The organism is Hydrogenophaga sp., assembly GCF_030651625.1.
Classification (GTDB): Bacteria; Pseudomonadota; Gammaproteobacteria; order Burkholderiales; family Burkholderiaceae_C; genus Hydrogenophaga.
Genome location: NZ_JAUSCF010000009.1, coordinates 1 through 56,902, shown reverse-complemented (window position 1 = coordinate 56,902; position 56,902 = coordinate 1). Strand labels below are relative to the sequence as shown.

At 63.8% G+C, this 56,902-nt stretch carries 49 protein-coding genes (1 of these 49 cut by a window edge); 28 read left to right on the top strand and 21 right to left on the bottom strand.

The window, feature by feature from the left end:
* Positions 1-974, top strand: the 3' portion of a protein-coding gene (locus Q7V46_RS03765; RefSeq protein WP_304912174.1) for a tartrate dehydrogenase. The gene continues 115 nt to the left of window position 1, outside the view; 974 of the gene's 1,089 nt are visible here — the last part of the coding sequence; its start codon lies off the left edge, out of view; its stop codon occupies positions 972-974.
* Between the two features lie 299 nt (positions 975-1,273).
* The gene (locus tag Q7V46_RS03760) at positions 1,274-2,260 is read left to right on the top strand and encodes a tripartite tricarboxylate transporter substrate binding protein (protein WP_304912173.1); all 987 of its coding nucleotides are present in this window, start codon (positions 1,274-1,276) and stop codon (positions 2,258-2,260) included.
* A gap of 80 nt (positions 2,261-2,340) precedes the next feature.
* On the opposite strand, the gene Q7V46_RS03755 is transcribed toward Q7V46_RS03760, so the two are convergent.
* The 3 genes from Q7V46_RS03755 to Q7V46_RS03745 all read right to left on the bottom strand — a co-directional run bounded on the left by Q7V46_RS03755 (position 2,341) and on the right by Q7V46_RS03745 (position 4,947).
* Positions 2,341-3,021, bottom strand: coding sequence for a DUF4286 family protein (locus Q7V46_RS03755; RefSeq protein ID WP_304912172.1), 681 nt, complete (start codon positions 3,019-3,021; stop codon positions 2,341-2,343).
* An 82-nt stretch (positions 3,022-3,103) separates the two neighbouring features.
* A complete protein-coding gene (locus Q7V46_RS03750) occupies positions 3,104-4,018 on the bottom strand; it encodes a sugar phosphate isomerase/epimerase (RefSeq protein WP_304912171.1) in 915 nt (304 codons plus the stop codon).
* Positions 4,015-4,947, bottom strand: a complete 933-nt coding sequence (locus Q7V46_RS03745) for a 4-hydroxyphenylpyruvate dioxygenase (protein ID WP_304912170.1) — start codon at positions 4,945-4,947, stop codon at positions 4,015-4,017. Before Q7V46_RS03745 ends, Q7V46_RS03750 begins: the two co-directional genes overlap by 4 nt.
* A 182-nt stretch (positions 4,948-5,129) precedes the next feature.
* Between Q7V46_RS03745 and Q7V46_RS03740 the strand changes: the two genes are divergently transcribed.
* Entirely contained in the window at positions 5,130-5,915 is a 786-nt protein-coding gene (locus tag Q7V46_RS03740) for an IclR family transcriptional regulator C-terminal domain-containing protein (RefSeq protein WP_304912169.1), read from the top strand.
* Between the two features lie 3 nt (positions 5,916-5,918).
* On the opposite strand, the gene Q7V46_RS03735 is transcribed toward Q7V46_RS03740, so the two are convergent.
* Positions 5,919-7,094, bottom strand: coding sequence for an MFS transporter (locus tag Q7V46_RS03735; protein ID WP_304912168.1), 1,176 nt, complete (start codon positions 7,092-7,094; stop codon positions 5,919-5,921).
* 362 nt (positions 7,095-7,456) lie between these two features.
* On the opposite strand from Q7V46_RS03735, the gene Q7V46_RS03730 reads away from it, so the two are divergent.
* Complete coding sequence (locus tag Q7V46_RS03730) at positions 7,457-8,107, top strand: GDSL-type esterase/lipase family protein (RefSeq protein ID WP_304912167.1); 651 nt, start codon at positions 7,457-7,459, stop codon at positions 8,105-8,107.
* A gap of 209 nt (positions 8,108-8,316) precedes the next feature.
* On the opposite strand, the gene aroC is transcribed toward Q7V46_RS03730, so the two are convergent.
* Positions 8,317-9,417, bottom strand: a complete 1,101-nt coding sequence (aroC, locus tag Q7V46_RS03725; protein WP_304912166.1) for a chorismate synthase — start codon at positions 9,415-9,417, stop codon at positions 8,317-8,319.
* Between the two features lie 181 nt (positions 9,418-9,598).
* Between aroC and Q7V46_RS03720 the strand changes: the two genes are divergently transcribed.
* Positions 9,599-10,018 (top strand): cupin domain-containing protein, encoded by a 420-nt coding sequence (locus tag Q7V46_RS03720; RefSeq protein ID WP_304912165.1) that lies wholly within the window; start codon positions 9,599-9,601, stop codon positions 10,016-10,018.
* Between the two features lie 200 nt (positions 10,019-10,218).
* Here Q7V46_RS03720 and Q7V46_RS03715 read toward each other — a convergent pair whose 3' ends face one another.
* The gene (locus Q7V46_RS03715) at positions 10,219-10,875 is read right to left on the bottom strand and encodes a glutathione S-transferase (protein ID WP_304912164.1); all 657 of its coding nucleotides are present in this window, start codon (positions 10,873-10,875) and stop codon (positions 10,219-10,221) included.
* 134 nt (positions 10,876-11,009) lie between these two features.
* Here Q7V46_RS03715 and Q7V46_RS03710 point away from each other — a divergent pair, with 134 nt between their 5' ends.
* Positions 11,010-12,227, top strand: a complete 1,218-nt coding sequence (locus tag Q7V46_RS03710) for a polyhydroxyalkanoate depolymerase (RefSeq protein ID WP_304912163.1) — start codon at positions 11,010-11,012, stop codon at positions 12,225-12,227.
* Between the two features lie 105 nt (positions 12,228-12,332).
* On the opposite strand, the gene Q7V46_RS03705 is transcribed toward Q7V46_RS03710, so the two are convergent.
* Positions 12,333-12,806 (bottom strand): CBS domain-containing protein, encoded by a 474-nt coding sequence (locus Q7V46_RS03705; protein WP_304912162.1) that lies wholly within the window; start codon positions 12,804-12,806, stop codon positions 12,333-12,335.
* Positions 12,807-12,994: 188 nt separating this feature from the next.
* On the opposite strand from Q7V46_RS03705, the gene Q7V46_RS03700 reads away from it, so the two are divergent.
* The 3 genes from Q7V46_RS03700 (at position 12,995) to Q7V46_RS03690 (ending at position 16,552) form a co-directional block, all read left to right on the top strand.
* Positions 12,995-14,299 carry an O-acetylhomoserine aminocarboxypropyltransferase gene (locus Q7V46_RS03700; protein WP_304912161.1) on the top strand — a complete coding sequence of 435 codons (1,305 nt, stop codon included), beginning with the start codon at positions 12,995-12,997 and terminating at the stop codon, positions 14,297-14,299.
* A gap of 118 nt (positions 14,300-14,417) precedes the next feature.
* On the top strand, positions 14,418-15,239 hold the full coding sequence (locus tag Q7V46_RS03695; protein ID WP_304912160.1) for an alpha/beta fold hydrolase: 822 nt from the start codon (positions 14,418-14,420) through the stop codon (positions 15,237-15,239).
* A 53-nt stretch (positions 15,240-15,292) separates the two neighbouring features.
* Complete coding sequence (locus Q7V46_RS03690) at positions 15,293-16,552, top strand: cytochrome P450 (protein ID WP_370690276.1); 1,260 nt, start codon at positions 15,293-15,295, stop codon at positions 16,550-16,552.
* Here Q7V46_RS03690 and Q7V46_RS03685 read toward each other — a convergent pair.
* Complete coding sequence (locus Q7V46_RS03685; RefSeq protein ID WP_304912158.1) at positions 16,527-17,834, bottom strand: YihY family inner membrane protein; 1,308 nt, start codon at positions 17,832-17,834, stop codon at positions 16,527-16,529. The two genes, Q7V46_RS03690 and Q7V46_RS03685, sit on opposite strands and share 26 nt — an antisense overlap.
* Before the next feature lie 207 nt (positions 17,835-18,041).
* Between Q7V46_RS03685 and Q7V46_RS03680 the strand changes: the two genes are divergently transcribed.
* The 3 genes from Q7V46_RS03680 (at position 18,042) to Q7V46_RS03670 (ending at position 20,949) form a co-directional block, all read left to right on the top strand.
* Positions 18,042-18,539: a DUF2069 domain-containing protein gene (locus Q7V46_RS03680; RefSeq protein WP_370690274.1), complete on the top strand. Its 498-nt coding sequence runs from the start codon at positions 18,042-18,044 to the stop codon at positions 18,537-18,539.
* Between the two features lie 62 nt (positions 18,540-18,601).
* Complete coding sequence (locus Q7V46_RS03675; RefSeq protein ID WP_304912157.1) at positions 18,602-20,026, top strand: FAD-binding oxidoreductase; 1,425 nt, start codon at positions 18,602-18,604, stop codon at positions 20,024-20,026.
* Positions 20,023-20,949, top strand: coding sequence for a transglycosylase SLT domain-containing protein (locus tag Q7V46_RS03670; protein ID WP_304912156.1), 927 nt, complete (start codon positions 20,023-20,025; stop codon positions 20,947-20,949). The genes Q7V46_RS03675 and Q7V46_RS03670 overlap by 4 nt, the downstream gene beginning before the upstream one ends.
* A gap of 270 nt (positions 20,950-21,219) precedes the next feature.
* Here Q7V46_RS03670 and Q7V46_RS03665 read toward each other — a convergent pair whose 3' ends face one another.
* A complete protein-coding gene (locus Q7V46_RS03665; RefSeq protein WP_304912155.1) occupies positions 21,220-22,173 on the bottom strand; it encodes a histone deacetylase family protein in 954 nt (317 codons plus the stop codon).
* A gap of 26 nt (positions 22,174-22,199) precedes the next feature.
* On the opposite strand from Q7V46_RS03665, the gene Q7V46_RS03660 reads away from it, so the two are divergent.
* From Q7V46_RS03660 to mltB, 4 genes are all read left to right on the top strand, one after another.
* The gene (locus tag Q7V46_RS03660) at positions 22,200-23,120 is read left to right on the top strand and encodes a MoxR family ATPase (protein WP_304912154.1); all 921 of its coding nucleotides are present in this window, start codon (positions 22,200-22,202) and stop codon (positions 23,118-23,120) included.
* Positions 23,121-23,122: 2 nt separating this feature from the next.
* A complete protein-coding gene (locus Q7V46_RS03655; RefSeq protein ID WP_304912153.1) occupies positions 23,123-24,193 on the top strand; it encodes a DUF58 domain-containing protein in 1,071 nt (356 codons plus the stop codon).
* 141 nt (positions 24,194-24,334) lie between these two features.
* Positions 24,335-26,332 (top strand): DUF3488 and transglutaminase-like domain-containing protein, encoded by a 1,998-nt coding sequence (locus tag Q7V46_RS03650; RefSeq protein ID WP_304912152.1) that lies wholly within the window; start codon positions 24,335-24,337, stop codon positions 26,330-26,332.
* Positions 26,332-27,459 carry a lytic murein transglycosylase B gene (gene mltB, locus Q7V46_RS03645; RefSeq protein ID WP_304912151.1) on the top strand — a complete coding sequence of 376 codons (1,128 nt, stop codon included), beginning with the start codon at positions 26,332-26,334 and terminating at the stop codon, positions 27,457-27,459. The genes Q7V46_RS03650 and mltB overlap by 1 nt, the downstream gene beginning before the upstream one ends.
* A gap of 30 nt (positions 27,460-27,489) precedes the next feature.
* Here the strand turns inward: mltB and polA are convergent, their stop codons facing one another.
* Positions 27,490-30,321, bottom strand: a complete 2,832-nt coding sequence (polA, locus tag Q7V46_RS03640; protein ID WP_304912150.1) for a DNA polymerase I — start codon at positions 30,319-30,321, stop codon at positions 27,490-27,492.
* 90 nt (positions 30,322-30,411) lie between these two features.
* On the opposite strand from polA, the gene Q7V46_RS03635 reads away from it, so the two are divergent.
* Genes Q7V46_RS03635 through Q7V46_RS03620 form a run of 4 tightly spaced genes read left to right on the top strand, consistent with a single transcriptional unit; the run spans position 30,412 to position 33,358 of the window.
* Positions 30,412-30,750: a hypothetical protein gene (locus tag Q7V46_RS03635; RefSeq protein WP_304912149.1), complete on the top strand. Its 339-nt coding sequence runs from the start codon at positions 30,412-30,414 to the stop codon at positions 30,748-30,750.
* A 14-nt stretch (positions 30,751-30,764) separates the two neighbouring features.
* Positions 30,765-31,778 carry a homoserine kinase gene (locus Q7V46_RS03630; protein ID WP_304912148.1) on the top strand — a complete coding sequence of 338 codons (1,014 nt, stop codon included), beginning with the start codon at positions 30,765-30,767 and terminating at the stop codon, positions 31,776-31,778.
* 21 nt (positions 31,779-31,799) lie between these two features.
* Positions 31,800-32,609 carry a BPSS1780 family membrane protein gene (locus Q7V46_RS03625; RefSeq protein ID WP_304912147.1) on the top strand — a complete coding sequence of 270 codons (810 nt, stop codon included), beginning with the start codon at positions 31,800-31,802 and terminating at the stop codon, positions 32,607-32,609.
* Positions 32,606-33,358 carry an iron dicitrate transport regulator FecR gene (locus tag Q7V46_RS03620; protein WP_304912146.1) on the top strand — a complete coding sequence of 251 codons (753 nt, stop codon included), beginning with the start codon at positions 32,606-32,608 and terminating at the stop codon, positions 33,356-33,358. Before Q7V46_RS03625 ends, Q7V46_RS03620 begins: the two co-directional genes overlap by 4 nt.
* Positions 33,359-33,535: 177 nt before the next feature.
* On the opposite strand, the gene Q7V46_RS03615 is transcribed toward Q7V46_RS03620, so the two are convergent.
* Together Q7V46_RS03615 and Q7V46_RS03610 are read right to left on the bottom strand one after the other, a co-directional pair.
* The gene (locus Q7V46_RS03615; RefSeq protein ID WP_304912145.1) at positions 33,536-35,776 is read right to left on the bottom strand and encodes a PhoX family phosphatase; all 2,241 of its coding nucleotides are present in this window, start codon (positions 35,774-35,776) and stop codon (positions 33,536-33,538) included.
* 202 nt (positions 35,777-35,978) lie between these two features.
* Positions 35,979-37,217 (bottom strand): glycosyltransferase family 1 protein, encoded by a 1,239-nt coding sequence (locus Q7V46_RS03610; protein ID WP_304912144.1) that lies wholly within the window; start codon positions 37,215-37,217, stop codon positions 35,979-35,981.
* Positions 37,218-37,390: 173 nt separating this feature from the next.
* Between Q7V46_RS03610 and Q7V46_RS03605 the strand changes: the two genes are divergently transcribed.
* The gene (locus Q7V46_RS03605; protein ID WP_304912143.1) at positions 37,391-37,996 is read left to right on the top strand and encodes a hypothetical protein; all 606 of its coding nucleotides are present in this window, start codon (positions 37,391-37,393) and stop codon (positions 37,994-37,996) included.
* 506 nt (positions 37,997-38,502) lie between these two features.
* Here Q7V46_RS03605 and Q7V46_RS03600 read toward each other — a convergent pair.
* The gene (locus Q7V46_RS03600) at positions 38,503-40,164 is read right to left on the bottom strand and encodes an aminotransferase class III-fold pyridoxal phosphate-dependent enzyme (protein WP_304912142.1); all 1,662 of its coding nucleotides are present in this window, start codon (positions 40,162-40,164) and stop codon (positions 38,503-38,505) included.
* A 225-nt stretch (positions 40,165-40,389) separates the two neighbouring features.
* Between Q7V46_RS03600 and asd the strand changes: the two genes are divergently transcribed.
* Entirely contained in the window at positions 40,390-41,313 is a 924-nt protein-coding gene (gene asd, locus Q7V46_RS03595; RefSeq protein WP_304912141.1) for an archaetidylserine decarboxylase, read from the top strand.
* A 175-nt stretch (positions 41,314-41,488) separates the two neighbouring features.
* Positions 41,489-41,764 carry a hypothetical protein gene (locus Q7V46_RS03590; protein ID WP_304912140.1) on the top strand — a complete coding sequence of 92 codons (276 nt, stop codon included), beginning with the start codon at positions 41,489-41,491 and terminating at the stop codon, positions 41,762-41,764.
* 50 nt (positions 41,765-41,814) lie between these two features.
* On the opposite strand, the gene phnX is transcribed toward Q7V46_RS03590, so the two are convergent.
* From phnX to Q7V46_RS03565, 5 genes are all read right to left on the bottom strand, one after another.
* Complete coding sequence (gene phnX / locus Q7V46_RS03585) at positions 41,815-42,651, bottom strand: phosphonoacetaldehyde hydrolase (protein WP_304912139.1); 837 nt, start codon at positions 42,649-42,651, stop codon at positions 41,815-41,817.
* A gap of 5 nt (positions 42,652-42,656) precedes the next feature.
* The gene (locus Q7V46_RS03580; RefSeq protein ID WP_304912138.1) at positions 42,657-43,778 is read right to left on the bottom strand and encodes a TIGR03364 family FAD-dependent oxidoreductase; all 1,122 of its coding nucleotides are present in this window, start codon (positions 43,776-43,778) and stop codon (positions 42,657-42,659) included.
* A 477-nt stretch (positions 43,779-44,255) separates the two neighbouring features.
* Entirely contained in the window at positions 44,256-45,962 is a 1,707-nt protein-coding gene (locus Q7V46_RS03575) for a putative 2-aminoethylphosphonate ABC transporter permease subunit (RefSeq protein ID WP_304912137.1), read from the bottom strand.
* Positions 45,955-47,046, bottom strand: a complete 1,092-nt coding sequence (locus Q7V46_RS03570) for an ABC transporter ATP-binding protein (RefSeq protein WP_304912253.1) — start codon at positions 47,044-47,046, stop codon at positions 45,955-45,957. Before Q7V46_RS03570 ends, Q7V46_RS03575 begins: the two co-directional genes overlap by 8 nt.
* 184 nt (positions 47,047-47,230) lie before the next feature.
* The gene (locus tag Q7V46_RS03565; RefSeq protein ID WP_304912136.1) at positions 47,231-48,268 is read right to left on the bottom strand and encodes a putative 2-aminoethylphosphonate ABC transporter substrate-binding protein; all 1,038 of its coding nucleotides are present in this window, start codon (positions 48,266-48,268) and stop codon (positions 47,231-47,233) included.
* A 76-nt stretch (positions 48,269-48,344) separates the two neighbouring features.
* Here Q7V46_RS03565 and Q7V46_RS03560 point away from each other — a divergent pair, with 76 nt between their 5' ends.
* On the top strand, positions 48,345-48,893 hold the full coding sequence (locus Q7V46_RS03560; protein ID WP_304912135.1) for a phosphonate degradation HD-domain oxygenase: 549 nt from the start codon (positions 48,345-48,347) through the stop codon (positions 48,891-48,893).
* 172 nt (positions 48,894-49,065) lie between these two features.
* Here Q7V46_RS03560 and Q7V46_RS03555 read toward each other — a convergent pair whose 3' ends face one another.
* Positions 49,066-51,555, bottom strand: coding sequence for a UvrD-helicase domain-containing protein (locus Q7V46_RS03555; RefSeq protein ID WP_304912134.1), 2,490 nt, complete (start codon positions 51,553-51,555; stop codon positions 49,066-49,068).
* 323 nt (positions 51,556-51,878) lie between these two features.
* Between Q7V46_RS03555 and Q7V46_RS03550 the strand changes: the two genes are divergently transcribed.
* Positions 51,879-52,856 (top strand): GMP reductase, encoded by a 978-nt coding sequence (locus Q7V46_RS03550; protein ID WP_304912133.1) that lies wholly within the window; start codon positions 51,879-51,881, stop codon positions 52,854-52,856.
* 39 nt (positions 52,857-52,895) lie between these two features.
* On the opposite strand, the gene Q7V46_RS03545 is transcribed toward Q7V46_RS03550, so the two are convergent.
* Together Q7V46_RS03545 and Q7V46_RS03540 are read right to left on the bottom strand one after the other, a co-directional pair.
* Positions 52,896-53,642, bottom strand: coding sequence for a sulfite exporter TauE/SafE family protein (locus Q7V46_RS03545; RefSeq protein WP_304912132.1), 747 nt, complete (start codon positions 53,640-53,642; stop codon positions 52,896-52,898).
* Between the two features lie 21 nt (positions 53,643-53,663).
* Positions 53,664-54,545 (bottom strand): alpha/beta hydrolase, encoded by an 882-nt coding sequence (locus Q7V46_RS03540; RefSeq protein ID WP_304912131.1) that lies wholly within the window; start codon positions 54,543-54,545, stop codon positions 53,664-53,666.
* A 106-nt stretch (positions 54,546-54,651) separates the two neighbouring features.
* Between Q7V46_RS03540 and Q7V46_RS03535 the strand changes: the two genes are divergently transcribed.
* The 3 genes from Q7V46_RS03535 to Q7V46_RS03525 form a co-directional block, all read left to right on the top strand.
* A complete protein-coding gene (locus Q7V46_RS03535) occupies positions 54,652-55,395 on the top strand; it encodes a GntR family transcriptional regulator (RefSeq protein ID WP_304912130.1) in 744 nt (247 codons plus the stop codon).
* Positions 55,396-55,538: 143 nt separating this feature from the next.
* Entirely contained in the window at positions 55,539-56,444 is a 906-nt protein-coding gene (locus Q7V46_RS03530; RefSeq protein ID WP_304912252.1) for an NAD(P)-dependent oxidoreductase, read from the top strand.
* Between the two features lie 194 nt (positions 56,445-56,638).
* The coding region (locus Q7V46_RS03525) for an acyltransferase (RefSeq protein WP_304912251.1) at positions 56,639-56,902 on the top strand (264 nt) is incomplete at its 3' end.

The window sequence follows — 56,902 nt, the reverse complement described above, 5'->3', positions numbered from 1 at the left end:
AGTTTGAAAACTTCGAATGGGGTGGCGATTACTACCGCCAGCACGGCGTGATGATGCCCGCAGACGGCCTGGACGCCCTGCGCAACAAGGACGCGATCCTGTTCGGCTCAGCCGGCGACCCGGACATCCCCGATCACATCACCCTCTGGGGCCTGCGCCTGAAGATCTGTCAGGGCTTTGACCAGTACGCCAACGTGCGCCCCACGCGCATCCTGCCAGGCATCGATGCACCGCTCAAGCGCTGCAAGCCCGAAGACCTGGACTGGGTCATCGTGCGCGAAAACACCGAGGGCGAATACGCCGGCGTGGGCGGCCGCGTGCACCAGGGCCACCCCATTGAAGCCGCCACCGACGTGACCATGATGACGCGCGCCGGTGTCGAGCGCGTGATGCACTTCGCGTTCAAACTGGCGCAAAGCCGCCCTCGCAAGCTGCTGACCGTGATCACCAAGAGCAACGCGCAGCGCCATGCCATGGTGATGTGGGACGAGATCGCAGTGCAGGTTTCGCAGGAGTTCCCTGATGTGAAGTGGGACAAGGAAATCGTGGATGCGGCCACCGCGCGCATGGTGAACCGGCCATCCACGCTGGACACCATCGTCGCCACCAACTTGCATGCCGACATCCTGAGCGATCTTGCCGCCGCCCTCGCCGGGAGCCTGGGCATCGCCCCCACCGGCAACATCGACCCCGAGCGCCGCTACCCCAGCATGTTCGAACCCATCCACGGCTCCGCCTTCGACATCATGGGCAAAGGCCTGGCCAACCCGGTGGGCACATTCTGGAGCTGCGTGATGATGCTGGAACACCTGGGCGAGTTCGACGCCGCCAAGCGCCTGATGGGTGCCATTGAACAGGTCACGGCCAACCCTGCGTTGCACACCGGCGATCTGGGCGGCAAGGCCACCACGACCCAAGTGACACAGGCGGTGTGCGAGCTGCTTGCCGCGACCGAACAGCGCCTGGCCGCCTGATTTATCGATGCCCGGCGCGCAGCGACTGCGGCCGGGCAGACCACTTGCGGGGATACACGGGCGTGGAGCCCGAGACTGCAAGCGCTCGCGCACTTCGCACCCCCCGGCGCTTGTGCGCCAGGTGATTCGCACCGCCATCACAGCCCGCCTGCCGTTCGGCATCTTGGGTTGCACCGATCTGCCACTCATTGTTGAACTCAAGTTCACGCCGGATTCACTTTGCCGGTGATTCGACACACCCTCCGGCCCGTAAAGTCCGGTTCACCAGAGCGCAAACCGCGCCATTTTTGGAGACAAGCATGACGACAACGACCACTTTTTCCCGCCGCCGCATTACGCAGGCCATTGCATTGACACTGGCCATCTCCAGCAGCAGCTCCATGGCCCAGGCCTGGCCCAGCAAACCCATCAACCTGGTGGTGCCTTTCCCCGCAGGCGGTACCACCGACGTGCTGGCCCGCGCGCTGGCACAGCCCCTGGCCGAAGTGCTTGGCCAGCCAGTCATCGTGGACAACAAGCCTGGTGCTGGCGCCACAATCGGGGCCAACTTCGTGGCCAAAGCCAGCCCGGACGGCCACACCCTTCTGATGGGCGCCGTGCACCACACCATTGCCTCCAGCGTCTACAAGAAACTGGCCTACGATTTCTCCAGGGACTTTGTGCCTGTGACCACCGTGGCGTTGGTGCCCAACGTACTGGTGGTGAATGTCAGCACACCCGCCAGGACCGTGGCCGAACTGGTGAGCCTGGTCAAGGCAGAACCAGGCAAGCAGGCATATGGCTCCAACGGAAACGGCACCGCGCAGCACCTGATCGGCACCCAGTTCCAGGGACAGACAGGCACACAGCTGATCCACACCCCGTACCGGGGCAGCGCGCCACTGACCACCGATCTGCTCGGCGGCCAGATCATGATGAGCTTCGACACCATCACACCAGTGCTGCCGCACATCAAGGCCGGCAAATTACGCGCCCTGGCCGTGACCACGGCCAAACGCTCGGCCGCATTGCCTGACGTTCCCACACTCGAAGAAGCGGGCCTTCAAGGGTTCAACATCGGCACCTGGTTCGGCGTGCTGGCGCCGGTAGCCACGCCAAAGGACATCGTGGCCCGCCTGAATAGCGAAATCGTGAAGATCATTCAGTCGCCAGAATTCACTGCACGCATGGCCGAGATCGGCGCCGAGCCGGTCGGCAACACCAGCGAGCAGATGGCACAGCAGATCGCCAGCGAAACCGAAAAGTTCGCCAAGCTGGTGAAGGACGCCAAGGTCGAGATCGAGTGAAACAGTTCGGCGTGTACCAGCGGTTCATATGAACAATGCCCCAGGCCGCCTGCGCAGCCGGGAGCATTTTCAATCTGAACTCAGGCGAGCCCCGCCAGCCGTCGCTCGAGCTGAAAGCAGGCGGTAAACACCTGCCGATCGGACAATGTGGCAGCCGCCATTTGGCTGTGCAGCATCTGCCCCCGTGCTGCCTTGGCGGCCGCTTCGTGCAAGGCCTCGATCACCAGCACCCCGTCGAATGCCCCTTCTGCACTGCGGCGCATCGACTTTTCTTTGGTGGGCACCCCGGTGGCTGCCGCATCCACCTGCATCAGCCAAACCTGCGCCACCGCATCGAGCCCAGCGATGCGGTCCACCAGCGCGCGCTGCGCAGCCTCGTCCAGCAAGCCGGCTGCCTCCAGGTCAACGCGCAACGGCACCACCACCGAACCACAACCCAGACCGGCGCGTGCCACCACCGGCCCACCGCCACGTGCGAAGTTCTGCAGGATGGGCATGGTGCGCTGCGACCAAGGTGTGGGCGCGTTCAGGCGGGCCAGGTAGGAAGGCCCGGCCAGCACGCCTGCCTCCACCAACTCGTAGGTGATGAAGAAGCGGCATTTGCCAGCGACCTCGCTGCGAAACACACGCCCCGACACAAAACCGTCCACGCCCACCCGCTCCAGCACGTGTTCGCGGGTGAGCCAGTGCAGGTAGTCGGTTTCCTGTTCGGGCTCGATGTCGCTCCAGATCGCCAACTGGGCCTGTCCCCGTGGGTGCATGTGGTCTCCTTGTCGGAAGAAAGTCAGCGCAACTGCAGCGGAACAATTCCGCCAAAGATCGAGCGACTGAAGGCTACCCGGATCATCCATTCGCCTGCGATTTCAGGCGCATCTGGTTCGGCAGAGGCACTGAACGGCGCAGCACATCCTCGGCCAGCCACATCGCCGAGCGCCGGCCGCGCTCGGCCACCTGTGGCAGCGGCATCTGCTGGTAGTCGTCATTGAACACCTCGAAGCTGTAGTCACCCCGGTAACCCAGGCGGTCGAGCCGAAGCACCAGATCCACCAGCTGTTCGCTGTGCACGCCTTCACCAGGAAACACGCGGAACGTGCGCGCGGTGGTCATGCGCTCTTCAAAGGTCTTGGTTTCCTGCCACATGAAATCGGCCAATTGCACCAGAAAGATCTTGTCCGGGTCCAGGTAGTCGATTTCTTCCAGCGAGGTTTTGGCCGCGAAGATGTGGAACGAGTCGATTCCAAGGCCCAGATTGGGGCAGTCAGCACGGCAGATCACGTCCCAGGCCGTGGTGAACTCGTTGATGGTGCGGCCCCACGAAAGGCCCTCGTAAGCGATGCGAATCCCCAGGGGCAGCGCCAGCATGGCGAGTTTGCGCAGGTCGCGCGCGATGTGGTCGAGATCCTGGCTGGCGTGGGTGGAGGTGGACGAACACGCCAGCATCACCTGGCAGCCCAGCGCCGCGCACATCTCCAGCATGCTCTTGGCGATGTCCACTTTGTAATGGTGCAGGTGACCAGACAGTCCTTCGAAATCTCGCAGCACCTGGAATCCGGTGCCGCGCAGGCCACTGTCTTTCACAGCCTGCACGGCCGCGTCCAGTCCGCCGGGGTGACCCACCAGGTCGTTGGCCTTGAGCATCACCTGCGAAAAGCCGGCCGCCTTCATCGCGGCCAGCTTGGCTTCAAGCGGGCCGGCAAAGGTGATGGTGTCCATACCGAAGCCATTGATGGCTTCCGAGATTGCGTGGGGCGTGCTCATGGGTCAACCCTGTGCGTGGTCAGCGGGCTGTGCACCAGTTCAAACACCACCGAACCCAGATAGGTCTTGCTGATGGCGCCACGCTGTTCGGTGTGGGCGGCCTGTGTTTCCACGAACTCCACGCCCAGGGCTCGCAGCGCTTTCACGGCAGCCAGCACGTCGGGCACGCCCAGCCCGATGCGCTGCAAGCGTTCGTCGCTGTCGACCACATTGATCTCGGGTTCGATGAGTTGCAGCATGAAACGGTTGGCAGCGTCGAGCGCCGGCACCCGCAGCAGCGTGCCCTTGGGCATGATCCCGAAACGCTGCTCGTCGGGGATCAGCTCGGCGCCGAACAGCTCGTTATAGAAGGCGATCCAGTCGTTGCTGCGCTCGGGACCGATGTACTGCACGATGCCGAAGAAGTGGATGCCGGCCGTGGCCGGTGGATGCTGGTCCACCGAGGGGATGGGCACAAAGTCCACGTCGTAGATCGAGAACTCCCTGTACCGGTCCACGAAGTAGATTCGGCTGCTGCCCGCGCCATGAATGGCCGGGATGTGGAGCTCCATCACTTCGGCGTGCGTGCTCACCGCCCAGGCACCGCGCTCCAGCACACAGTGGTAGGCCGCACGCGCGTCGCGCACCCGCAGCGCCATGGCCGACAAGGTGGGTACGCTGCCGCCGTGCCCGGCACCTTTGGCGTCCATCGGATGGGCGTTGACCACGATGTTCAGATCACCTTGGCGGTACAGCAGCACCTCGCGCGAGCGGTGGCGAGCCACCGGGCGAAAACCCATCATCTCCAGCACTTGTCCCAGCGCCTGTGGCTGCGAGGTGGCGTACTCGATGAACTCAATGCCGTCCAGCCCCAGCGGGTTCGCGGCGTCGCTGAATGAGGCTTGCAAGGGCTCGCGGCCCTCGGGGTGGTTGAGCAGGAGGTCACTCATGCAGGGTCTCCGGATGGTGTGCGGGCGAACCTGCACCTGCAGGTGCCGCACTCACCTGACACTGTAGAAGCGTCGGTTCTTGCCGGGGCAGCTTGCGCTCAAGATGCTGATCGATAATCGCTCAACAGTGTTCGATCATCGAACGGATCGCGGGTTTTCCACGGTCACCCGCCCTTCACCCCATGGATCTCATCACGCCCTCTTCCCTTTCAACGCTGGACAAACGCGACTGGATTGCCGGGCTGGAAAAAGGCCTCTCCATCATTGAGGTGTTTGACGACCAGCATCCCCGCCTGACCGCCAGCCAGGCGGGCGCGCGCTGCGGCCTCACGCGCACGGCCGCGCGACGCTACTTGCTCACGCTCGCGCATCTGGGCTACATGGGTACCGATGGCAAGCTCTTCTGGCTAACGCCACGCATCCTGCGGCTGGGTCATGCCTACCTGGAGTCGGCCCGCTTCCCTCGGCTGGTGCATCCCTTCCTGCAGCGCATCGCCGGCGGCACCCAGGAAATCGCCTACCTTGGGGTGCTCGATGGCGACGAAGCCGTCTACATCGCGCGCAGCGGTGCCCAGCGGCACATGAACACCGGTTACATCCTCGGTTCGCGCATCCCGGCCCAACTGTCCACTGCCGGGATGGCCATTCTGGCCGCCCGGGGGGAGGCGGCAACGGACGCCTGGCTGACCGACCGCGTCCTGCAGGCGTTCACCCCCTACACGCTGGCCACATCGCAGGTCTTGCGCGAAGAGCTGCAGCGCTTCCGACGCCAGGGCTGGGCCATGCTGGAGCAACAACTGGAACTGAACACCCGGGGCATTGCCGTGCCCCTGCTGGACCGGCACAACGGCGTGCACGGCGCCATCAGCATCACCATGCCCATCAACCAGGAAAGCCAGGCCGATGCGCTGGCCCGTGTGTTGCCGGTGTTGCAGGAAGCCGCACGAGGCCTGAGGCCCCTGCTCTGAGCATCAGGCCCGTTTGGCAGGGCGGTGAAGACGCCAAAGGCGCCATGCACAGACCATGGCCACCAGCGCGCTGACCATGGAAAGCCAGAACACGCTGGCCAGCCCCAGCGCCGAACTCAGGAACCCGCCGCCCACGCCGCCCAGCACGCCCGGCAACCCATAGCCCAGCACCGAATACAGCGCCTGCCCGCGCCCGCGCAGGCGGCCGGGAAAGTGCTGCGACAGCAAGGCGATGCACACCGTGTGATGGGCCGCAAAAGTGATGGCGTGCACCGCCTGGGCCAACAACAACAACGGCCACACCAGCGGGAGACCCGCCGTGATGCCCATGCGCAGCGCCATGAGCGCGGCCGCCAGCACCAGCCAGCCGGGCAGAGAAAGCAACGGCAACCAGCGCCCCTGAGTGAAGAACCAACCGATCTCGATCACCACCGACACTGCCCAAAGCAGACCGATCACGGTCTTGCTGTAGCCCAGCGAATCCAGATAAAGCGAGAAAAAGATGTAGATGAAGATGTGCGAGAGCACATGGAAGAACATCGACAGAAAAAACCAGCGCACCGCTGGCTGGCGGAACACCGGCCAGACATCGGGGTGATCGTCGGTGTGATGCGAGTCCTCGCGCGCGTCGGGTAACAACCACACGCTCAGTGCCACGGCGGCCAGTGTGAGCGCGGTCCAGCCCGGAAAGTGCGACATGCCGAAACGCTCGAACCAGGCACCTGCAGCCACCACCGTGACCAGGAAGCCCAGCGATCCCCACAGGCGAACTCGACCGTAGCGTCTGGCGTCGAATGCGCCACCATGGCTCACCAGGTGCGCCAGCGCGGCTTCGCTCATGGGCATCATGGCGCTGGTGTGGCTGAACATGAGCAGCAGCACCACGAACAAGGCCACGCCGCCCATGTCGAACCACAAGCCCAGCGACAACACCAGCGCGGCCGTGCCGCCGTAGCGAAGGAGCTTCACGCGCTCACCGGTGCGGTCGCTCAGCGTGCCCCAGGCATAGGGCGCAAACAGGCGTGTGGCCGATTGCACCGAGGTCAGCACGCTGATGGCGATGAGGCCGAACCCCATGTCCTTCAGCCACAGCGGCAGGTAGGGATTGAAGAAACCGATGTGGGCGAAATAGCTCGCCGACAGCATGGCGAAGGGGAACAACTGTTTTCGATCAGCCAAGAGACGCCCGCGCTCTGGTTTGTGTCGATATCAGCAATTCACGTTGTCCATATCTCAGCGTTTTCATTGGAACCGGCGAATAAGCTTCAGCTTGGGTATCTGCTGTCCCGGGGCCATCGCGACGCCAAACTGAACCCGCCGACCATGGCGCGCATCTGTAACCACTCTGACTGACAACGACACGACCGACGCGTGCTTGAGCGAACTTCACACTGTTGCTCCGTGGCGATAGCCGATGTGAAAAGCGCGCGTCAGCGTGAAGAAAGTCACCATAAACGATTTACAGATTGACACACCGCTCAATGTATTGACCAATAATTCACGAATATTATTGGAAATTAATCATTGAGTATTGGGACAACATGTCAGAATCTAATTCATTTGCGCGCCATACAGCATTAATCGACAAGTTTTTTCGTATATTGATAGTTAGCATGGCTGTTGCCATTCTAACTGCCTGCGGCGGCGGCGGGGGCTCCGAAGCTCGCTCAGTTGTTGTTGTGTTTGGTGACTCCCTGAGCAACAACAACGGGCAATTTGTCACCTCCAACGAGCATTGGACAGAAAAGCTCAAAGCCGAGCGGCCCGGCAGCACCATCGTGGTCTCTGCCCTCAGTGGCGAAACCGCTGCAGATGCTGTCAAGCGCCTGCCCAGTGTGCTGGCGACTCATCGCCCCACACACATCATCATCTCCCATGGCACCAACGACTACTGGCGGGCCTGCCGCGGCTGCTATGCCCAGACGCAAAAACATCTGGAGGATATGGCAATGATTGCCAATGAAAACGGTGTGGTGGTGATCCTGGGAGACATGACCTACAAACGAGGCGGACCACCTGAAGCTTCCGCCTACAGTGCCATGTACCGCAGTGCTGCTGGCGCAACCGGCAGCCGGTATGTGAACATGGTGGCAAATATTCCCTATGATCGGGTGCATTACCATTCGGACATGATTCACTACAACAACAATTCGCAGGAAGCACTCAAGAACAGTGTGGTCAATACTTTCTGATTTAACGTGAGATGATGTAGGTTGAATATTATTCAGGCCAATCAATTCTGAAGAAGTTAGATCCTTTGGTTGGCAAGAAGTTTAAATTAATTGTTACAACCACAGATTGACGCACGCCTTCGGAGCGTGGACGAGCCGCAAAACCGGTGCATGTCAAATGATTTGCTTGCCCTGCTGGCTGGGTTTGACTTGCTGGCAGTCGCGCCAATTCAGGCCCGACCTGCCGCTGCAATATCAGGTGTCCGCAGAGCCACATCACCGCATTGCGCCCGGTGGCGCAGCGCATGGTCCATCACCACCAGGGCCAGCAGGGCCTCGGCGATGGGTGTGGCGCGAATGCCCACGCAGGGGTCGTGGCGGCCCTTGGTGATGACCTCGGTGGCAGCGCCAGAGGTGTCGATGGTGTCCCGTGGGATCAGAATCGAGCTGGTCGGTTTGATCGCGATGGCCACTTCCAGGTCCTGCCCGGTGCTGATGCCGCCCAGCACGCCACCGGCCTTGTTGGCCGCGAAGCCCTCGGGTGTGAGACTGTCGCCATGGGTGCTGCCCTTGTCGGCCACGCTGGCGAAGCCGGCACCGATCTCCACGCCCTTGACCGCGTTCAGGCCCATCATCGCGTGGGCGATGTCGGCATCGAGCCGGTCATACAAAGGCTCTCCCAGCCCAACCGGCATGCCGGTGGCGGTGACGCGGATGCGTGCGCCACACGAATCGCCGCTCTTGCGCAGCGCGTTCATGTAGTCCTCCAGGGCCGACACATCGGCCACCGGTGCAAAGAAGGGGTTGTGCGGCACGTGGTCCCAGCTTTCGAACGGGATCACTTGTTCGCCGATCTGCGTCATGCAGCCACGGAAGGTGGTGCCGAACCGTTCCTTTAACCACTTGCGGGCCACCGCACCAGCCGCCACCGTGGGTGCGGTCAGGCGGGCCGAGCTGCGACCACCACCGCGCGGATCGCGGATGCCGAATTTCTGCCAGTAGGTGTAGTCGGCATGGCCCGGCCGAAAGGTCTGCAGGATGTTGCCGTAGTCCTTGCTGCGCTGGTCGGTGTTGCGGATCAGCAGCGCAATGGGTGTGCCGGTGGTCTTGCCCTCGTACACGCCGCTGAGGATCTCCACCGTATCGGGTTCGTTGCGCTGCGTCACGAACTTCGATGTGCCGGGGCGACGCCGGTCCAGCTCGACCTGTATGTCGGCTTCGCTCAGCGCCATGCCGGGCGGACAACCATCAATCACGCAGCCAATGGCCGGGCCGTGGGACTCACCGAAATTGGTGACGGAGAAAAGGGTGCCGATGGTATTGCCGCTCATGGGGCTGGATTATCCGCGAGGCCTGAGCCCTGAAGCCGTGCACCCTTGCCCAAAGTGGTGCAAGGCGGCACTGGACACCGAATGCAAACGCCTTGTTCCATGCACCGGCGGCCAATGGAACGCTTCATGCTTTGTGCTGCATCGCAGCAATCCAACTGCCTCAAGCGACAAGGAGCGCCCCATGCTGGACCGGACCACCACCCTGTTCTCACACGTCAAGCCGAACGACACCGCGTTCGTGCGCGGCGGCCTGCGCGAATTTTTCCTCTACCGCGACCTCGGCGTTGCTGAAGCCACCCACGGCAAGGTGATCGCACACCTGGTCAAGGCCAACGAACCGCCTGACGGCGGCACCGGCTGGCACATCCACGAAGCCGACTTTCAGATCGTGATCATGACCAAGGGCTGGGCCAAGTTCATGTACGAAGACAAGGTCACCCTGGTCGAGGCAGGCGACGTGGTGCACCAGCGCCCCGGCATCCGCCACTACCTGTTCGACTACTCACCCGACATGGAGTACCTGGAAATCGTGTCGCCCGCCGATTTCAAGTCGGTACCGGTCGACCCGGTCTGCGAGATCCCACCTCCCACACCCTGGTAGGAATTGGGACTCCCCCCTGCGCCGCTCTGCGGCCTCCCCCCTCCGTGGCGCGCCTGCGGCGCTTCGAGGGGGGGGCGGCACTGGTGGCCCTCCGGAGCGAGCTGCCCCCATCCAAAGATGCCGTGGAACCGGCTCCGCCGGGCCACTGGCATCGCCCCCTCGAAGGGGGTGACGCGCCGCAGGCGCGGCGCGGGGGTGAGCTAGAACTCTGCGTCGAGTTCGTCGATTTCGTCCGGCTCGGCTTCGGCCGCAGCCACCCATTCCTTCATGGCCGGCATTTCCATGATGGTGTCGCAATAGGCCACGCACACCGGGTCCAGCGCCACTTCGTAGGTGATGAAACGGGTCACCACCGGCGCAAACATCGCGTCAGCGATACAGGGCTTGGCACCGAACAGGTAGGGGCCGCCGTAGGTGGAGAGGCAGTCAAGCCAGATGGCTTCGATGCGGTCGATGTCGGATTGCGCACGCGACCACAGCTTGAAGCCCGGAAAGTGGGCCTTGATGTTCATGGGCAGCGAAGACCGCATGGCGCTGAAGCCGGAATGCATCTCACCGCAGATGGACCGGCAATGAGCACGCGCGGCCAGGTTTGCCGGCAGCAGGCCAGCCTTGGGCTTGATCTCGTTCAGGTATTCCCCGATGGCCAGTGTGTCCCAGACATGCACGCCGTCGTGCTGAAGAGCGGGCACGCGCACAGACGAGGAAAGCAGCAGCATTTCGGCCTTCATGTCGGGGTCGTCAGGTGAAATCACGTGCTCGGTGAAATCCAGCCGGGCCAGCCGGGCCATCAGCCAGCCACGCAACGCCCAGGCTCCATAGTTCTTGCTGCTGATCGTGAGAACCGCTGTGGCCATGAAATGCTCCTCGTGTGTGCAGCACTGAGCAAACGCTGTGCCAGTTTTGTGCGTGTTGCGCGCACCCAAGCGGTGCAACCTGCCTGGCCCGGTACTTGCCTGCATCCGCTGCATCCTTCCCCGGAAACACCGTCATGCTGTATCAGGCCTATCAGTTCCAGTCCGATCTGGCATCCCCCTTTCGGCTTGCGGCCCAGCACATCGGTTCGTCATTGCTGCTCCAGCAGACAGAGCGCAGCGTGATGCGCAAGGTCGCTGCCGCGTGCGATGTGTACTCGCGCATGCGACTCACCCATTCACGGCCACCGTACAACATTCATTCGGTCACGATCGGCGATCAGGACGTGGCCGTGACCGAAGAAAGTGTGCTCACGCTGCCCTTTGGCACCCTCCTGCGCTTTCGCAAGGCAGACGCCGGCCAGCCCTATCAGCCCTCAGTGCTGCTGGTGGCACCGCTCTCAGGCCACTTTGCCACGCTGCTGCGTGAAACCGCTCGCACCCTGCTGCAGGATCACGACGTCTACATCACCGACTGGCACAACGCTCGAGACGTGTCACTGCGGCATGGTGGCTTCAGCCTGGACGACTACATCAGCTACATGATCCGCTTCACCGAAGCCGTGGGGCCGGGCAGCCACATGGTGGCGGTGTGCCAGCCCTGTGTGGCTGCGCTGGCGGCCACGGCCATCATGGCCGAAGACGACAACCCCGCCCAACCGCGCAGCATCACGCTGATGGCGGGCCCGGTGGACTGCCGCGTCAACCCCACCGAGGTGAATCGCCTTGCAGTCAGCAAACCCATTGCGTGGTTCGAACAGAACCTCATCAGCCGCGTGCCCCTGCCGCATGCGGGCTACATGCGGCGCGTTTACCCGGGCTTCGTCCAGCTCAGCGCCTTCATGAGCATGAACCCGGAGCGCCACAAGGAGTCGTTCCGCCTGATGTTCGAACATCTGGATCACGGTCGCATGGAAGAAGCCGCGACCATCCAGAACTTCTACGAGGAGTACCTGGCTGTCAACGACCTGCCCGCCGAGTTCTACCTGGAAACAGTGGAAAAGGTGTTCCAGACCTACGATCTGCCCCTGGGCAAGCTGACCTGGAAGGACCGAACCGTGAACCCTGCGGCCATCCGGCGCACCGCACTCATGACGGTGGAAGGCGAACGCGACGATATCTGCGCTGTGGGCCAGACAGTGGCGGCACAGGACTTGTGCACCAGCGTGCGCCCCTACCTCAAGACCCACCATGTGCAGACCAGCGTGGGGCACTACGGTGTGTTCAGCGGGCGGCGCTGGAACCAGCAGATTTACCCGCGGGTGCGGGACATGATTCACGCAGCCGAGGGCTGATACACACCACCCCGTCAGCTGCGAAGCCGTCAGGCTCTTTGAGGCCAGAGGCCATGCGTTGAATGACGTCAGGTGCTGGGCTGCCGACGCTCTCCCGCGCTCGGCTCAGGGCTGCTTCTGCTCGCTGTCGTCCTGCGGCTCTGCGTCCTCAGGCCAGTCACGGATGTACGCCTTGAGCATCTTGTTCTCGAAATTCTGGGCGTCGACCACCGCCCTGGCGACGTCGTAGAAGCTGATCACGCCCATCAGCATCTTGTTGTCGATCACCGGCATGTAGCGTGCGTGGCGGTCGAGCATCATGCGCCGCACTTCATCCATGTCGGTGGCGATGGTGCAGGTCAGCGGGCCAGGGTCCATGGCGCGGTAAACGGTGGTGGAGCCAAAGTTGCCACCATTTTTGACCACCGCCTGGATCACCTCACGGAAACTCAGCATGCCCACCACACGACCATTGGACATCACCACCAGCGACCCGATGTCTTTCTCGGCCATGAGCTGAGCGGCGTCAGCCAGACTGTCCTCAGGGGTGATCGTGTAGAGCGTGTTGCCCTTGACGCGCAGGATGTCGCTGACCTTCATGGCTCTTCTCCTAGGGATTCGTGATGTCCTCAGCCCTGAGTCTGCGCGGTGCAGGCTCGCAAACTGGCGTGGGTTCAAATATAGCCCACAATTGCAGCCGAAGCCCCAGCCTGGCAGCCGCACTGGGGCAAGCCCGCACACACCGGCACCGACCCTGCCTGTCACCACCCTTCCCAGGAGACCTGTTCATGCCCGGTTATTCCGACCCCGGATTCGACACGCTGGCGTTGCACGCCGGCGCCGCGCCGGACCCCGCCACTGGCGCGCGCGCCGTACCCATCCATCTCACCACCTCGTTCGTCTTCGAGTCCAGCGACCATGCAGCGGCCCTCTTCAATCTGGAGCGCGCGGGGCACGTCTACAGCCGTATCAGCAACCCCACCAATGCCGTGTTCGAACAGCGCATGGCCGCACTTGAGGGCGGCATCGGGAGCATTGCCACCGCCAGTGGGCAGGCCGCGCTGCACCTGAGTGTGGCCACGCTCATGGGTGCAGGCTCACACATCGTGGCCAGCACAGCGCTCTATGGCGGAAGCCAGAACCTGCTGCACTACACGATGCGTCGCTTTGGTATCGAGACCACATTTGTGAAGCCAGGCGACATCGACGGCTGGAAGGCTGCCGTGCAACCCAACACCAGACTCTTCTTCGGCGAGACAGTGGGCAACCCGGGACTGGACGTACTGGACATCCCCACCGTGGCGCAGATCGCCCATGAAGCCGGCGTGCCGCTGCTGGTCGACTCCACGCTCACCACGCCCTACCTCATCAAGCCCTTCGAGCTCGGTGCCGATCTGGTCTACCACTCCGCCACCAAATTCCTCAGCGGCCACGGCACGGTCATCGGCGGTGTGGTGGTCGATGCAGGCAGCTTCGACTGGGAAAAATCCGGCCGATTTCCTGAACTCACCGAGGCTTACGAGGGCTTCCACAACATGGTGTTCAGTGAAGAGAGCACCGTGGGCGCCTTCCTGCTGCGCGCCAGGCGCGAAGGCTTGCGCGACTTCGGTGCCTGCCTCTCGCCCCACAGCGCCTGGCTGATCCTGCAAGGCCTGGAAACGCTGTCTCTGCGCATGGACCGCCACATGGCCAACACCGAAAAGGTGGTGCAGTTTCTGGCGGCCCACCCGCTGGTGGGCCGCGTGGGCCATCCGCTGCTTGAATCCCATCCCAGCCATGCGCTGGCCAACAAGCTGCTGCACTTCGGTGCCAGGGGCGCGGGCTCGGTGTTCAGCTTCGACATCAAGGGCAGCCGCGAACAGGGCAAGGCGTTCATCGAGGCACTCAAGATATTCAGCCACCTTGCCAACGTGGGCGACTGCCGCTCACTGGTCATCCACCCCGCCAGCACCACGCACTTCCGCATGACGGATGAGGCGCTGGCCGCAGGAGGCATCGGCCCTGGCACGATTCGACTGTCCATCGGCCTGGAGGATCCCGATGACTTGATCGATGACCTCAAACGCGCTCTCAAAGCCGCTGAGAAGTGTTGACCCCCGCATCGGCCTGCGGCCGCTACCCCCAAAGGGGCGCTACCTGCGGCCCGGCGAAGCCGGTTCCGCGATAGCTGCTGGACCAACCCTTGCATGCCCGCCATACCGGAGTCCTCCTATGTATCTGACCGTCAACTGCGCCCAGACCTATTGCTACACCGGCGGCAAGGCTTTCGACGCCGCCAAACCGACCGTGGTATTCATCCACGGCGTGCTCAATGACCACAGCGTCTGGATCCTGCAAAGCCGCTACCTGGCTCACCACGGCTGGAACGTGCTGGCAGTGGACCTACCCGGGCATTGCAAGAGCGAAGGCGAAGCACCCTCATCTGTGGAAGAGGCCGCCGAGTTCATCGGTGCCCTGCTCGACGCAGCGGGCGTTCAGACGGCTGCGCTGGTGGGCCACAGCTGGGGATCACTGATCGCCATGGAGGCCGCAGCGCGGCTGAAGAGTCGCATCAGCCACCTCGTGCTGGTGGGCACGGCCTATCCCATGAAGGTGTCACCCGCTCTCATCGAAGCTTCGCTCAACGAGCCAGAGAAAGCGCTCAAGATGGTCAACGTTTTTTCGCGCAGCACACTGGCCGCCCCGCCATCGGCGCTGGGTCCTGGTACCTGGGTGTTTGGCGCAAGCACCGCGCTGGGTCGCCGGGTGCTGGCCAGCAACACCCAGGTCAATGTGTTCCACCGAGGCTTCGTGGCCTGCGACACCTACGCCGGGGGCGAAGCCGCCATGTCCGCCCTTGCCTGTCCGGTCCTGTTCCTGCTCGGTGGCCAGGACCAGATGACGCAACCCAAGGCGGCGCAAGGCTTGATCAAGGCCGCCCAGGCCGCAGGTCGGACTGTGCAGGTGGTGAGCCTGCCGGTTGGCCATCACCAGATGACCGAAACGCCTGATGCGACTCTGTTCGCCATCCGCGACTTTCTCGAGGCGCCATGAGCGCAGCGCACGGTAAGAGACGCCCCATGAACCCCGACTCCATCACGCCATCAATGCCACCAGCGCGTGCACGCGAAATTGCTGCCAGCTTCGATCTCCGCGCCCTCCCCGCCGACTTCCTGGCCAACCCCTACCCGGTCTACGCCGCACTTCGCGAAACCGAGCCGATTCGGCTCATGCCCGACGGCTCATACTTTCTCACCCGCTACGCCGACCTGGTCACGGTCTACCGCGACGCACAGACCTTCAGTTCGGACAAACACGTGGAGTTCGGGCCCAAGTACGGCGAAAGCTCGCCCCTGTTCGAGCACCACACCACCAGCCTGGTGTTCAATGACCCGCCTCTGCACACGCGGGTGCGCAGACTCATCATGGGTGCGCTCACGCGGCGCGCCATCGCCGAAATGGAACCAGGCCTGGTGCGGCTGGTCGATCAGTTGCTCGACAGCATCGAGGCCAAGGGCGGTGGCGACCTGATTGAAGATTTCGCATCGGCCATCCCGGTGGAGATCATCGGCAACCTGCTGGATGTTCCCCATGCTGACCGCGGTCCGCTGCGCGACTGGTCACTCGCCATTCTGGGCGCACTTGAACCGGTGGTGTCCCCGGAACAACACACGCTGGGCAACCGCAGCGTGACCGAAATGCTGGAATACCTTCGCACGCTGGTGGCCCAACGGCGGCGCCAGCCGGGGGACCCCGAGCGCGACGTGCTCACACGGCTGATCCAGGGCGAAGCCACGGGGGACAAGCTGAGTGAGGTGGAACTGCTTCAAAACTGCATCTTTCTGCTCAACGCGGGTCATGAAACCACCACCAACCTGATTGGCAACGGCCTGCTGGCTTTGCAAGAGCATCCACAAACAAGGACGGATTTGCTGGAAACCCTGCGCATGCAGGATAAGGACGCAGCAGCGCAGGAAACCACCCTCACGCTGGCAGTGGATGAAATGCTGCGTTTCGAGTCTTCAAACCAGTTGGGCAACCGCCGGGCACTGAAGCCAACCTCCGTGGGCGGTGTGGACCTGCCGGCTGGCACCCTGGTGACCCTCTGCATTGGTGCGGCCAACCGCGACCCGGCGCAGTTTGATCGACCCGAAATGATGGACCTGACCCGTGAGAACAACCGGCACCTGGCCTTTGGTTTCGGTATTCACCAATGCGCGGGCCTGAGCCTGGCGCGACTGGAGGGCCGCATTGCAATCGGCCGCTTCCTGCAGCGCTTTCCCCTCTACCAGCTCAGCGAGTCGCCAACCCGGGGCGGCAGGGCTCGTTTCCGGGGGTTTCTCAAGGCGCCGTTTGTGACGCGGTGACGTTTGCGTCGGTACCGTCGCCATCGCCATGCGGCTTGACCGACCTTGACTCCGACTCGTTCAGCGCTTGCGCCACCGTGAGCTGCAACCACTGGCTCAGATTCCAGAAGCGCGCCGTGCTGTCGCTGTTGACCAGCAGCAGGCGTTCCACCAAAGGGGCCAGCGGCATTTTTTCAGGGTCGATCAGCAGCACGTAGCGCTCATCGTCTTCATCCAGGCGCCCCAGCCAGTCCAGGGTCACCATGGCGGCCACCGGTTCTTCGAGCTGCAGTGCCTCCACCCGCATGCGCTGCGCAAGATCGGCCAGGTCCAGCCCGCCGCCATGGGTCGCCCTTTCTTCGCGCAAATGCTCCAGCACCTCCAGCGCCAGTTGAAACCCCCAACCTGGTACATTGCCGCGCCGGGCCACACCCGACAACAGGCTGGGCAGGTAGGCCGCCACCACCGCGCCCAGCAGCACGATCACCCACGCCACATAGATCCAGATCAGCAGAATGGGCAACGTGGCGAATGTGCCGTAAACCACGGAATAGGTCGGCACCTGCGCGAGGTACCAGGTCAGCACCTTCTTGGCAATCTCGAGGCCCGTCGCCACGAAAAGTCCGCCCAGCAGCGCGTGGTTCCAGCGCACATGGGTGTTGGGCACGAAACGGTACAACGCCGCAATACCGGCCGTGACGATGGCGAACTGGAAGGTGTCCAGCAGAAACCGAACCCCGCCTGGTGGTGCTGACACTGCGCCGCTGGAGGCGGTCAGCGCATACGAAGTGATGCTCAGGCTACCGGCGAGCAACAGCGGGCCCAGGGTCAGGACCGCCCAGTACACCAGCACGCGCTGGGTGAGCGAGCGGGATTGCCGAACCCGCCAGATGTCGTTGAGCTTGCGATCAATGGTGAGTATCAGTGCCAGCGCCGTGACCAGCAGCACGAGTGCGCCTGCCCAGCCCATCTGCCCGGCCTTGCCAGCGAACTCGTTGAGGTAACTCAGCACCTGTTTGGCGATGTTTTCGGGCACCAGACTTTGCACCAGCCAGCGCTGCAGCGAGTCCTGCAGTCGCCCGAACATCGGGAAGGCACTGAAGATCGCCAGTGCCACCGTGAACAGGGGGACCAGCGAAATCGTGGTGGTGAAGGTCAGGCTGCTCGCGGTGATGCCCAGCCGGTCTTCCCGGAAGCGCTCGCGCAGTGTGAGGGCCGTCGTGGGCCAGGGAAAAGCCAGCGCCCCAGCCCACAGGTCGCGCAAAAAGGTCTCGATCACCCGCAGGCGCTCCTTGACGGTCATGTCGGTATCATGCCATCTGACTCTCACAGTACTGCGTCTCACCAGAACGTTGACAAACGAAATCGAAGGATTCGTTCGTCTGGCAAGGCGCGAACCGCGCTGAACCCCATTGGTATCGCGAGGATTTGGCACGACAAATGGCGTGTGAAGCCGCGTTCTCATGCTGATGTCCTGGTGAAACGCAGTACCAACCTTCTACCGACCGACATGTCTGCCCCTCCGATGGCCACTGCTCCGCAACCTGCTGGCGCCCCCTCCACCCATCCATCCGCCGTCGAAGCCACACGCTGGCTTGCCGTGGGCAGCCTGCTGGGCCTGATCGTCCTGGGCCTTGCCTGGGAACTCTGGCTGGCGCCATTGCGCCCCGGGGGCTCTTGGCTGGTGGTCAAGGTGTTACCCCTCACGCTGCCCCTGGCGGGTCTGTTGAAGAACCGCATGTACACCTACCGCTGGCTCAGTCTGCTGGTGTGGATCTACTTCACCGAGGGCGTGGTGCGAGCCACCAGCGACGGCGGCCTCTCGGCCTGGCTGGCCGGTGTTCAGGTGCTGCTGTGCGTTCTGCTCTTCACGGCCTGCGCCCTGCACGTTCGCATCCGCCTGCGTGCGGCCGGCAAAGAGGCGGTGGCTGCCGACGCAGCGCACCACGCAATGGCCACCGGTGCCGCAGCCGACCCCGTCGCGCCCAGGGCTGACACCAAAGCATGAGCGCAGCGCCGGGCCGCCCGGAAACAAGCCCGCACCGCAACTCACAGAGCCAGGGTACCCCAATGAATGCACTCCTGACCCAACTGCGTGCGCTGGTGGGCGATGCCCATGTGCTGACGCACGACGATCCCGCCACCGACCTGTCCGCCTGGGAACAGGATTGGCGCAAGCGCGCCCACGGCAGAGCCCTGGCGGTGGTGCGTCCGGGCAGCACAGATGAAGTGGCCGGGGTGGTGAAGGCCTGTGTGGCCGCCCGCGTGTCCATCGTTCCACAGGGTGGCAACACCGGCATGGTGGTCGGGTCGGTGCCTGACGACACCGGTACACAGGTGGTGCTGAGCCTCAGTCGCATGAAAGCGGTGCGTGAACTGGATGCGGCGAACCTCACCATCACCGTGGAGGCTGGTTGCGTGCTGCAAGAGCTGCAGGAAACGGCGGAGCGCGCCGAGCTGCTTTTTCCGCTGAGCCTGGCAGCCGAAGGGAGCTGCACCATTGGCGGCAACCTGGCCACCAATGCCGGCGGCACCCAGGTGGTTCGCTACGGCAATACGCGCGACCTCTGCCTTGGCCTGGAAGTGGTCACAGCGCAGGGTCAGATCTGGCACGGTCTCGGCGGCCTGCGCAAAGACAACACAGGCTATGACCTCCGCAATCTGTTTGTCGGCAGCGAGGGCACGCTGGGCATCATCACCGCCGCCACTCTCAAGCTCTATCCCCGGCCTGCCGCACGGCTGACCGCCTGGACCGCCGTGCCTTCGCTGGACGCCGCCGTGGAACTGCTCGGCTTGGCACACCAGCATCTGGGTGCGGGCCTCACTGGCTTCGAGGTGATGGGTCAATTCGCGCTGAGTCTGGTGAACAAACATTTTTCGCAGCTGCGGGTACCCCTTTGGCGGGATACACCCTACTGCGTGCTGCTTGAGAACAGCGACAGCGAGTCCGAGGCGCACGCCAGGGCGCAGTTCGAGCGGTTGCTGGAAACGGCGCTGGAACGCGAAGTACTGAACGATGCGGTGGTGGCCGAGAACCTCGCCCAGGCCCAGCAACTCTGGCACATACGCGAGAGCATTCCGCTGGCCCAGGCCGAAGAAGGGCTCAACATCAAGCACGACATCAGCGTGCCGGTGTCCCGCATACCTGCGTTCTGCCATGAAACCGATGCGCTGCTTCAACGCGAAATTCCAGGCGTTCGGCTGGTGAATTTCGGTCACCTGGGAGATGGCAATCTGCACTACAACGTGCAAGCCCCTGAAGGCACGGATGGCCCACTGTTCCTCAAATCTTACGAAGAAAAGGTTAACTCGCTGGTGTTTGACGCCGTAAAGCGCTACCATGGTTCCATCAGCGCCGAGCACGGCATCGGAAGCCTCAAGGTAGGCAAGCTGCCTCTCTACAAGGATCCTGTGGCCATGGCGCTGATGCGACAGATCAAGCTGTCTCTGGATCCCCTCAACCTTCTCAACCCCGGCCGCGTGATAGAACCATGAAACTGAGCCCGCTGCCTTTCATTGCCTGGTGCATCGCATGGAGTGCAGGAACAGCATGGGCACAGACCGCACCGGCAGTTCCAGAACCCTCCCAGATTGACACCTGGCGCAATCAGGCCGTTGCCCTTGAGCACGGCCATGGCGTCAGGCGCGACCCCGCAGAAGCCATGGCCCTTTACTGCAAGGCAGCACTTGCAGGTGATGCCGATGCACGCTACCGCCTCGGCTGGATTCACGCCAACGGCCGCGGCACCGAGCGCAACGACGCGTACGCCGCGTTCTATTTCAAGCTGGCTGCCGAGCAGGGCCACGAGCAGTCCGGGAACATGTTGAAGGTTGTAGGGCAGCGTTCCGAGAAGCCCCCCTGCGTGATCGAAGCGGAAACACACGAGGCCCAGCGCAAGGCCGCACTGCTGGCAGCCGAACAACTCGCCCGGCACGAAGTGCGCTACCGCGAACTGGCAGACAACGACCAGCGCCGCAAAATCCTCGCGATCGTGGACCGGCTGGCACCCGAATACGGCATTCATCCCGGACTGGCCTTTGCTGTCATCCGCGCGGAATCCAACTTCAATCCTCAGGCGGTTTCACACAAGAACGCCCAGGGCCTGATGCAGCTCATCCCCGAGACCGCCGAGCGCTTCCAGGTGCGCAAGCCCTTTGACCCCGAACAGAACATTCGGGGGGGCATGGCCTATCTGCGCTGGCTGCTGGCGTATTTCCAGGGCAACGTGGCCCTGGCGGTGGCCGCCTACAACGCCGGAGAAGGCGCCGTGGAACGCCACCGCGGCGTGCCACCCTACGCAGAAACCCGTGGCTACCTGAGCCGCATCCAGGAAATCTTCGACCTCCAGCAGCACCCCTTCGACGCAAGGGTCACCGGACCCTCACGGCTCGTGAACCAAACCATCGTCAGAAGGTAGCGCCACTCAAAGGTCAGTTCCAAATACAGTGGCACGGAGGGTCCGGCTCAGCCGGCCCAAGGTGCCGCGCCCAAGCGCCGAAGGCGCGCCAGAGATAGGGGGGAGCCGCGTCAGCGGTGCAGGGGGTGTTCACAAACACACAGCTTCGATGGCAATGCCCCATCCATGGGCAGCAAGGGTCCGGATGCGCCGGCCCAAGATTCCGCCCACCAAGCGCCGAAGGCGCGCCAGAGAGAGGGGAAGCTGCGACGCAGCGCAGGGGGGAGCTCCCTACACCCCCGCCAGCACCCGAAGGTGCGCTTCCACGCTGCGTGCCAGCGCACTCAGGCTGTAGCCCCCCTCCAGACAGCTCACGATCCTGCCCTTGGCATGGCGCTGCGCAACCTCCATGAGGCGTTGCGTCATCCAGGCGTAGTCGTTTTCCACCAGGCCCATCTGGGCCATGTCATCTTCCCGGTGAGCGTCGAAGCCCGCGCTGATGAAAATCATCTCAGGCTTGTGGGCGTCCAGCCGTGGCATCCAGATCATGTCGATCAGCTCCCGCACTTCCATGCCCTTGGTGTAGGCAGGCACCGGCACATTCACCAGGTTTGCGGCGGTTGCGTGGTCCCAGGCAGGATAGAAAGGGTGCTGGTAGAAGCTGCACATGAGAATGCGCTCGTCGCCCGCCACGATGTCTTCGGTGCCGTTGCCATGGTGCACGTCAAAATCAATGATCGCTACGCGCTTGAGCCCGTGACGCTCCAGCGCGTATTTGGCGGCCACCGCGACGTTGTTCACAAAACAGAAACCCATGGCCTGGTTGCGCGTGGCGTGGTGCCCGGGCGGGCGCACCGCGCAAAAAGCGTTGGCCAGCTCGCCCGCCATCACAGCATCGGTCGCGTCGATGGCCGCACCCGCCGCCATCAGTATGGCGTCCCAGCTGTGCACGTTGATCGACGTGTCGGGATCGACCTGGGCATGCTCAGGACCACCGGCGGCGATGTCGTCGCGCAGCCCGTCACTGAGGCCGCGCAAAGCGGCCAGGTGCATGCGCCCGTGTGCCAGTTCCATGTCGGCCATGGAGGCGGCTGTTGCCTCTCGCTGCTCAAGCGCCACGTCCAGGCCCGAGATGAGCAATCGGTCCTGAATCGCATCAAGCCGCTCAGGACACTCGGGGTGTCCTCGGCCCATTTCGTGTCGCCAACAATCCTTGTGGGTGAAATATCCTGTGGCCTGGCTCATGGGGGTTTTACGGTATGGTTCGCGGGATGCACGCCGATACAAAAATACACCAACTCCTCAATCAGCTTAACACGGTCATTGTGGGAAAGGGCCAGCAAGTGGCCGATTGCGTGGCATGTCTGCTGGCGGGTGGCCACCTGCTCATTGAAGACGTGCCTGGCGTGGGCAAAACCACCTTGGCACACGCGCTGTCCCGCTCTTTCGGGCTGCAGTTTTCGCGGGTGCAATTCACTGCCGACCTCATGCCCAGCGACCTGGTGGGGGTGTCCATCTACGAGCGCGGTCGCGAAGGGTTCGTGTTCCACCCAGGCCCGGTGTTTGCCCAAGTGCTGCTGGCTGACGAAATCAACCGCGCCAGTCCCAAGACCCAGAGCGCATTGCTGGAGGCCATGGAAGAGAAGCAGGTCACGGTCGAAGGAGCCACACGCGCCCTGCCCAACCCGTTTTTCGTGATCGCCACCCAGAACCCCCACGACCAGCTGGGCACCTACGCCCTGCCCGAGTCTCAGCTGGACCGCTTCCACATGAGGCTTTCGCTCGGCTACCCTGACCGCGCTGCCGAGCGCGAACTGCTGCGGGGTCAGGACCGGCGCGACATGCTGGAGCAACTGCAACCCGTGCTCACACCCACCGACCTTGCCCGCCTGCAACAGGCGGTCAGCGCGGTACACACGGCCGAGCCGGTGCTGGACTACCTGCAGGATCTGGTGTCCGCCACGCGATCGGGCCGCTGGTTTGCCCAGGGTCTGTCGCCCCGGGCCGCACTGGCTGTGGTGCGCTCGGCCAAGGCACAGGCATTCCTGAGTGGACGCGACTATGTGGCCCCTGACGACATCGCCGCCATCCTGCCCCAGACAGTGGCTCACCGACTGGTGCCAGTGAGTGATGCGGGACGTGGTCCAGTGGAGCAGGTGCGCGCGATGGTCGATGCCACGCCGCTGCCATAGCTATGGATTCCCCCCGAAGCGCCTTCGGCACCTCCCCCCAGGGGGCAGCACCAGCGCCCCGGCAGAGCCGGTTCCGCGGCGCTTCTGGATGGGGCAACCCCTTGGGCTCGGTGCGCGCCCGGGTGCAAGCCTGGTGGCACAACCGCCTGCCGCGCACCGACACGCTCACGCTGACCCAGCGCAACGTCTACATTCTGCCTTCCCGGCCTGGCTGGATGCTGGCGTTCACGCTGGCACTGTTGCTGGTGGCCAGCATCAACTACCAGCTCAATCTGGGCTATCTGCTCACGTTCTTGCTGGCCGGGTGTGCACTGGTCGGCATGCATGTCTGCCACGGCAACCTGCGCGGCCTGACGCTGCACCTTTCAGCCCCGGCGCCCGTACATGCAGGCCAGGCCATCTCGCTTGACATCCGTCTGGCAAGCGAGCGCAAGAGCCCACGCCATGGCGTTGGTCTCGGCGTGGTCGATCAGGACATCCGAACCACACCGCTGGCCTGGACAGATGTGCCCGCTCAAGGCAGCGCCCAGGTGCGGGTGGCATGGCCAGCCCATCAGCGTGGCCTGCACCATCTGCCGCCGCTGACCGCCACGACCCTCTATCCGCTGGGCACTTTTCGGGTGTGGACGGTGTGGCGCCCTGCTTCACAGGTGTTGATCTATCCCGCCATTGAAGCCCACGCTCCTCCCCTGCCTGCGGGGGAACCGCAAGCCGGCCACCAGGGCGAAGCCCGCGTGCAGAGTACCGGGGAATTTGATGGCGTGCGGGCCTACCGGCGGGGCGACCCCATCAGGGCGGTGGTCTGGAAGAAGGCGGCTCAGGCGTTTGCGGCAGGACGCAACGACCTGGTCAGCCGCGACGCGCTGTCCGTCCAGCGCCAGCAACTCTGGCTTGATCATGCGCACTGTGGCCTCTCGGAGCCGGAGGCCAGACTGTCGCGCCTGACCGCATGGGTCATCATGGCCGACCAGTTGCAACTGGACTACGGCTTGCGTTTGCCAGGGCGGGAACTGGCACCAGACCAGGGTCTCACCCACCGATCGCGTTGCCTGGAGGCACTGGCCCTGGTATGAATCACCCCCTGCGCCGCTTCGCGTCTTCCCCATCTCCTGCGGGAGGGAGACGCAGCCTGTGGCCTGGCGAAGCCAGTTCCACGGCTGCCCTGGCATATGCCACCTCGCGCCGTCGCGCTCTCTGACATGGCTGCCCTGTCAATGCCTTCCCTCCCGCGCGACACACGAGACACGCTGTTCCTTCTGGTCGTGGTGGGCTGGGTGGCCTTCATGCAGATGGGTCACATTCCCTGGTGGTGCACCTTGCTGGCGGCCGGGGTGCTGGTCTGGCGCGCCACGCTGGCCCTTCGCGGCCTGCCGTTGCCTCCCTGGTTCTGGCGGGCGGGGTTGCTGGCAATCACGCTGGGCGCCACCTGGTTCACTCACGGTTCGTTGCTGGGGCGGGACGCAGGCGTCACGCTGATCGTCGTGCTGCTTGCGCTCAAGACGCTGGAAATGCGCGCCCGCAGGGACGCCTTCGTGGTGTTCTTTCTGGCGTTCTTCACGCTGCTCACCCACTTCTTCTACTCCCAGTCGCTGTTGACTGCGGCTGGCATTCTGATCGCAATGCTGGGGCTGCTGACGGCACTGGTCAACGCCCACATGCCAGTGGGTAGGCCGCCCCTTCTGCAGGCCGCACGCACCGCTGGCGGCATGGCGCTCATGGGTGCGCCGATCATGCTGGTGCTGTTCATGCTGTTCCCGCGCTTTGCACCACTCTGGGGTGTACCCAGTGATGCCATGACGGGGCGCACCGGTCTGTCGGACCGGATGAAAATTGGCGACGTCGCCCGCTTGATGGAGGTGGACGAGATTGCGCTGAGGGTGAGATTCGAAGGCGAGGCTCCGCCGCTGGGCGCGCTGTATTTCAGAGGTCCGGTGTTCAGCGACTTCGACGGGCGGGAGTGGCGCAGCCTGCGAACAGGCTTTCCCCCATCCATGCAGCTTCAACCCGAGCTCGCGGTACGGGGCGACCCGGTCCGCTACGAAGTGACGCAGGAGCCCACCCGCCAGCCGTGGCTGTTTGTGCTGGAGGCCACCCCCACTGCCCCCTCGCTGCCCGGTGCTGCGCCCTACATGACAGCGGATCTGCAATGGATGTCCCAGCGGCCCATGAACGACCTGGTGCGCTTCCGGGCCGAGAGCTTCCCGGATTTCCGGCACGGCCCGCTCGGCCAGCAGGTGGCCCTGCAGGACCATGTGGAGCTGCCCGGCGGATTCAACCCGCGCACGCTCGCGCTGGCTCAGGACCTCCGGCGCCAGCACGGTGCAGGTCCCGACCACGCCCGTGCGCTGGTACAGGCTGCGCTGGAACGCCTGCGCACCGGTGGCTACGTGTACACGGTGGATCCCGGACTCTACGGTGAGCACACGGCCGACGAGTTCTGGTTCGATCGCAAGGAAGGCTTCTGTGAACACATCGCCTCCGCCTTTGTCATCCTGCTGCGCGCCATGGACATTCCGGCCCGCATCGTCACGGGCTACCAGGGTGGCGAGCTCAACGCCATCGACAACTACTGGACCGTGCGCCAGCGCGATGCGCATGCCTGGGCCGAGGTCTGGCTGACAGGCCAGGGCTGGGTGAGGGTGGACCCCACCGCTGCTGTGGCCGACTGGCGAATCGGCTCGCTGGACCGGTTGCGCCCGGCCGAAGGCGCCTTGGCATCGGCCTTCCGCAACCTCAACCCCACCCTGGCCTCCCACCTGCGCAATGCCTGGGAAGCGGTCAACAACCGCTGGAACCAGTGGATCCTGAATTACACCCAGGGCCGCCAGCTCGAGTTGCTCAAGAGCCTGGGTTTCGATTCACCGCGCTGGACCGACCTGGCCTATGTGCTGCTCGGCGTGATCGTGCTGGTGAGCCTGGCCGGCGCCGGTTGGACCTTGTGGGAGCGCCAACAGCACGACCCATGGTTGCGATTGCTGCAGCAGGCGCGCCACAGGCTTGGCAAGCTGGGTTTGAGCCGCACGGATCATCTTCCTCCGCGCGCCCTGGCCGAGCTGGTGGAACAGCACTTTGATCCCGCCGAGGCCTCCGCTTTGAAACATTGGCTGCTCAGGCTGGAGTCCCAGCGCTACAGCAAGTCCAGCACGCACACCCTCGGTACACTGCGTGCTGAATTCAGACAACTTGTGTGGCCCAGGGAGAAAATTCGTTGATGTTCCGGTTTCGATGTGTCCACTCGGTTGCCTTGGTGGCGTTGGCATGGGGCATGGGCCTGGCGGCCAGTGCCGACGCGTTTGCCAGCGGCAGCACTTCCAAGACGCGCCCCATACCCTCTGCACGGGCACCCGCGTTCTACTATCAGCAGCACAGCGGGGCCATGGCTTTTGCCGACGACCTGGCCGCACGGCGCAATCTGGACGCAGCGTGGGTGCGCGAGCAGATCGGGCAGGCGCAGCACCTGCCCAATGTGGTTCGCCTCATGACACCCGCGCCCATTGGCACGCCCAAGAATTGGGCAGCCTACCGGGCCCGATTCATCGAACCGGTGCGCCTCAACGCGGGCCTGCGTTTCTGGCAGGACAACCGCGACACGCTGGCTCGCGCCGAGAGCGAATTTGGTGTGCCGGCCAGCCTGATCGTGGGTGTGATTGGTGTGGAGACGCTTTACGGCCGCCACACCGGCTCCTTTCGGGTGATTGATGCACTGAGCACGCTGGCCTTTGACTTTCCGGCTGCCCACCCCAGGGCGGCGGTGCGCACCGAGTTCTTCAGGGAGGAACTGGAACAGTTTCTCAGCCTCTCCGACCGCACGGGTATGGACGCCCAGACGCTGCGTGGCAGCTACGCGGGCGCCATGGGCTGGCCACAGTTCATGCCCAGCAGTTGGTCCAAATACGCCATCGATTTCGATGGCGACGGTCGCATCGACCTGTTCAACAGCCAGGCGGACGTGATCGGCTCCGTGGCCAACTACTTCAAGGCCTTTGGGTGGCACCCTGGCATGCCCACCCACTACCCGGTGGCCTTCGACCACACCCGGCTCGATCTGGCCACCCTGCTGGAACCGGACATCCTGCCCAGCTTCACCGTCGAAAGCCTGATCAACAAGGGCCTGGTCCTGCAGGAACAGACACAGCAGCACATCGGCAAGATGGCCCTGGTCGAACTGGAAAACGGCGATGCGCCTCGCAGCTATGTGCTGGGCACGGAAAATTTCTACACCGTCACCCGCTACAACTGGAGCAGCTACTACGCCATGGCGGTGATCGAGCTCGGCGAAGCGATTGAAACGATGCTCGGTGGACCGTTGAAGCCTGGTTCCACAGCCCCTGCGCGCTGATCAGACCCGGGATCTTCTCGGTCCCGCCACTCAGTGCGCCTGGTCCCAGTTGGGACCGACACCCACTTCGGCCAGCAACGGCACTTTGAGTTCGGCAACGCCCGCCATGAGCTTGGGTATGTCTGTCTTGAGCCATTCCACCTCACTCTCGGGGACTTCGAACACCAGTTCGTCGTGCACCTGCATGATCATCTTCGTGCCGCGCTGGTCGGCGTCCAGCGCCTTCTGCACCGCGACCATGGCCAGCTTGATCAGGTCGGCCGCCGTGCCTTGCATGGGGGCGTTGATGGCCTGGCGTTCCAGCGCTGCCTGCTTCGCGCCCTTGGCGTTCTGGATGTCTGGCAGCACCAGCCTGCGGCCGAACACGGTTTCCACATAGCCCTGGGTCTTGGCCAGGGCGCGGGTTTCGTCCATGTATTGCTTGACGCCGGCAAAGCGCGCGAAGTAGCGGTCGATGTAGGTCTTGGCCGCCGCGTTCTCGATGCCCAGCGCCTTGGCCAGACCAAAGGTACCCATGCCGTAAATGAGGCCGAAGTTGATGACCTTGGCGTAGCGGCGCTGCTCGCTGCTGACCTGCTCGGGCTGCAGGCCAAACACTTCGGCGGCGGTGGCGCGGTGCACGTCCACACCTTCGTGGAAGGCTTTGAGCAGGGCCGCGTCGCCACTGATGTGGGCCATGATGCGCAGCTCGATCTGCGAGTAGTCGGCACTGGCGATCACGCTGCCGGCGGGGGCCACGAAAGCTTCTCGCACCTTGCGGCCCTCGGGCGTGCGGATGGGAATGTTCTGCAGATTGGGGTCGTTGCTGGAAAGCCGCCCGGTCACGGCCACCGCTTGCGCGTAGTGGGTGTGCACGCGGCCGGTTTTGGGATGCGCCAGTTGCGCCAGCTTGTCGGTGTAGGTCCCCTTGAGTTTCGAGAGACTTCGGTGTTCCAGGATCTTGGCGGGCAGCGGGTAGTCCTCGGCCAGCTTTTCCAGCACTTCTTCGTCGGTGCTGCGCGCGCCGGTGACGGTCTTCTTGATGACGGGCAGGCCCAGCTTGTCAAAGAAAATTTCGCCCAGTTGCTTGGGACTGCTGAGGTTGAACGGTTGGCCGGCAATCTCGTAGGCCTGCTGCTCCAGAGCGTGGATGCGGGAGCCCAGTTCGTGACTCTGCCTGGCCAGCGTGGGTGCGTCGATCAGCACCCCGTTGCGTTCGATTCGGTAAAGCGCTTCGCTGCTGGCGATTTCGAGTTCGTAGATGAACTTCAGTTTGTCATTGGCCTGCAGTTGTGGCCAAAGTACCAGGTGCACGTCCAGCGTCTGATCGCTGTCTTCGCACGAATACGCTGCGGCCTTGGGCACATCCACCTGGGCAAACGGAATCTGGTGCGCGCCTTTGCCGCACAGATCTTCGTAGCCGATGCCCTTGCGGCCCAGGTGGCGCTCCGCCAGGCTGGCCAGACCGTGCGGCTTGTGCACTTCGAGCACGTAGCTTTGCAGCATGGTGTCGTGCACATAGCCTTGCACTTCGATACCGTGGTTGGCGAACACGTGGCGGTCGTACTTGATGTGCTGGCCGAGTTTTTGTTTGACCGGATTTTCCAGCCAGGGCTTGAGTTTCGCGAGCACTTCGTCAAACGGCAGTTGCTCGGGTGCATCCGGGCCCGCGTGGCGCAGCGGAATGTAGGCAGCCTCACCTGGCTTCACGCTGAAGCTGATGCCCACGATCTCGGCGCGCATTTCGTCGAGCGAGGTGGTCTCGGTGTCCACCGCCACGAGCTCGGCAGCTTCGATCTTGGACAGCCAGGTGTCAAAGAGCCCCCAAGTGAGGATGGTGTCGTAGGCAAGAGGGCTGCTCGAAGTGGTGGCGGATGCTTCGCCGGCTTCGGTGCGGTCGGCTTCGCTGAAAAGGTCGTTGGTGGGCGAGCCCCTCACCCCGGCCCTCTCCCCAGAATTGCGAGACAGCGGCGATGGGCGCTCGTCGCCACCCAGCGCCTTGGCCAGGCCCTTGAAGCCGTAGGTTTCGTAGAACGCCTTGAGCGGTTCACTTTGCGGCTGGCCCATGCGAATGGCGTCGAGTGCAGGCAGGTCGGGCACCCAGCCGTTGAGGTCGCAGTCGGTCTTGATGGTCAGCAGCTGGCGCCCGGTGGGCAGCCAGTCCAAGGCCTTACGCAGCTTCTCGCCCACGGACCCCTTGATCTGGTCGGCCTGCGCCATCAGGGTGTCCACCGAGCCGTATTCCTGTAGCAGTTTCACTGCGGTCTTGGGCCCCACGCCCTGTACCCCGGGCACGTTGTCAATCGGGTCGCCCACGAGCATCTGGTAGTCCAGCATCAAGCGGGCGGGCACGCCGAACTCGGCCTCCACACCGGCCAGATCGCGGACTTTTCCGCTCATGGTGTCGATGATGGCGATGTGCTCGTTCACCAATTGAGCGAGGTCCTTGTCGCCGCTGGAGATGATCACCTTCATACCCTGCTGCGCCGCAGTGACGGCCAGGGTGCCGATCACGTCGTCGGCCTCCACGCCCGGCACGTCCAGCACCGGCCAGCCCATCAGGCGCACCACCTCGTGGATGGGGGCGATCTGGCTACGCAGGTCGTCCGGCATGGGGCTGCGCTGGGCCTTGTATTCGGGGTAGATGGCGTCCCGAAAGGTCGGGCCTTTGGCGTCGAACACACAGGCGCCGTACATGGCAGGGTGGTCCTTGAGCAACTTCTGCATCATGTTGATCAGAATGCGGATGGCACCTGTCTTTTGCTCCGTTCCGTCCGGCAGCGTGGTGCTCATGGCTTCACCACCGGCAAAGAATGCGCGGTAGAGGTAGCTGGAACCGTCGACCAGCAGCAGGGTGGGAGCGGGGGATTGGGCGTCTGACATGGCGCGATTGTGGAGGAAATCGGCCAGACCTCCCGGCGTGGGAAGTAGCCCCGGTGCGCTCACGCCACCCCAGCCTGCCTACAATGTGGCATGAACGCCCAAATCCGCCCCCTGATGCTTGCCCTGGCCCTTGCGCCCGTGCTGTCTGCCACCGCACAGCAGGCGCCCGTGCCCGAACCAGCGCCCACAGCGGCGCAACCCGCGCAGGCGGCCGACCGCATCGAGCGCATCACCCACGAAGACAGCCTGTCCCGCATCGACGAGTTGCGCGTGGGTGGGCAGACCAAGAGCATCGAGGTGCAGCCCAAGAACGGTGCGCCCGCCTACCAGATCACCACCGAACAGGGCGTGCCATCGTCCAGGGGCGATGCGGCGGGTCAACGCACCGGCACCGCCGGGCGTAGCAGCTGGCGCATCCTGAGTTTCTGAAGCGGGCTGTTTTCATGGCCGTTTACACCGAAGTGGCGTTTGCCGAAGCCGCTGCCTTGTTGCACGCCCTGAATCTGGGCGACCTGACCGATCTGCAGGGCATCAAGGGCGGCATTGAGAACACCAACTATTTCGTCACCAGCGAACGCAATGGCGCGACGCTGCAGCACGTGCTGACCGTGTTTGAACGACTGGGGTTCGAGCAACTGCCCTTCTACCTTCACCTGATGAAACACCTGGCGGGCAAAGGCATTCCTGTGCCCGATCCGGCCGCCACCGCCAGCGGTGAAATCCTCCATACGATCCAGGGCAAACCGGCTGCGGTGGTGGACCGCTTGCGCGGTCACAGCGAACTGCAGCCCTCTGTGGTGCACTGTGAAGCGGTGGGTGAGATGCTGGCGCGCATGCACCTGGCTGGGCGCGACTTCCCGCTCACGCAACCCAACCTGCGCGGCCTGCACTGGTGGAACGAGACCGTGCCCGTGGTGCTGCCTTATCTGAATCCCTCGCAGGCCAGCCTGATCCGGTCTGAGCTGGCCTACCAGAGCCATGTGGCGGCCATGCCCGCCTACAGCGCCTTGCCGCGCGGCCCCATTCACGCCGATCTTTTTCGCGACAACGTCATGTTTGAAGACGGCGAGCTCACAGGGCTGTTCGACTTCTACTTCGCCGGTTGTGACACCTTCCTGTTCGACCTGGCGGTGTGCCTCAACGACTGGTGCGTACAGCACAGCACAGACAGCGGTGACGGTGCGCACGACCCGGCGCGTGCACATGCGATGCTGGCGGCCTACCAATCGGTGCGCCCGCTCACAACGCCCGAACGGCAATTGCTGCCGGCCCTGCTGCGTGCCGGGGCGTTCCGGTTCTGGATTTCCCGTCTGTGGGATCTGCATCTGCCACGGGAAGCCGCCATGCTGCAGGCCCACGACCCGAGACACTTCGAGCGTGTGCTGCGCACGCGCATACAACAAGCGGGCACCCCGTCCGTGCTGACATCCCGCCAGGAAGCCTGTGCGGCGGCCTGAAGCCGCTGACCCCACCCACCCATGAAACTTCGCATTGTTCCTGCCAACACCGGCTTCGCCTGGGTCAAGCTCGGCATCCAGACCTTCTTCCGCCAGCCGCTGGCCATGACCGGTCTGTTTTTCATGTTCATGGCCGTGGTGTCGGTGCTGTCGGTCATTCCGGTCGTCGGCACCGCCATTTCGCTGGTGCTGGTGCCGGCCGCCACACTGGGTCTCATGGCCGCCAGCCGGGAAGCGCTGAACGGGCGGTTTCCGATGCCGACCACGCTGGTCACCGCCTTCCGCTCGGGCGCAACCAAGGCGCAGCCCATGCTGATCCTGGGTGGCATGTACGCGGCCGCCCTGTTGCTGGTGGTGGCGTTTGCGGGCCTGGTGGGCAGCGCGTCAGCCCCGGCAGAGCTCCAGGAAGGCGCTCAGGTCACACCGGAAATGGCGATTCAGGCCATCTTCAACAACCCCGGCTTCTGGTTCGGGCTGGTGCTCTATCTGCCCACGGTGATGGCCTTCTGGCACGCGCCGGCGCTGGTGCACTGGCACGGCGTGAGTCCGGTCAAAAGTCTGTTCTTCAGTTTCATGGCCTGCTGGGGCAACAAAGGCGCCTTCGTGCTGTACATGATGGGCTGGGTGGGCGTGATGTTCATGCTGGTGCTCGTGATGGGCCTGCTGGCCACCGTGCTCGGAGGTTCCCAGGCGCTGGGCCTCGTGGTCTACCCCGCAGGACTCTTCATCGCTTCGATGTTCCACACGTCCATCTTCTTCACTTTCCGGGACAGCTTTGTCACCGAAGACAGCCCCACCCTGCCTGCTCCCACCACCGGAGATGACGCATGACACAACACATCTTGCAGGGCCGCAGTGAGGCCGAATTGCTCTGGTTCCACCGCCGAGACACGCTCAAGGCGGCAGCGGCCTGGTTGGCCATGGGCGGCCTGCCTGCGGCTATGGCGCAACAGCGCAGCAATGTGGTCGACTTCGTGGGCGACATCGTGCTCAACGGTCGGCGCATGCTGCCGCAGCAAACGGTACAGACCGGCGACGAGATCCTCACCGGACCCGCGTCGCGCCTGGTGTTCGTGATCGGCAATGCGGCGTTCCATGTGCGGCAGAATTCGCGCCTCACGGTGGAACGGGGCAGCACCATCAACACGGTGAGCCTGCTGCGCCTGCTCAACGGTGCGGTGGTGAGCGCGTTTGGTCGCAGCCGCAGTCGCGCCATCGTCACCCCGACGCTCACGGCCGGCATTCGGGGCACGGGCGTGTACACAGAGATCATGGCCGATCAGGGCGGGCGCACCTATTTCTGCAATTGTTATGGGGTCGTGAACCTGGCCTCAGGCGCCGACCGGGCGCTGTCCGAGGCCAGCTACCACCAGTCGTTCTGGGGCGAGGTCGAACCCAGAAACGGCCGCTTTCTCACCCCCGCCAACGCGATCAACCACACTGACGAAGAGCTGGAGTTTCTTGCCAGGCTGATCGGGCAGCGCACCGCATGGCAGATCGCCGGACGCACCGGTGTGAAAGACGGCCGGGGTTACATGGACCAGCAGCCGCCTGAAGCGCACCCGGCCATGCGCCGCTGAGGGAACCGCGGTAAGGGTCGCAAGTTCGGAATCGCGACCCAGCCGACCGGCAACAATCGAATTCGCAACGGGCCCCTCCATCCCGGTTCATTCGAACGCGCATTCGCAGCGGCCAACGCAAAAAAACCCGGCACATCGCTGTGCCGGGCTCAACTTCCATGTCAACTTGTCAATGCATCAGAGACCGATCACGCGTCCGTCTTTGCGGGTGATCACGATGGTGGCCGAGCGGGGCCGTCCGGCCTTTCCGTAACCCATGTTCGCCGGCCATGCGCTTTCCAGAGCGAAGGCGCTTGCAACGCCCAGGGCAGGCGTGTTTTCGCCTGGGTGCTGGATGTTCACGAACATGGTCTTGCCGTCGGGCGATTCGGTCACGCCCGTGATCTCACACCCACGGGGGCCGACCAGGAATCGGCGCAGGCGCGCTTCACCCAGCAAGGCACCCATGAAGGTCTTCTGCGTACCGGTGATCGTTCCCACCTTGTTGTTGGCGATCACAGGGCCGCCGTCACCCACCTCACCGGGAATGGCGGCCAGCATCATGCAGTTGGATTCATCGGTCATGGCGCCGTCGTCGGTCTGGATCCAGCAGATCCCGCTGGCGGGGCTGAACCACAGGCCGTCGGGTGACGAGAATGCGTTCTTCTCGGTGAGCTTGGACAAGTTGGCATCGCCCACGTCTTCTTCGGCGCCAAACAGGAAGATGTCCCAGCCGAAAGAAGTGGCTTCTGCCTGTGAGCCCTTTTCCTTGAAGCGGATGATGTGGCCATTCGGGTTGCCGGTGCCCATGCGACCGTCGAGGTCTTCATAAGAGCGGGGATTGGCGGCGTCCACCGTGGTGGGCGAGCGCAAGGCGGCCGAGTTGTTGGTGAGCGTGAAGTACACCTCGCCATTCTTTGGATTCACGGCACCCCACTCCGGGCGATCCATCTTGGTGGCACCGACGGCGTCGGCGGCGTGCCGGACGTTGACCAGCACGTCCGCCTGATTGACGAAGCTGTAGGCAGCGTAGCCGCTGATACGGGGGTCCTTGATGTTGAGCTCGATCCATTCGCCAGAGCCGTCTTCTTTGAACTTCGCCACATAGAGACGGCCCTCATTGAGGTACTTGTCGCCAGCTGCCAGGCCACGGCCCTCGTCGGAAGGCGTCCACTTGGCCGCGCTCACGAACTTGTAGATGTACTCGTTGCGGGAATCACAGCCCATGTAGAAGGCCAGGGGCTTGCCTGGCTTGGGAATGCTGCACACCGCGCCTTCGTGCGCAAAGCGGCCCATGGCAACGCGCTTGACCGGCGTTGCGTTCGGGTCCAGCGGATCCACTTCCACGTTGTAGCCGAAGGTGTTGGGCTCGTTGCGGAAGTCTTCGGCGGCACTGGCGGCCGCTGCAGAAACATTCCAGCGCGTGAATCGATCATCGGTATCCGATGGGGTGTACCAGCCTTGTGAGGTGGCAGATGTGGCCGCTTCGGCGATGGGCGTGCGGGCCACGCCATAGCGCGCGCGCGACGCGATGAGCTTGGCGTCGATCGGATTGGACCCTTTGGGCATCTGGAAGTAGAAGGCCCAGTTCTCTTCGCACCCCAGGTAGGTGCCCCATGGCGTCTTGCCGTGACCACAGTTGTTGATGGTGCCCCGGCTGGTGGCGCCAGACGGATCGTAGGCCGTGACCATGAAAGCCTGGATGTCCGCCTGAAGAGCGGCAGGACCCGAGATCTTCATCGGCGTCTGCGCGGTCACGCGACGGTTGTAGAGGGAATTGAGCTTGTAGCCCCAGCTGTTGCCCTTCTTGGTGAGTTCGACCACGGAGATGCCGTGGTGGTTGATTTCCTTGAGCACTTCCAGCTCGGGGCGAACACCCAGATCCCAGCCACCGAACTGGCTGAACTTCTTGCCATTCACGCCGTTCGTCGTCTGACCGCGCGGGTGGAAAAAATGCGCGTCGGCCGAGCTCTCGTGGTTGACACAGAGCACAGCACGGTCTGTTTCCTTGGTGCTGAAACGGCCCTTGCGATCGATGTAGTAGATGTCCATGCCATCGTGGTGATCGCCGATGCGGCGTGACCAGTCGTCGGTCTCCGCGCCCGCGTTGCTGTAGGCCAGCACGCTGGAATCGATCGGGTCACCGGTGGCGTGCAGCACCTGGTAGGTGTAGCCCGCTGGCAGAACCACATCGTCGAGCAGACTCTTGCCAACCGAGTTGAAGCCCAGGTTGGTTTCCTTGCCTTTGCCGCCGGGCGGGCCGTCTTCGTCACCGCCACCGCAAGCTGCCAGAAATGGCACTGTGGACAAAGCGGCCAGACCGATGCCGCCGCGGATCAGGTTGCGGCGCGCAGGGTTTTGCAAGGTGCTTGCAATGATGTCCTGGAAGTGTGGATTGGATGAAGTGTTGCAGACGACGTCGTCATCGGGGTGAGACATGTGGGGCTCCTGGGAGTGTCGGAATTAAGTATTCGGATCGCCAACCGGATGCGTCGGCTGGCGTGCGAATAATCACGCCTGCATATGACAAGCGCATGAATTCGAATTAAGTTCAACGCCATGCGATGGTTCAAAGCATGAACATCCTCCAGGGTCGGCAAAACACCGGCTCCTGACCTGTCATTCAGCCATGCTGCACGCTTCATCGTTCGCGGATGAGCTCAGCGCCGCGAAGGTCAATCTGGTCACTTTGACGGGCCATGGTTTCCAGAAACACGCCTTCCACCTGGACCGCAATCTGGTGCCAGTCCAGTTGTGCCACGTGGGTTCGCGCGTGCAGCCTGGCCTCGTTCAGACGGTGCGGCTGCCGGGCCAGTTCGCCCGCCTGTGCGGCAAAGGCTTCTGTTTCATTGCCATCCACCAGCCAGCCGCTGCGATCGTGCAGCACCCAGTCGCACGCTGCGGCTGTGTTGAAAGCCAGCACCGGCAAGCCACTGGCCAGCGCTTCCAGCGTCACGTTGCCGAAGGTTTCCGTCAGACTGGGGAACAGCAACAGATCGGCCGACGCGTAAAAGCCTGCCAGTTCACCATGACTGCGTGAGCCCGCAAAAATGGCTTCCGGGCAGCGCTGCTGCAGGGCCGCTTGCAGCGGACCGCTGCCCACGAACACCAGCTTGACATCGACATGCTGCGCTCGCATGGCATCAAAGGCAGCCGTGGCTGCATCCAGGTTCTTCTCGGCAGCGATCCGGCCCACCACCAGCAGCACCAGACTGTGTTCATTGGCCCCCCACTGGCCGCGCAAGGCTTCGCTGCGCTGGTCGGGCCGAAACAGCGCGGTGTCCACCCCGCGGGCCACCACCCGCAAATTCTGGAAACCATTGCTGAGCAGTTCGGCGCACAAGGCGCGCGTGGGCACCATGGTGCAGTGGCTGAGGTTGTGGAATTTGCGCAGATAGGCCACGATGGGCTTGCGCAGCCAGCCCACGCCATAGTGCTGGCTGTAGGCGTGGAAGTTGGTGCGAAAGTCGGTGGACACCGGCAGGCGCAGGCGCAGGGCCGCCTGCAGCGCCGACCACCCCAACGGCCCTTCGGTGGCGATGTGCACCAGATCGGGCCGGTGAACAGCCCAGGCCGACAGCAACGCCTTCTTCGCAGGCAGGCCCATCTTGAGCTGCGGGTAGCGAGGAATGGGCATGCCGCGCATCAGCACTTCCTCGAAACCGATGTCGCTCTGTGCCAGATCCAGACCAGTCTGCCGGGGCCTCACCAGCTGCACCTGGTGGTTGCGAGCACACAGACCGTTCACCAGCCGGGCCAATGTCAACGCCACCCCATTGACCTCGGGTGGCCAGGTTTCGGTCACGACGGACAGGCGCAACGATGGGCGCCCTGCGGGAAAGTCCTGCACCACGATGTGCTGTGAAGCCACTTCTTGCATGCCGCGATCTTCCCGGCGCTGCGCAACAAACTGATGACAAACGCCTGTTTTGTGGCCGCCTTGTGCCAGTCCGGTGACAAGACCGTTTTGTCACGGGGTTTTCACGCAAGCCGAAGACGATTGCTGGTGGCCTTTGGCCGATAACTCTGGTTCCATTCCTCTCAGGAGACGAAGTGAAAGACTTTTTGCGCACCCTCGAAGTCCAGCGCTGGGACGATCACCGCTACTACCACCACAGCCGCATCAACCAGACGCTGCACCTCATCAGCGCGATCAGCTTCGTGGTCGCCTATGCGCTGCTCTGGACCGATCCGGTGCTCGCCGCGCTGATTGCCTGGCTGGTGTCCATGACCAGCCGTCAAGCCGGCCATTTCTTCTTCGAGCCCAAGGGCTACGACGTGGTGAACCAGGCCACACACGAACACAAGGAAGAGATCAAGGTGGGCTACAACCTGCGGCGTAAGGTGGTGTTGATGGCGCTTTGGGCCGGCACGCCGCTGCTGGTGTGGCTGGCGCCTAGCGTGTTCGGCCTGTTCGAGCCGCCTGCCGATGCCGAAGCGTTCATCCGGCAAGTGGGCACGCTGTGGCTTGCGCTCGGCGTGGGCGGCCTGCTGTTTCGAACTGTTCACCTGTTTTTCCTGCAGGACGTGCAGACCGGTCTGGTGTGGATGACCAAAATCCTGACCGACCCGTTCCATGACATCAAGCTCTACCACAAGGCACCGCTGTACCTGCTGCGTGGCCAGCTGATCGATCCAGGTGTTGGTCAACGCCACTGAAGCTTGGCGACCCCCTGCGTCGTTGCGGCCTACCGTATGCACACAGATGTGGAAGTGCGGAAGGCGTGAGCAGCATCGGACTGCCACTCCAGCGAGCATGCCATCGCTCCCTCGCCCCTCAACAGAGAACATTGGAGTGAGGAGCTGGGTTCGTCAAAATTTTTGCTTTCTGGACGCTTGGCATGGCCGGGTCTCGGCCCGGCGGCCGACCTTCCTTTCTTTGCTTCGCCAAAGAAACGTAGGCCAAAGAAAGGCGAGCCGAAGTCCGGGGCCCTGCGGGCTTCCTTGCGCTGCTCGGTTCGCTCGGGGTGCGCGCAAACTCGCCTTCGGCTCAAACATGCGCGCCCCTTTTCCCGAGCGCCCCTGCGCTGCTCAGCCCGGCCACACGGCGGGGAACGGGAACGGGAGCGGACTACCCCTTGGACAAGCGGGCCTTCACTCCCTCCCCCGCTGGGGGAGGGCTGGGGTGGGGACCCGCGGTAGTTGCGGCAAGGGGTCGCCCCAATTCAGGTCTTATTCTGCTGGCGCCCAAAGCGCACCGCCAGCATTTCACGGAACACGCTCTTGCGAATCGACCGGTGGGTCTGGCCGCCCTGCCACCACCAGCCATGGGCCTGCATGTCTTTTCCAGCGGCCACAAAACGCTGCAGCACCTCGTCGAAATCGGCGTCGGTGAAATGCAGGCCGAAAATCAGCCGTCCCGTGCCCACCCAGCTCAGGGCAATGCCATGCCAGCGCAGGTAGTACTGGTACATCCAGTGGTAGCGCCCCGGGGTGGTGTACATCAGGGTCCAGACGCTTTGCATGTTCGCCGCGCGCACCGGCAGGCCGTGTGCCTGCATGGTCTCGTTGAAGCGCTGGGCACGAGCAGCCCACCTGGCATCCTGGTCTTCGTACAACGCGCGGATGGCAGGCGACTCAAGGTGCTTGAGAAAGGCCGACATGCCACCCATCACGTAGGGGTGCGCATTGAATGTGCCCCTTGCAAAGCACACATCGGCGGGGCGCTCGGGCCGGTAGCGCTGCATCAGCTCGCGCTGGCCACAGACCACACCCACCGGATAGCCACCGGCCAGCGTCTTGCCGTAGGTGACCATGTCGGCGCGCACGCCGAAGTATTCCTGAGCGCCGCCCGGGGCCAGCCGGAAGCCCAGAAACACCTCGTCGAAGATCAGCACGATGCCGCGCTCGGTGCACACTTCACGCAGCTTCTTCAGCCATGCGGTGTAGGCCACACGGTCGTAGGCCGCCGTGCGGCTGCCATCGACCAGCGTGGAGTCGCCTGGCGCATTGCGGTTGGGGTGCAGGGCCTGCAGGGGGTTGACCAGCACGCAGGCGATGTCGCGCCGCGTGCGCAGCACCTGCAGGCTTTTTTCGTCCATGTCCTTGAGGGTGTAGGTTTCGCGCGGGGGCATCGGGTTGCCGGGGCCGGGCTGCACGTCCTCCCACCAGCCGTGGTACGCGCCGCAGAAGCGCACCAGCTGCTTCTTGCGCGTGTGGTACCGCGCGAGTCTTACTGCCTGCATCACCGCTTCGGTACCCGACATGTGGAACGAAACCTGGTCCTGGCCAGAGATCGCCTTCAGGCGCGAAACGACATCGGCCACACAAGGATGGTAGGCCCCCAGCACCGGGCCCAAAGGTTCGGCCAGCGCAGCGCCTTCTGCCATACAGGCCTTGTAAAAGTCCACCCCGAACACATTCACGCCGTAAGAACCGGTGAGGTCGAGCAGTTGATTGCCGTCGAGATCCGTCACCCTCACCCCCTCGGCCGACTGCACGAAGGCGCCCACCCGCAGCCGCTGGCTCGCTATAGGACTGAACTGGAACGGCACGCGGTACGCGCTGGTGAACTGCAGATCGGCCAGTCCTTCACGGGCCTGTGCGGTCAAGGCCAGGCTGTTCGCGTATCGCTGGGCAAAGCCTTGCTCCAGCGCTTCGAACCCCTCGCGTCGTTGCTGTGCGACAGCATCGGGCGCGCCATCGCAGTTGAAAAAACGTGTCTCGTCGTACGCATAGCCGGGCAACCAGCGCGCGAGGCGCTTGGCCATGCGCGAATGTCCGGCCAGCGATCGGTGCTTGGCGCGCGACAGCTCAATGCGCCGCTTGATGCCGGGCAGCGCCAGCATCAGGGCACCCGCAGGCAGGACATAGGAGAAAACAGGCATGGTCAATGACTCCGCGATTTCAATTGGGAGTCTGCCCGGCAGAAGGGACATCGGCTGCAACACGCGACAAACCGGTCTCCTGCGGCACTACCTCCTGCGCCCAGGGCCCCACCCTGGGCTTGTCGGCAGCACCACACGATCCTCGGTTTTCGCGCGTTTTGCTTCGATGCCTTCTGCCGCGCAGGCTCCAGACCCTCATTTCTATTTCAGCCACATGACATCACCATGAATCTGCGCCACTCGCTTCAACGTCTGGTTCTCAACGAAGACCTCAACTTTCTGCTGACCAACCGTGTGCCGCGCATCGGGCTCACGCATTTCATGGGCTGGTGGAGCCGCATCCGCCACCCATGGGTGCGCAAACTGTCCATGGCAGCCTGGACCACCTTCACCGACCTGGACCTGAGTGACGCCAAAAAGTCCAGCTTCGACAGCTTGCACGACTGTTTCACCCGCGAACTCAAGCCTGGCTCACGGCCGGTGGATGGGCGACCTGATGTGCTGACCAGCCCTAGCGACGGTATCGTGGGCGCGCACGGCGTCATCGAAGACGGCGATGCGGGCACAGGTCCTCAGGTGTTCCAGGCCAAGGGATTCCCTTACCGCCTGAGCGACCTGCTGGGCGACGACGACCGGGCCAAGGCGCTGGCCCAGTCGCTCGTGGGTGGGTGCTATGTCACGTTGCGTCTCACCTCGAGCATGTACCACCGCTTCCACGCACCGTGTGATGCGCGGCTGGAGCATGTGACCTACATCAGCGGCGACACCTGGAACGTGAACCCGATCGCACTCAAGCGGGTCGAGCGCCTGTTCTGCAAGAACGAACGCGCCGTGCTGCACCTTCGCCTGGCCAACGACACCCGCATGATTCTGGTGCCGGTGGCCGCCATTCTGGTGGCCAGCATGCGCCTGCGGGCGTTTGAGGTGCCTTTGAATCTTCGCTACAAGGGGCCGAACGAGCTGCCGTGCGACGCGCGCTACACCAAGGGAGAAGAGATGGGCTGGTTCGAACACGGTTCGACGATCCTGGTGCTGGCGCCGAAAGGGTTTGAACTGGCATCTCGGCTCCAGCAAGGCATGACGATGCGCATGGGAGAGGCGTTGATGACACGCTCCCACCCCGATGACCCCAAATCGGCTGCCACCTGAAGCAGCTTGCTGCCACCAGTGCGCCAAAGGCCCTAGCGTGGATGCCGTTCGCGCCTGTCGATCGTCACACAACTGTCATAAAAATCGATGGGGTCGAAGCTATCCTCAAACCATAGGAAGCCCGAATCTCCAAAGAGGGGCGCCACCAGACTCACCAACTTTGCCGAAAGCGCCCATGCTAGCCCTCAAGAAAACCCGCAAACTCATCGAGTCCGACCCGAATCAGGCATCGGCCGTCATCCTGTCTTCCCTGGTGGTGTCGTTGGAGTCCGACAAACCGTTCCAGTTGGCCGACCTCTACCAATTGAACTACGACGACTTCAAACTTGCGCTCGATCTGCTGGCCGAATGGCGACTGGACCGCTACTACAGCAGCAAGGTCCGATTGCTGGACGTATCGGTGAACATCAACCAATTGCGCGACAGCGCTGAAGCCGCCAGGACAGCCTGAACAGCGGCCCATGCCGGGCCGGACTCAAACAGCTACCAGAGCAGAGGCGCTCAGCGCGCCTCTGCCAGTTGCGCCCCCGACGGGTGCTGACCCAGATCCAGACGCAGATCGATGTCGCGCAGCACGGGCAGCAGGCTCGTGATGCTGTCGATCCAGAAGTCGGGTTGTGCGTCGCCCAGCGATTGTCGGGCCTGCTCGCGGGCCACCTCGCGGGCGGGTTCGTCCATGGCCCGCCACTGCGCTTCGGTCAGCCCCAGCGCGTTGCCGCTGGCCATCACGGCCACCGTCCAGCAACCCGCATTTCGACCTTCCAGCAAGCCAGGCACGGTGTCGTCCACCTTCACCGAGGCTTCCGCCTGCGTCACGCCCAGGTCCTTGAAGGTCTGAAGCATGCCCATGGGTGATGGGCGCGACCGCGGCAAGTCACCGGCGCAAACGAGGTTGTCTGGCACAAAACCCTGTGCTGCGGCCAGCGGTGCCAGCACCTGCATGATTTCGCGGTTATAGCCGGTGGTCGAGCCGATGCGCAACCCGCGCTCACGCAGCATCTGCACCAGTTCGCTGGTGCCACCGATGAGCCTGGCATGGTGCTGCACCGAAGCCATGTTCATGGGTGTGAATTCGGCGTACAGCGCATCCACATCGTCGTCGGTGAACGGAGCGCCCTTGGCTTGTTGCCAGGCCGCTGCAATGCGTGGCTGCTGCCCCAGCGACTGGATGTGTTCCCACTTGGGCAGGCCCATGGGCACCCGGGCTTCCTCGATGGAAATGGCCACGCCATGACGGGCAAACAATTCGACGAAGGCGCCCATGGGCGCCTGGCTGCCAAAGTCGATGACGGTGCCGGCCCAGTCGAACACGACGGCCTGAAGGTGCTGGAATTGCATGGTGTTCACCATTGGTTGAAGGTGTCCTGCGCGATACCGAACGCCGTGCTGGCACCGGTGCCACTGCTCACCACCACGACGCGCAGGCTGTCGCTGGGTGCTTCGATCAGACAATCCTGTTCAATACCGGTGGGGTAGACGCCGGTCCAGCGTTCGACCACTTCGGCTTGCGTGAGGTCCAGCGTCAGCCGCAAGTGGCGCAGGATGTCCCGGTCCACGGCTTCGCTGGCAAAAGGCTCGGGCGAGGTCGCCTTGTGGTGGGAATCACCCACCACCAGCGTGCCATCGGCGCTCTGCACCACAATCAGGTGAATGCCATCGGCAAGGCTTTGCGCCTCTTCTTCCTGAAGCTGGGCCAGCAGCGGCTGGGCCTGCGGCAAATCGGCATAGCCCCGGTAGCGCACCAGACTCAGGTCGCTCATGACCGCCGCACTCAGGCGGAAGCCGGGTTCGGGCCGCACGCGCAGCATTTGAAGACGGGTGAGTGCGAGGCTGTAGCCTGCAAGAAACGGCAGCGCGACGCCATTGAGTTCGGTTCCTGGACACAAAACGATGCGTTCGGCCTGAAACCGCCGGCTGGCGGTGCGCACCTCGCCTGCGTCAGCGGCGAGCACTTCTTCTCCGTACAGGAAGGTCACGCCCTGGGCCAGTTCCAGCCAGCGAGCAAGCAGGGGAATGGCCTGCCGCGATTCCACCCGCAGCTCATGGGGGCTGAAGAGCGCACCGGCTGCGCCGTCCGTTCGAAGCTCGGGCGCCTGCGCTGCGGCCGACGCTGCGGTGTGCAGTTCGCATCCGCGCCCCATCTCGGTCTCGGCAAACGCCTCGATCACGTCCCAGGCCAGCGGCCGCTGGGCCAGCAACCACAGGCCTTTGTGCAACACGGCAATGCCTGCCTGTAGCGCCACGTCGGCCCACACGTCGCGCGAGCGGCGCGCCCGGTCCCACGTGGTGCCAGCGCCCTGTCCGGTCACGGTCACGAAGCCGAAGTTGCGGATCGACGCGCCCACGCAGCGGTGGTCACGTTCGATCACCGCCACGCTCAGGCCTCGCCGCCGGGCTTCCAGCGCGTGCGCAAGGCCCACGATGCCCGCGCCCACGACCACCACATCAAAAGCGTTCTTGCTCATCTGAATTCCTGAGAGGTAAGCTCGTCATTCATCTCGGTTGACGCAAAGCGGCGCGGGAATGTTTCATACAGTTGCTCCACCGCGCAGCGCGCGACCCGCAGCGCATGAAACGGTCCCACCCAGGGGCACCGCCGGGCCGGCTCTGCCGGACGGCCAGTGCCGCCCCCTCGAGGGGGTGACGCGAAGCGGCGCGGGAATGTTTCATACAGTTGCTCCACCGCGCAGCGCGCGACCCGCAACGCACGAAACGGTCCCACCCAGGGGCACCGCCGGGCCGGCGCTGCCGGACGGCCAGTGCCGCCCCCTCGAGGGGGTGACGCGAAGCGGCGCGGGGGTGTTTCATACAGTTGCTCCACCGCGCAGCGCGCGACCCGCAACGCATGAAACGGCCCCATCCAGGGGCACCGCCGGGCCGGCTCTGCCGGACGGCCAGTGCCGCCCCCTCGAGGGGGTGACGCGAAGCGGCGCGGGGGTGTTTCATTTCAGGCGCCACAGCTGGGTGCGGGCCAGCGTCCAGTGCGACACCAGCGCGAACAGGGCGCGCACCGCCGCCGATGTCAAAAAAATCAATACCGCCATCGCGGCGGCTGGCGCCACGTCGCCAGCGTCGTCCATGTTGAGCACCGCCACGGCCGCCAACTGGGTGTGCGGCGAATAGAGAAACACCACGGCAGAAACGGTGGTCATGGCGTTGATGAAGAAGAAGCCCGCCACCTGCAGCAACGCGGGCAGGCACACTGGCAGGTGCACCCGCCACATGGTTTTCCAGAACGGCACACCCAGCGATTCGGCCACCAGCTCGAATTCCTGGTCCAGTTGACGCAGTGCGGCCAGCATGGTGAGGTGGGCCACCGAAAAGAAGTGCACCACGGTACACAACACCAGAATCGCCATGGTGCCGTACAGCCCGCCCAGCGGGTTGCCTGGCGCGTTGAAGAACAGGATGTACCCCAGCCCCAGTGCCAGCCCTGGCACCGCCAGTGGCAGCGAAAGCACGAGGTTGAGTGCCTCGCGCACCGGACCGAAGCGCCGCGGTTTGTCGACCAGCCATGCGGTCAGGAACGCGAGCACCGTGCCCAGCAGAGCGGTCATCAGGGCCATGCGAATGGAATTGGCGTAAGTGCCCCAGCCGCCGCCGTCCATGTTGTCGAAGTCGTAGTTCTTCAGGCCAGGACTCAGGTTGTACGGCCAGTAAGTGGCGAGCGACGCAAACACCGCCACGCCGATCACGGTCAGAAACGCCAGCGCAACGGTGGCGCAGAACAGCCACATCACGCTGTCGCGCAAAGGCGAGCGAACAGGCTGCAACACGGCAGAACGCGCACCCAGTGCGGCCGCCTGCCGGCGCCGGATCGAACGCTCCAGAAAGAATGAGCCCACCGCTGGCAGCAGCAGCCACACGCCCACCACCGCACCCATCGAGAAATTCTGCTGCCCCACCACCTGGCGGTAGAGGTCGGTGGCCAGCACGTTGGCCGAACCGCCGATCACCTTGGCCACACCAAAGTCGGTGATCACAAGCACGAACACCACCACCAGGGCCATGCACAGCCCATATCGGCTGGCGGGTACCGTCACGGTCCAGAACACGCGCCAGGCGCTGGCGCCCAGGGTGCGCGCCGCCTCTGGGAGACGGCCGTCCATGGTGGCCATGCTGGTGAGCAGCACCATGAGCGCGTGCGGAAACGTCCAGAGCACCGAACCCATGACGATGCCCGGCTCCCCATAGATGCTGCCATCGGGAAACCACGATCTGAGCAGTCCCTGGTTGCCAAACAGGTAGATGAGACTGATGGCCATCAGCAGCGAAGGTGCCAGCAAGGGCAACAGCGCCACCGCCCTGAACACCGCCTTGCCGGGCATGGCGGTCTGAGTCAGGGCATAGGCAAAGCCATAGGCCAGCGACACGCAGATCAGCGCCGAGAGCGCCGCCAACCTCACACTGCGCCAGGCGGAGTCGGCCAAGGCCGGAGTTTCCAGATAGCGCGCAAAGTTGTCCAGCCCGACCCACTGCCCTGCCCCGTCGAACAGGCTGTGCTGAACCAGCGCCCCCACCGGCAGGATGATGAACAAGACCCCCAGCACCAGCATGGTCCAGGCGCCCGCACCCACCAGGGCGCCTTCGGGCACACGCGCCGGCGCCGACTGGCCAACCCCGTTCCAGGGCGCCCCCGCTTCAGCCATGGCGCTCCAGCAAAGTCAACGCCGCTTCGGGCAAAGTGGCCGCCAGCAATGCGCCACGGCGCCAGCGCAATTCGCCACCCAGCGGCGTGGAAAGTTCGGCTTCGATGTGCGTGCCCAGTGTGGGCGCATGCAGCTGCAACATCGTGTGCGCGCCGCAAAAAGTGATGTCGACGAGTTCCACCGGCACCGTGTTGGTTGAAGGTACCCGGGCCCCGGGGGCACGCTCACGCGGCCAGTCTCGATCGCGCACACGCACCAGCTCCGGCCGGATGCCGATGCTCACCGCACCACCGCTGTGCAGATGGTGCGTGTGGGGCGCGATGCGCAGATCGACCTGACCCACGAGCACCTGGGTGGCGCCGGTGAGTTGCCCGGTGAATACGTTCATGCGCCCAACGAAGCGGGCTGCGAACTCGCTGGCCGGGCGGGCATAGAGATCGATCGGCGCAGACTGCTGCACGATACGGCCCCGCTCCATCAGCACCACGCGGTCTGCCATGGTCAACGCTTCTTCCTGATCGTGCGTGACCATGACGGTGGGGATGCGCAACTGCTGCTGCAGCCGGCGGATCTCCTGTCTCAACCCGGTACGCACCTGGGCATCCAGAGCCGACAGGGGCTCATCCAGCAAAAGCAGTCGAGGCCTGGGGGCGAGTGCGCGCGCCAGGGCCACACGCTGCTGCTGGCCTCCCGAGAGCTGGGCCGGGTACTTCTGGACATGGGCTGCCAGACCCACCAGATCAAGCATTTCCATGCAGCGTGCACGCCGGTGGCTGCTGTCCATGCCACGCAAACCGTAGGCGACGTTGTCAAGCACCGTCAGATTGGGGAACAGGGCATACGACTGGAACACCACACCAAATCGGCGCTCCGCGGCCGGCCATGAAGTGATGTCCTGCCCGCCCATGTGCAGCGTGCCGCCAAAGCCGCTTTCAATGCCGCAGACAATGCGCAGCAACGTGGTCTTGCCGCAACCCGACGGGCCCAGCAGGCAGACGAACTCCTCGGCGCCGATGTCGAGGTCGACCCTGTTCAGCACGGTTTGAGTGCCGTACTTCCGTGTGACGCCCCTCAGTCGCAGCAGTGGCACAGCGGCTTCATCCGCCAGTAGATCTGCGCCAGCCGTTTCAGCAGCTTTGACAACACGGGCTGGTGGGTCTCCCACTGCGTTGCCCACGGCTGGTTGCTGGCTCACCGCGACACGCAGGTCTGCCTCGGTGGCGACGGGCTCGCCAGCGATGCGACCTGGGTGGGACGGCTGGAACACGTCAGCGCTTCTCGGCCTTGCTCTCGTAGCGGCGGCTCCATTCGGCCAGCACACGCTCGCGGTTGCTGGCAGCCCAGGTGAAGTCGTTCTTGGCCAGCATCTTTTCCACGTCGCCCTCGATGAATTCGAGCTTTTCCTGGATACCAGGCAAGGCCACCACCGCAAAGTTCTTGGCGTAGAGTTCATTGGCCTGACGCGACACAGCCCAGTCGGCCAGGGCCTTGGCGGCATCGGCTTTCTTGGTGGTCTTCAGGATGGCCGTGGCTTCCATGTCCCAGCCCAGGCCTTCAGACGGCAGCACGATGGCGATGGGAGCGCCGTCCTTCTTGGTTTTGTTGGCCCGGTATTCGAAGCTCAGGCCGATGGGGTATTCACCGGCCCCGGCCTGGCGGCAAGGCTTGCTACCCGAATGCGTGTACGAACCCATGTTTTCGTGAAGGGCGTCCATGTAGGCCCAGCCCTTGTCCTCACCCATCATCTGCAGCCAGGACGACACCATCAGGTAGCCTGTACCCGAACTGGCGGGGTGCGGCATGCTGATATGGCCTTTGTAAGCCGGGTTGGTCAGGTCGGCCCAGCTCTTGGGCAAGGGCATGTTCTTCTTGGCCGCTTCCACCGTGTTGAAACACACCGCAGATGCCCATACGTCCATGCCCACCCAGGTGGGTTGCGGGCGCGGGTCGCGCATGGCGGGCTTCACCGCCTCCAGGCCCTTGGGGGCGTAGGGCATGAGCATGCCTTCCTTGTCCAGCAACATCAGCGAGGTGGCGGCCAGGCCCCACACCACATCGGCTTGCGGATTGGCTTTCTCAGCCAGCAGCTTGGCAGTGACGATACCGGTGGAGTCGCGCACGAACTTCAGATCGATGCCGGGGTGGGCTTTCTCGAAGGCCTCTTCGTAGGCCTTGATCTGGTCGGCCTCCAGTGCGCTGTACACCAGCAACTCGGTCTTGCTCTGTGCCAACAGGTTGCCGGAAAGCGACAGGCTCAGAGCAGCAGCGGTGGCCAGCAGGAAGCGGCGGGAAAGGTGGGTTTTCATGTGTTGTGCTCCGGATGTCATGGTGCTTTCATTCTTTGCAGCGACGATGACGCGATCACGACGATTTCATGACGAAATGACGACACACACTCTCGAAGCACTCTTTGAGCGTTTGCAGCAACGAGGCGGCGAGCGCTACACCGGCGAGCCGGTCACCCACCTGGAACATGCGCTCCAGTGCGCAACCCTGGCACAGGCGGCTCAGGCAGGTGACGCACTGGTGGTGGCGGCCTTGCTGCACGACATTGGCCACCTGCTGCATGACCATGGCGGCACACCCACCGAGCGAGGCGTGGACGATTCGCACGAGCACCTGGCTGAAGCGTGTCTCTCTCAATGGTTCGGCCCGGAAGTCACCCGGCCCGTGGCACTCCATGTGCAGGCCAAGCGCTACCTCGCCCATCACCCGGCCTATCTCAAGGTGCTGTCGATCGATTCACAGCGCAGCCTAGCGCTGCAAGGCGGCCCGATGGACACAGCCGAATGCTTTGCTTTCCGACAGCTGCCGCACGCCATGGATGCGGTGCGGCTGCGGCACTGGGACGAGACAGCCAAGCGGCCCGGCCATCCCACGCCTGCGTTGGAGACCTTCTGGCCGCTGGTACTGGTCTGCCAGCGGCGCTGACTCGGTATTCTTCAGATCAGCGAATCCAAGGTGCGCGGCGCCCCTTTCACTAGCAAGAACAAGGTGGGCACGAAGCGGGCGCTGGGCGTGGTGCTGTGCGCAGCCAGGCGACCACCGGCACGGGTACCACCAGCCCCAGCAGCGACGATTACCCGGCAGAACGCCCGGCCTCTCAGGGAATAGGGGTCAGCTTTGCGACGCTGAGCGCGAGCCATTTCACACCATGCCGGCTGAAGCTGACCTGGGCCCGCGCATCGGTGCCGGTGCCCTCGATGGCCAGTACCTTGCCTTCGCCGAACTTGTTGTGGAACACCGCCTGCCCCGCACGGATGTCGGTGCCTCGGTCCGGTTCGGGTGCGGTCTGGCCCAGGCCTTTCGGGTCACCCTTGTCGTTGAAGCCGGGCGACCACGAAGGCTGCAGCGCTGGGGGCGTTCCGAAGCTGCGGCGGCCGTTCTGCCACTGCCCGCCTCCACCACCGGCCCCGCCTGGCGCGCCCCACGCAGGTTGCTGCGGTGTGAGCCACTTCAGGCAGGCCTCGGGCAGCTCGTCGAAGAAGCGGCTCTTCATGTTGTAGCGGGTCTGGCCATGCAGCATGCGGGTCTGCGAATGGCTCAGGTACAGGCGCTTGCGGGCACGGGTGATGGCCACATACATCAGGCGCCGCTCTTCCTCCAGACCGTCGCGGTCGCTCATGGAATTCTCGTGCGGGAACAGGCCTTCTTCCATGCCGGTGATGAACACGCAGTCGAACTCCAGGCCCTTGGCGGCGTGTACCGTCATCAGCTGCACCGCGTCCTGCCCGGCCTGGGCCTGGTTGTCGCCGGATTCCAGCGCGGCATGAGTGAGGAAGGCGGCCAGCGGACTCATGGTTTCGCCGGTGTCTGCGTCGGGGCCGGGAAGACCCTCACCCCCACCCTCTCCCGCAAGCGGGCGAGGGAGTGAACTGCCCCCTCTCCCGCTTGCGGGAGAGGGTGGGGGTGAGGGTTCCCCCGGTTCCAGCCCCTGGCTTACCGGGCTCTGCGTGAGCGGCTCCCCTTGCGCATCCACCGTGCGCGCCACGGCATCGCGGCCAAAGCCCTCGATGCCCACGAAGCTCTTGGCGGCACTCACCAGTTCCTCCAGGTTCTCCACCCGGTCTTGTCCTTCGCGCTCGGCCCGGTAGTGCTCCACCAGGCCGCTGTGGTCGATCACCAGCTCGATGATCTCGCTCAGCGTCATGCCTTCTGAACGCTCGCGCAGCACATCCAGCTTGGCCACAAAGGCCCCAATGGCCACGCCGGCGCGGCCGGTGACCGCACTCACTGCGTCGTGCAGCGAACAGCCTGAGCTGCGTGCGACGTCCTGCAATTGTTCGATGCTGCGCGCTCCGATGCCGCGTGGCGGGAAGTTCACCACGCGCAGGAAACTGGTGTCGTCGTTCGGGTTCTCCAGCAGCCGCAGGTAGGCGAGAGCGTGCTTGATTTCGGCACGCTCAAAGAATCGCAGACCGCCGTACACGCGGTACGGCAGGCCGGCGTTGAACAGCGCGGTTTCCACCACGCGGCTCTGGGCGTTGCTGCGGTAGAGCACCGCCATTTCCACCTTGGGCACATCCTCGCGCGCAAGTTGCTTCATCTCGTCGACCATCCACTGCGCCTCGGCAAAGTCGCTGGTGGCTTCAAACACACGCACCGGCTCACCGGCACCTGCGTCGGTGCGGAGGTTCTTGCCCAGCCGGTGGCTGTTGTGGCTGATCAGTTCGTTGGCCGAGTCCAGAATGTTGCTGCAGCTGCGGTAGTTCTGCTCCAGCTTGATCTGGTGCCGCACGTGGAACTCGCGCACGAAGTCGGCCATGTTGCCCACACGCGCGCCGCGAAAGGCGTAGATGCTCTGGTCGTCATCCCCCACGGCAAACACCGCGTTTCCGGCAGGCGTGAGGCCTTCGAGCGGCGGTGTGCTGAACATCTTGATCCAGGCGTATTGCAGGCGGTTGGTGTCCTGGAACTCGTCGATCAGGATGTGGCGGAAACGCCGCTGGTAGTGTTCGCGCACGGGATCGTTGTCTCGCAGCACCTCGTAGCTGCGCAGCATGAGCTCACCGAAGTCCACCACGCCCTCGCGCTGGCACTGCTCTTCGTACAGCGCGTACAGCTCGATCTTTTTGCGCGTTTCTTCATCACGCGCCACCACGTCGCCCGGGCGCTGGCCGTCTTCCTTGCAGCCGCTGATGAAGTACTGGATCTGCTTGGGCGGATAGCGTTCGTCGTCCACATTGAACTGCTTGCACAAGCGCTTGACAGCCGAGAGCTGGTCCTGGGTGTCGAGAATCTGAAACGTGGCGGGCAGGTTGGCCAGTTTGTGGTGCGCCCGCAGGAAGCGGTTGCACAGGCCATGGAAGGTGCCGATCCACATGCCGCGCACATTGATGGGCAGCATGCTGGACAGGCGCGTCATCATTTCCTTGGCGGCCTTGTTGGTGAAGGTCACCGCCAGAATGCCCCCCGGTGTCACCTGCCCGGTCTGCAGCAGCCAGGCGATGCGGGTGGTGAGCACACGGGTCTTGCCCGATCCGGCACCCGCCAGAATGAGCGCGTGCTCGGGCGGCAAGGTCACAGCGGCCCCCTGTTCGGTGTTCAGGCCCGCAAGCAGCGGGGACGGGGCAACAGAATCTTCAAACAGCATCCGGCGATTGTAGGAAGCCACAGCCTCACCCGTGGTTCATACGCTGCTCCATATGACCTTCATACGCCAGGCTGCCGACGAATCGGCTGGCCCTTCCTGCGGCAAACGCCTAGAATCAATCACCGGGCCCAGGGTTTCTTGCGCCCGGTTTTTTGTTTCCGTCCCTCGGACACAACGGCTGCCGTCTCGCCCTCTACAACCCATTACACCAACCACCTTTCCGACGCGCGACGTCCAGTGCCACCGCAGAACCGGCTTTGCCGGGCCGCAGGTGGCGCCCCCTTGAGGGGGTGGCGCCGAAGGCGACGCGGGGGTGCTCCCTTATGGAAATCTTTGATTACGACAACATCCTGCTGCTGCCACGTAAATGCCGCGTGGAGAGCCGATCGGAATGCGACGCCGGCGTGGAGTTGGGCGGGCGCAAGTTCCGCCTGCCGGTGGTGCCGGCCAACATGAAGACCGTGGTGGACGAGACCATCAGCCTCTGGCTGGCGCAGAACGGCTACTTCTACGTGATGCACCGCTTCGACCTCGACAACGTGCAGTTCGTGCGCGACATGCACGCGAAGGGGGTGTATGCATCGATTTCGCTGGGCGTGAAAGCCGCCGACCGTGCCACCGTGGACACGCTGGCCGCCGAGGGCCTGCTACCCGAATACATCACCATCGACATCGCCCACGGCCATGCCGACAGCGTGCGCGACATGATCGGCTACATCAAGGCGAGGTTGCCCGCCAGTTTCGTGATCGCCGGCAACGTGGCCACGCCGGAGGCCGTGATCGATCTGGAAAACTGGGGTGCAGACGCCACCAAGGTGGGCGTGGGCCCTGGCAAGGTGTGCATCACCAAGCTCAAGACCGGCTTTGGCACGGGCGGCTGGCAGCTGAGCGCGCTCAAGTGGTGTGCCCGCGTGGCCACCAAACCCATCATCGCCGACGGCGGCATCCGCAGCCATGGCGACATCGCCAAGAGCGTGCGTTTTGGCGCCAGCATGGTCATGATCGGCTCACTGTTCGCCGGCCATGAAGAATCGCCCGGAAAGACAGTCGAGGTCGACGGCCTGCTCTACAAGGAGTACTACGGCTCGGCCAGCGACTTCAACAAGGGCGAATACAAACACGTGGAAGGCAAGCGCATTCTGGAGCCCATCAAGGGCAAGCTGGCGGAAACGCTGGTGGAAATGGAACAGGACGTGCAGAGCTCCATCAGCTACGCCGGTGGCACGAAGCTGATGGATGTGCGCAAGGTGAACTATGTGATCCTGGGCGGCGATAACGCGGGCGAACACCTGTTCATGTGAACCATGCCCGCATGGTCTGGGCCTAAGGGGCCAGCGGGTTCAATCAGGCATCAGTTGCCGGGCCGCGTTCACCATCAGCAGCAGCCCGCTGGCCACCAGAAGGAGCGCCATGGCCGCACGAAGTCGTTGCTTCGGCAGGCGTGCGGCCACACGGTGGCCAATCACGACGGCGAAAAGCCCCAATGGAAGCAGCACCAGGAGCCGCTGCCACAGCAAGGCGTCACTCAGACGACCCTGCCACCCCATGCCGATCAGCACGAGCAAGGCCACCCCCAGCATGGCGACCGGTGTGCTGGCACGCATGGCGTCGGGCCGAACGCCGCGCCGCGCCAACCAGGCCAGCACCAGCGGGCCGGCGGTGCCGAAACTCATCTGCACAACACCCACGCCCAGGCCGTAGAGGCCGCCCAGCGAGGGCCTGGGGGATGTGTCCGGCGGCGGTCCACCCAGCGTGCGCCAACCGACCCAGACCACGTACCCCCCAAGAAACAACAAGGGCCAGGGTGAGGTGAGGTGTCGCGACAGAAACAGCCCGAGCCCACAGCCCAGCACCATGCCAGGCACCAGGCTGCGCAGTTCCGGCCAGGCCACCTGCCTCAGATTCAGACGTCCCATCAGACCCGATGCGACCACATCCATCAGCAAAACCAGGGGCACGACTTGCGTCAAGGGCCAGCGCAAGGCAAGCAGGGGCACGATGACCAACGCAGAGCCAAAGCCCGTGACACCAAGCACCAGATAGCCCAGCAGGACCACCGCTGCCGCATAAGCCGCATCAATACCCATCACCCCATGTCACGCGCTTGATCAAGCGAGCAATTCCAGCGCCATGCGGTGCAGCCGGTGGCGCGGCTGCACCAGCGCCTCCAGCACACTGAAATGGTTCAAACCGGGCAAGGCCTCGCACACAGGCACCACATCCCTGCCCCAGGCGTCCTGGATCAACTGGTTGTGCCGCAGGAATTCACTGCTTTCCAGTGCACCCGCCACGGTGTAAAGGTGTCCGCGGTCTCCCATGGGCAATGGGGCCGGCAGACGGGCCGGGCTGGCCTTCTTCACCTGCGCTGGCGTGAGGCGAAGTGAATCGCGCAAGAAGGGTGTGTGCAGCAGTGGCTCCAGGTCGTACAGGCCGGAGATCGACAGCGCATTCCTGACCAGCGCATCCGGCAGATCGCCTCCGACCAAAGGCCACTTACATGCCAGCAGCATGGCAGCGAGGTGCCCACCGGCCGAATGGCCGATCACCGTGATGCGCTCCGGATCACCGCCATGCACCTTGATGTGGCGGTAGACCCAGGCCAGGGCGCGCACCATCTGCAGGGTGATGTCGGGGATGGTGACAGCCGGACACAGCGCGTAATTGGGCATCACCACACAGGCGCCGCGTTTCACGAACGCAGGTGCCAGGAACGAATGGTCCGACTTGTCCAGGCTGCGCCAGTAACCGCCATGAATGAAGACCACCACGGGCGCCGGTGGCCGCCCGGGCATGCGTGCAGCAGGAAAAATATCCAGTGTTTCGCCAGCGCCGTGGCCGTACTGCACATCGAGCATGGCGGTCAGGGTGCGCCGGGCCTGGTCCGATGCGGCGGCCCATTCGGCAAAGTGCCGACCATGTTCGGGCACCAGAGCCCGGTTGTTGTACTGACCGTCCAGCCAGATCGGGTTTTTCAGTTGAGGCGAATTCATCGACGGCATTGTGCACGCTGGCGGTGCGTGCTGGTTGAACCGAAGGGGTGACAGGTCACATGGAATGCTGTATTCTGCATACAGAATTCCAAATATACCCATCAACATGTCGGCCCAGTTGCTCAAGCTTGAAACCTCGCCGGATCTGGCCGACCAGGTCTACCGCGTGTTGCTCGATGCCATCAGCGCAGGCTCGCTGAAGCCCGGCCAGCGCATCACGCAGGAAGAACTGGCCGAACAACTGGCCGTGTCGCGCCAGCCGATCACCCAGGCCTTGAAGCTGCTCAAAAGGGACGGTTTTGTGCAGGACGCGCCCGTCACGGGCGTTCCGGCCGGCCGCAGCCGTGGCTTGCAGGTCGCACCCCTGGATGCGAACTGGATCGCACAGGTCTACGAAGTGCGCACCGCCCTCGACACCCTGGCCACCCGGCTGGCCGCATCCCGGGGCACTTTCATCGACCCGGCGTTGATTGCAAACGGCCGATTGGCCGTGAAACGTGACGATATCAGGGCCATGATCGATGCGGACCTTGCCTTCCATACCGCGCTCTACCGGGCCGCCGGCAATCCGCTGATCGAACAAAGTGCGCTGCTGCACTGGCACCACATTCAGCGGGCGATGGGCGAGGCACTTCAGTCCGATTTGCTGCGCGAGCCAGTCTGGGACGAACACGAGGCCATCGCCAACGCGGTGAACATGGGAAACGCTGAACTGGCGGAACGACTCATGCAACGCCACTGCAGCCGCGCCCGCACCAATCTGGGCGCACAGATGGATTCAAATGCGAAATCGCTCGCAGCCAGCCTTGGGCCCACTCCACGACTCCGTGGTTCTCAACTGCTTCGGTAGTTGAGGCACTTCCATGCGGTTTCCGGGTTTGCCCGGGAACCGCATTTTTTTACCTTTTCACAAGTCTTGAGCGCAACAAGGCCTTTGGCTTCAGACCCACCAACGCACTCACCAAAGTGAACCTTCCCACCACCTCCGTTTCCTTGCCTCCTGCGACGGCGAACACTTCCGGACCATCGCCAAGCGTCGCCATTCTCGGCACAGGCACGATGGGACTGACAGCCGCACGCCGGCTGAGTACCGCCGGAATTTTGATCAGCGCCTGGAACCGCACTCGCTCCAAGGCCGACCCTTTGACCTTGCTGGGCGTGCACGTCACCCATCAACCGGCCGAAGCGGTGGCTCAGGCCGATGTGGTCATCCTGTTGCTGGCCGACGGCGCGGCGGTTGAAGAGGTGTTGTTCCACAAGGGGGCTGTCGATGGACTGCGGCCGGGCAGCATCGTGGTTGACATGTCATCCATCTCGCCCCGGCAGGCCAGGGACCACGCCGCCCGGTTGAGTGCCCTGGGGGTGCACCACCTCGATGCGCCGCTGTCAGGCGGCGCTGCGGGTGCCGAAAAAGGCACATTGGCCATCATGGTCGGCGGCAGACCCGCAGACTTTGCGCAGGTGCGCCCGATATTTGATCTGCTGGGCCGGGCCACACACGTCGGCGGACACGGTGCAGGCCAACTCGCCAAACTCGCGAACCAGATGATCGTGGGCATCACCATCGGAGCGGTGGCTGAGGCTTTGTTGTTGTGTGAGCGCGGCGGGGCCGACATGTCCAAGGTCAAGGAAGCGATCACCGGCGGTTTCGCAGACAGCCGCATCCTGCAAGTCCACGGGCAGCGCATGATTGATCGCGACTTCACAAAACATGGCGCGGTCGCATTCCAGCTCAATGATCTGCGCAACGCCTTGTCCACCAGCAACGAAATCGGATTCGAGGCTCCCATCACCCAGTTGCTCGAACAGTTGTTTGCCCAGACCGCCGAACACGGACTGGCCGATCTTGACCATTCGGCTCTGTTCGTTGAACTGGCCAGCCGAAACGGGATGAACTGAACGCATGGCGATGGCGCCTGCAGCCATCGCACAACGGATTGTGGCAAGCTATCAGCACACACGCTGTCCACAAGGCAACCACTGCCAGCGGGAACACGGTGTAGCACGAAGCGTCCAAGCATCTCCGCCCGAAAGCACCCCAACCCTGCCTCCCCTCATTGCCCTCAGCCACCACACCCGCCTCCTTGCCGACGCTGCATGCCGACTACCGAGCCGACATTGACGGCCTGAGGGCCATAGCCGTGGTGGCGGTTGTCATCCACCACGCATTTCCCCAGTTGCTGCCTGGCGGCTTCGTGGGCGTGGACATCTTCTTCGTCATCTCCGGCTACCTCATCAGCACCATCATCCTGCGCGGCCTGGCCAGCGGGCAGTTCAGCTTCGGCACCTTCTACGTGCGCCGCGTCAAGCGCATCTTCCCCGCCCTGCTGCTGGTGCTGGCCACCACCATGGTCATG

Bases quoted from the DNA above. Each gene is read 5' to 3' on its own strand.
- Q7V46_RS03760 (WP_304912173.1), top strand. From the start codon at position 1,274: ATGACGACAACGACCACTTTTTCCCGCCGCCGCATTACGCAGGCCATT.
- Q7V46_RS03755 (WP_304912172.1), bottom strand. From the start codon at position 3,021: ATGCACCCACGGGGACAGGCCCAGTTGGCGATCTGGAGCGACATCGAG.
- Q7V46_RS03750 (WP_304912171.1), bottom strand. From the start codon at position 4,018: ATGAGCACGCCCCACGCAATCTCGGAAGCCATCAATGGCTTCGGTATG.
- Q7V46_RS03745 (WP_304912170.1), bottom strand. From the start codon at position 4,947: ATGAGTGACCTCCTGCTCAACCACCCCGAGGGCCGCGAGCCCTTGCAA.
- Q7V46_RS03740 (WP_304912169.1), top strand. From the start codon at position 5,130: ATGGATCTCATCACGCCCTCTTCCCTTTCAACGCTGGACAAACGCGAC.
- Q7V46_RS03730 (WP_304912167.1), top strand. From the start codon at position 7,457: ATGTCAGAATCTAATTCATTTGCGCGCCATACAGCATTAATCGACAAG.
- aroC (WP_304912166.1), bottom strand. From the start codon at position 9,417: ATGAGCGGCAATACCATCGGCACCCTTTTCTCCGTCACCAATTTCGGT.
- Q7V46_RS03720 (WP_304912165.1), top strand. From the start codon at position 9,599: ATGCTGGACCGGACCACCACCCTGTTCTCACACGTCAAGCCGAACGAC.
- Q7V46_RS03715 (WP_304912164.1), bottom strand. From the start codon at position 10,875: ATGGCCACAGCGGTTCTCACGATCAGCAGCAAGAACTATGGAGCCTGG.
- Q7V46_RS03710 (WP_304912163.1), top strand. From the start codon at position 11,010: ATGCTGTATCAGGCCTATCAGTTCCAGTCCGATCTGGCATCCCCCTTT.
- Q7V46_RS03705 (WP_304912162.1), bottom strand. From the start codon at position 12,806: ATGAAGGTCAGCGACATCCTGCGCGTCAAGGGCAACACGCTCTACACG.
- Q7V46_RS03700 (WP_304912161.1), top strand. From the start codon at position 12,995: ATGCCCGGTTATTCCGACCCCGGATTCGACACGCTGGCGTTGCACGCC.
- Q7V46_RS03695 (WP_304912160.1), top strand. From the start codon at position 14,418: ATGTATCTGACCGTCAACTGCGCCCAGACCTATTGCTACACCGGCGGC.
- Q7V46_RS03690 (WP_370690276.1), top strand. From the start codon at position 15,293: ATGCCACCAGCGCGTGCACGCGAAATTGCTGCCAGCTTCGATCTCCGC.
- Q7V46_RS03685 (WP_304912158.1), bottom strand. From the start codon at position 17,834: ATGACCGTCAAGGAGCGCCTGCGGGTGATCGAGACCTTTTTGCGCGAC.
- Q7V46_RS03680 (WP_370690274.1), top strand. From the start codon at position 18,042: ATGTCTGCCCCTCCGATGGCCACTGCTCCGCAACCTGCTGGCGCCCCC.
- Q7V46_RS03675 (WP_304912157.1), top strand. From the start codon at position 18,602: ATGAATGCACTCCTGACCCAACTGCGTGCGCTGGTGGGCGATGCCCAT.
- Q7V46_RS03670 (WP_304912156.1), top strand. From the start codon at position 20,023: ATGAAACTGAGCCCGCTGCCTTTCATTGCCTGGTGCATCGCATGGAGT.
- Q7V46_RS03665 (WP_304912155.1), bottom strand. From the start codon at position 22,173: ATGAGCCAGGCCACAGGATATTTCACCCACAAGGATTGTTGGCGACAC.
- Q7V46_RS03660 (WP_304912154.1), top strand. From the start codon at position 22,200: ATGCACGCCGATACAAAAATACACCAACTCCTCAATCAGCTTAACACG.
- Q7V46_RS03655 (WP_304912153.1), top strand. From the start codon at position 23,123: ATGGATTCCCCCCGAAGCGCCTTCGGCACCTCCCCCCAGGGGGCAGCA.
- Q7V46_RS03650 (WP_304912152.1), top strand. From the start codon at position 24,335: ATGCCTTCCCTCCCGCGCGACACACGAGACACGCTGTTCCTTCTGGTC.
- mltB (WP_304912151.1), top strand. From the start codon at position 26,332: ATGTTCCGGTTTCGATGTGTCCACTCGGTTGCCTTGGTGGCGTTGGCA.
- polA (WP_304912150.1), bottom strand. From the start codon at position 30,321: ATGTCAGACGCCCAATCCCCCGCTCCCACCCTGCTGCTGGTCGACGGT.
- Q7V46_RS03635 (WP_304912149.1), top strand. From the start codon at position 30,412: ATGAACGCCCAAATCCGCCCCCTGATGCTTGCCCTGGCCCTTGCGCCC.
- Q7V46_RS03630 (WP_304912148.1), top strand. From the start codon at position 30,765: ATGGCCGTTTACACCGAAGTGGCGTTTGCCGAAGCCGCTGCCTTGTTG.
- Q7V46_RS03625 (WP_304912147.1), top strand. From the start codon at position 31,800: ATGAAACTTCGCATTGTTCCTGCCAACACCGGCTTCGCCTGGGTCAAG.
- Q7V46_RS03620 (WP_304912146.1), top strand. From the start codon at position 32,606: ATGACACAACACATCTTGCAGGGCCGCAGTGAGGCCGAATTGCTCTGG.
- Q7V46_RS03615 (WP_304912145.1), bottom strand. From the start codon at position 35,776: ATGTCTCACCCCGATGACGACGTCGTCTGCAACACTTCATCCAATCCA.
- Q7V46_RS03610 (WP_304912144.1), bottom strand. From the start codon at position 37,217: ATGCAAGAAGTGGCTTCACAGCACATCGTGGTGCAGGACTTTCCCGCA.
- Q7V46_RS03600 (WP_304912142.1), bottom strand. From the start codon at position 40,164: ATGCCTGTTTTCTCCTATGTCCTGCCTGCGGGTGCCCTGATGCTGGCG.
- asd (WP_304912141.1), top strand. From the start codon at position 40,390: ATGAATCTGCGCCACTCGCTTCAACGTCTGGTTCTCAACGAAGACCTC.
- Q7V46_RS03590 (WP_304912140.1), top strand. From the start codon at position 41,489: ATGCTAGCCCTCAAGAAAACCCGCAAACTCATCGAGTCCGACCCGAAT.
- phnX (WP_304912139.1), bottom strand. From the start codon at position 42,651: ATGCAATTCCAGCACCTTCAGGCCGTCGTGTTCGACTGGGCCGGCACC.
- Q7V46_RS03580 (WP_304912138.1), bottom strand. From the start codon at position 43,778: ATGAGCAAGAACGCTTTTGATGTGGTGGTCGTGGGCGCGGGCATCGTG.
- Q7V46_RS03575 (WP_304912137.1), bottom strand. From the start codon at position 45,962: ATGGCTGAAGCGGGGGCGCCCTGGAACGGGGTTGGCCAGTCGGCGCCG.
- Q7V46_RS03565 (WP_304912136.1), bottom strand. From the start codon at position 48,268: ATGAAAACCCACCTTTCCCGCCGCTTCCTGCTGGCCACCGCTGCTGCT.
- Q7V46_RS03560 (WP_304912135.1), top strand. From the start codon at position 48,345: ATGACGACACACACTCTCGAAGCACTCTTTGAGCGTTTGCAGCAACGA.
- Q7V46_RS03555 (WP_304912134.1), bottom strand. From the start codon at position 51,555: ATGCTGTTTGAAGATTCTGTTGCCCCGTCCCCGCTGCTTGCGGGCCTG.
- Q7V46_RS03550 (WP_304912133.1), top strand. From the start codon at position 51,879: ATGGAAATCTTTGATTACGACAACATCCTGCTGCTGCCACGTAAATGC.
- Q7V46_RS03545 (WP_304912132.1), bottom strand. From the start codon at position 53,642: ATGGGTATTGATGCGGCTTATGCGGCAGCGGTGGTCCTGCTGGGCTAT.
- Q7V46_RS03540 (WP_304912131.1), bottom strand. From the start codon at position 54,545: ATGAATTCGCCTCAACTGAAAAACCCGATCTGGCTGGACGGTCAGTAC.
- Q7V46_RS03535 (WP_304912130.1), top strand. From the start codon at position 54,652: ATGTCGGCCCAGTTGCTCAAGCTTGAAACCTCGCCGGATCTGGCCGAC.